Raw genomic sequence first — 57671 nt, 5'->3', positions numbered from 1 at the left:
GTGGGAGAGCTATGGAGCGAGGAGTATAACGGATAGCAGGAACAGCTTCTTACTATAATAAATATAAAAAAGTAGAGTTAAAGCCGATGCAATAACAGAACATTGAACATTTTTTTGCTTTTTTCTTATTTTGAATTCTGTATAAAGCCTTAAAACCCTTATCTTTACAATATTATCGATATAAGCAGATCTGCTAATAATCAATATCTATAAGTGTTTCTGCTTATATTTTTTATATATAAGTAATTATGCTTATATTTGCAGTATGATAGCGGTCATTACCGGTGATATTATAAATTCACAGCATGCGGACACTGAAGTTTGGATTACCAGGCTTAAAAATCTTCTCGAAAAATGGGGAAGCGCTCCTCACACATGGGAAATCTACAGAGGAGATGAATTTCAGTTCAAATGCAAGATTGATGACGTTTTCTGGCGTTTTCTAGCCATTAAATCACTTATTAAAAGTCTGGAAAATTTAGATGTAAGAATGGCCATAGGTATTGGCGAAGAAAGTTTCTCTTCTGAGAAAATTACCGAATCTAACGGTACTGCGTATGTCAATTCCGGAAGGCTGCTTAATGATCTTAAAAGTGACGGTCATACCGTTGCGATCAAAACATCCAGCGACCCGGTAGACAGAGATCTTAATATTCTGTTGAAATGGTCGTCTAAAGATTTTGATAACTGGACAATGGCTACGGCAGAGATCATTCATGAGATGATCATGAATCAGGATATTACCCAGGAAGATCTTGCTAAAAGATTTGCCATTTCACAGTCTTCGGTAAGCCAGAGACTGAAACGAGCCAACTATGAGCTCATTGTGGAAACCAATCAGTATTTCAGAAAGAAAATCTCGGAACTATAGGCATGATCTTTATCAAACTCATATTGGCACATCTACTCGGAGATTTTATACTTCAGCCAAATTCATGGGTTGCAGATAAGGAGAACCATACACTGAAAAGTAAGTTTTTATATCTTCACGTTTTGGTTCACACTGTTTTAAGCTTTATTTTTCTTTGGGATCTGCAGCTTTGGTGGGTGGCAATTCTGGTGGGGATTACCCATTTCATTATTGATGCTGCCAAACTTAAGCTTCAAAATGTAAAGACTAAGAAAATGTGGTTTTTCGTTGACCAGCTGCTGCATGTTTTAGTCATTGCCGGAGTTTCTTTCTATTTCCGGGAATTCAGCTTTGGTTTTTTACAGAATCAGGAATTTTTAAAGATCATCATGGCGGCACTGTTTCTGACAGCACCTGCTTCTATTTTTATCAAAATCTTATTATCATCATGGACGCCTGCTCCGGATGGCCCCAACAATATTCAAACCGAATCTTTATCAAGTGCCGGAAAATATATCGGAATTTTAGAACGTCTGCTGGTTTTCACTTTTATCATGGTGAATCACTGGGAAGGCGTAGGTTTCATGGTCGCTGCCAAATCTGTTTTCAGGTTCAGTGATCTTGCACAGGCAAAACAGAGAAAACTTACAGAATATGTATTGATTGGTACACTGCTGAGTTTTGGACTGGCTGTCTTAACAGGAATAATAATAAAATAAATCAATAAATCTAACTACAATTTAGAAAGTAAAATTATGAGTCAAAAGAAAGAAATGTTGTACGAGGGGAAAGCAAAACAGGTATTTGCAACCGATAATCCTGATGAAGTAGTAGTTCGTTTCAAAGACGATGCTACCGCATTTAATGCTCAGAAAAGAGGTCAGGTAGACCTTAAAGGGGAAATGAACAATGCCATCACGACCCTTATTTTTGAATATTTAAATGAAAAAGGGATCAAAACTCATTTCATCAAAAAACTAGACGAAAGAGAGCAGCTGGTAAGAAAAGTTTCTATCATTCCTTTGGAAATGGTGGTAAGAAACTACTCTGCAGGAAGCATGGCGCAAAGATTAGGAGTTGAGGAAGGAATTAAATCTCCGGTAACCATCTTCGATATCTGCTATAAAAAAGACGAGCTGGGAGATCCGCTTATCAACGACCACCATGCCGTTTTCTTAGGAGCAGCTACTTATGAAGAGCTTGACGAAATGTATGAGCTGTCTTCAGATATCAATGACATCCTAATCGACCTGTTTGACAAAATCAATATCATTCTGGTAGATTTCAAAATCGAATTAGGAAAAACTTCAGAGGGTGAAATCATCTTAGCAGACGAAATCTCTCCTGATACCTGCAGACTTTGGGATAAAGATACCATGAAGAAATTAGATAAAGACAGATTCAGAAGAGACTTAGGAGAAGTTACTGAGGCTTATGTGGAGATCTATAACCGTCTTAAAAATCTTTTACAGAAATAAGATTTAATTTATTTAAAGATTAAACCATTTAAAAATTAAACAGGCTGTAATCTTTTTAATCATTAAATTTTTTAATCTTTTAATTTAGAAAAAATAGAAATGAAAAGTTTAGACATTCATAAAAGTGAATATTTAAAACAGTTTGAAACCCAGACTTACGGCAGAAATCTTTTCAGAACTCAGGAAGAGGAAAGACTGGATGCGCCGAATGAAGAGTGTGGGATCTTCGGATTGTATTCAGATAGTGATCTGGATACATTCTCCCTTTCACAGTTCGGGCTTTTTGCATTACAGCACAGAGGTCAGGAAGCTTGTGGGATTTCCGTTTTAAAGGAGGGGAAAATCACCAACATGAAAGACGAGGGACTGGTTTTGGATGTTTATAAAGAAATTCAGGAACCTGAAACTTTTATGGGAAATTCTGCAATCGGGCATACCCGATATACTACTGCAGGAGATAAAAAGAAATATAATTTCCAGCCGTTTTTTGCGAAAAACGAATACGATCAGATTATACTTTCTATAGCGCACAATGGTAATCTTACCAATGCAAAAGAATTAAAAGCGGAATTAGAAGCTGAAGGAGTGGTTTTCCGAGCGACTTCCGATTCTGAAGTGATTCTGAGGCTGATTCAGAAAAACCTTGATTTAGGCCTTCGAGGCGCCATTAAGGCAACAATGGAAAAGATTGAAGGAGCTTATTCTGTAGTGGGAATGACAAGAAATAAATTCTTTGCATTCCGAGACTTCAATGGTATCCGTCCATTGGTATTGGGTGCTATTGATGAAAAGTCATATGTAGTAGCGTCTGAGTCTGTTGCTCTGGATGCTGTAGGTGCCCAGTATGTACGTGATATTCTTCCGGGTGAGATCATTTACACCAATGAAAACGAGCCAGGAAAACTTCATTCTTATATGGTGGATGAGGCGAAAGGAAAACAGAGGATCTGTTCTTTTGAATATATTTATTTCGCAAGACCTGACTCTACCTTAGAAAATATTAATGTGTATGAGATCAGAGAAAAATCCGGAGAGAAAATCTGGGAGCAGGCTCCTGTAGATGCTGATCTGGTTATTGGAGTTCCGGATTCCGGAGTTCCTGCTGCTATTGGCTTCTCAAAGGCATCCGGAATACCGTTCCGTCCGGTCCTGATCAAAAACAGATATATCGGAAGAAGTTTCATTGTTCCTACACAGGAAATGAGGGAAAGGGTAGTAAACCTTAAGCTGAACCCGATTATCTCTGAAATGAAAGATAAGAGAGTCGTGATCATTGATGATTCTATTGTACGTGGAACAACCTCAAAAAGGCTGGTTAAGATTTTAAAAGATGCAGGGGTAAAAGAAATTCATTTCAGAAGTGTTTCTCCACCCATTATTGCGCCATGCTATCTGGGAATTGATACTCCTTCAAAAGATGATCTGATTTCTGCCAATATGTCTACGGAAGAACTTAAAAACTATTTGGGAGTAGATTCCTTGGAGTTTTTAAGCATAGATAATCTGAAAGAAATTTTAGGTTCAGCTAACCATTGCTTCGGATGTTTTACAGAAGAATATCCTGTAGGAAAAGGAGAGGAAGTGGATTTATTCAATTGATCTTTAATTGAAAATAAATGATATAAAAAAGAACCGGGCTTGAAGTCCGGTTCTTTTGGTTTTAAAATGTAGCAAAAGCTTAATATACCTGTATTATACAGTATACAGTGGAGTTTTAATTTTGTCCGATTAAAACTTATGGATATGAAAAACATATTGCTCACAGGTATTTTTCTGACCGTTGCACAGCTTTACGCTTCACAATCTTTTGACAGACAGGCCCATCGCGGAGGAAAATCTCTTTATCCGGAAAATACGATTCCGGCTATGAAGAATGCTTTAAAAATGAATATAACAACGCTGGAAATGGATTTGGCCATCACAAAAGATAAAAAGGTCATTCTTTCCCATGATGCTTTCCTTTCTCCGGAGCTTGTAACAAAGCCGGATGGTACTTATATTCCAAAAGACTCAGGTTTCTATTATAAAATCTATGAAATGCCCTATGCGAAGATTAAAACGTTTGATGTCGGTTTAAAAAAGCTTGATAAGTATCCTGATCAAAAGAAAATAAAGGTTCAGAAACCTTTGTTTTCAGACGTAATAGATGCATGTGAGAAGTATGCCCGTGAACTGAAAAGGCCGCTGCCTTATTATAATATAGAAACCAAGACCCGACCTTTTTCTGACAATATATTTCATCCGGAGCCTAGAGAATTTGTTGATCTGATGATGAAGGTTATTGTTGAAAAAAAGATACAGGATAGGGTGATTATTCAGTCTTTTGATCCCAGAACACTGGAAATAATTCATAAAGAATATCCTGAAATCAAGACTGCTTTGCTTGTAGAAAAGGTAGATGATCAAAAACTGGCTCAGCAGCAGGCTTATTTTAAAAATATTTCTGCAGAAAAATTCAGAATGTACCCCGATCATCTGAGCGGAGTAGCGGGAGATATGAAGTTCCTTAGTTTTACTCCTACCATTTACAGCCCTGATCATACGCTTGTAACCCCACAGCTAGTAAAGGAGTGCCATGCTTTAGGGATGAAGGTGATTCCCTGGACTGTCAATACCCAAGAGAGATTAAAAGAGCTGAAAGAGATGGGAATAGACGGCGTTATTACTGATGATCCGAGAATATTTGAATAAATGATTATTTTTAAATATAAATAGCCAGAAGAATTTCTTCCGGCTATTTTATGCGTGCAGGTTAATGCACTTAGGGTTAAAAAATTGGTTCTTTGATTAAAATTTGTAGTTAAGACCTAACTGGAATACTCTGTTGTTGTTTTCAGCTGCCGGTCTGCTCTTATCGATTTTTGTAAGGCTGTTCACATATCTTGCATTGATACCAATGTTCGGCGTGATATCATATCCTAAACCAAGACCTAATCCGAAATTGAATCTGTTGATCTGATCTTTATCAATATCTGTAGAGTGAGAACTTGTAGTAGTAGTTGTAACACCTCCTGTAGTGCTTGCTACAGTTGATTCTCCTTTATTTTTCCCGTTGATGAAATAACTGAATTCAGGTCCTGCTTCAATATAAAAATTATCTACAGGTCTCATCTGAACCATTAACGGAACTGAGATATAGTTCATTTTTACTCTGTCTTCTACTTTAGTTTTTATATTCGTTACTCCGTTATCTGTTTCTGTAGAAGAGATCACATCTTTTGCACCCATCTGGTTGTATAGTACCTCTGGCTGTAAGCTGAACTGTCTTGAAAGTGGAATATTAACGAATGCCCCTGCGTGGAAACCTAATTGCTGGCTGTTGATACCGAATTTCTGCTGACTGAAATAAGCTGAGTTTCCCCCTGCCTTGATCCCGAATCTAACCGGTTGAACATCTTTTTTTAGTGGTGATGGATTTACTGTTTTTGTTTCAGTTTTCGTTGCTGTTTCCTGAGCAAAAGCTAATGTACCAGCAGTTAATGCCAATCCTAAAAATAACTTCTTCATAATTTTATTTTTTAATTTTACTATTTGTGTAAAGTCTGACTTTTCAATCGGACTCGAATTATTTTGCAAAATGCTTGCCAAAGTTGAAAAACCTTTGCTGATAAGGCTTTCAGATCGGTTTTTTGGAAAAATTTTTACAATATTTTTCCCATTATAATGAATAAATAGATTGACGGATGCCGTTTTTGTGAGAAGAATTTAATGCCAAACAGGCATTGTTATAAATAATTAAAATGATACAAATTTGAAAAAAGAAATACTTTTTAAAAGCTAAAGAATACTTTTAAAGCTGTTTTTTTACGGTAAGACATGAAAATACCGAACTTATAAAAAGGTCCGGTATAGTTTTGAAAATAATAAATATCTCTATTTAAACTTATAAGCTACTCCAACCTGAAGTACATTATTCCTTACTTTATTATCATTATAATCACTATTAAAAATACCTGTTAGACCAGCAGTGAATCTTGCTGTAATACCAAAACTTTGAGTAAAACTGTATCCTGCACCAAAACCTATCCCGAAATTAAACCTATTGTAAAGCTTCATTGGAATATTATTGGAAAAGCTTTCACTATGAGTACTTACTGTACCACCATATGAATTTTCAGTCCATTGATCTCCTTCAGTTTTTCCTCCTAAAAGAACTCCGAATTCAGGTCCTGCTTCTACATACAGTTGAGGAAGGATATTATACTGGACCATTACAGGAAGGACAAGATAATTCAGATTGGTTTTATAGCTGAATTCCTGTCTTATGATATGCCCATCAAAAGCTGAGGCATACATGTATTTTTCTTCAATTTTAGAGCCCGATTGACTAAAAAGAAGCTCCGGCTGTACACTGAATTTTTCTGAAACAGGAATATGGACAAATACTCCAATATGAGAACCAAGTTTTAATTTTTCATTATTCTCAGCGTTGTCTCTGCTGCCAGAGCTAAACTTGGACATATTGAATCCTGCTTTAACGCCAAATCTGGCAGGAGAGGAGGAAGCAGCTGACTTTTCCTTTTCCTGGCCATTTATTAAAAGTGATCCACCCAATGTAAGCCCTAAAAGTACTCTTTTCATGATTAAAGTTTTAGTTTTCTTTTTTGCAGCAAAAGATCTGCCATAAAAGCAAAAGAAGACAAAAATAATACTGTATGCGAAAAAGTCAGGCTTAAACTAATAAACCTGACTTTTTCTATTGAAATCAAAATGTATTTTAATCATTAAACAAAATACTCTATAAGTATTCTGCTGCAATAAGTGCACTCACATAATCCGGTTCTCGTTAAAAGTTTATAATGGTAATAGTTATTGATTTTCAATTGTTTGATCAACTGAAGCTGCCCATATTTGTTGCAAAAACAAAAACCGTGAAATGAGAATTTCCGGAATAAGGTACAATCATTAACTCAATACGCAAATTTCTTGCCAAAACAGTATCAATAAATTGAAAAAGCCGGATAAAATATCCGGCCTTATATTGAATAGAAAATTTTGCTGCTTAAAAGCTTAACCCTATTTAGAATTTATAAGCTAAACCGATCTGGAATACTCCGTTTTTAGCTTTATCTTCAGACAGATCAGGTCTGTTTTTAGCAACATCTGTTAAACCTGCAACATATCTTGCTGTAACCCCGATATTCTGTGTGAAATAATATCCTGCACCAAGACCAATTCCGAAGTCAAAACCTTTAAATAAGTCTTTAGCATCTGCGGAATTAGAGCCAGATTTAAGTTTTGAATTAATCAAAAAGCTGAACTGAGGTCCTGCTTCTAAATATAGGTTAGGCAGAGCATTATATTGAAGCATTAATGGTACGGAAATATAATCCAGATTTATTTTAAGATCATTAGCACCTTTAATCTTTGCTCCCATTCCGTTGTACAATACTTCCGGTTGGAATGAGAAGTCCTGCGCTACTGGAATATTGGCAAATACTCCTCCGTAGAATCCTGCTTTAGAATTGAAATCATTTTCAGTAAGAGTTGAAATATTAAGACCTGCTTTTAATCCAAATCTAACGGGAGAAGTTGAGGCAGTAGATGTTGAAGTCTTCTGAGAGAATGCGAAAGTTCCTGCTACTAATGCAAGACCTAAAAAAATCTTTTTCATAAGTTTTTATTTAATAGTTTTTAAGTTTTATTTAACATTTCTTTAACTATCAAATGTTATGCCAAAGTAAACATGCTGTTAATCAGACATAAAAAAAGACCAGATTAAAATAATCTGATCTTTTCTATTGAATATAAAATTTGTTAGTGAATGTATAAGCTTATTTGAATTTATAAGCTAGTCCTACTTGAAATACGTTGTTTCTTACTGCATCACCAGAGTTGTTTTTATAAATATCAGTAAGACCTGCAGTATATCTTGCTGTAATTCCTAAATTAGGAATGAAGTAATATCCTGCACCAATACCGATACCAAAGTTGAAAGTTTGGAAATCATCTTTGTTAAGAGTTGCAACCTGTGTACTATTACTATTATTAGTTGAATTTTTTAACTTATCCTTGGCACTTACAAGAAACCCAAATTCAGGTCCCGCTTCAAGGAAAAACTCCGGTGTTGCGTTGTACTGAAACATTACCGGTACAGCAACATAACCTAAATTTCTTGAATACTCACTTTTATAATTATTTCCAAGTACAGTATATTCTCTTGTTACTTTTGAACCCAAATCATTGTAAATTACTTCCGGTTGTACACTAAAAGAACTTGCTAATGGAATATTAGCAAAAACTCCTGCATTAAAACCAATTTTTGATTTAGAGTCACTTAGATCTGCACCGTTAGATAATGAAGAGACGTTCATTCCTCCTTTTACCCCGAATGTTACCGGATTAGAAGATGTATTTGTTGTCTGTTGAGCGAATGCGAATGTTCCTGCAGTTAACGCTAATCCTAAAATTAACTTTTTCATAACTTTAATTTTTTAATTTTACTCTTTCTTAATTTTAAATTTTACTACTTGTCAACATTTTCAGTTGAACGCAGAGTATCTTTCAAATTGCTTGCCAAAAATATTTTTCATGAGTAAAATCAATAAAAAAATCACTTAGTGTTTAAGTGATTTTAAAAATATAATGTTGATTTATAATGATTTATAAATTTAAACAAATATTTGTTTAGAAAAGATCTAAATTGACAATTTTGTCAAAAATAATATAAACAGACCCTTAATTTTTAAAAATGATCAGGCATCATTCAGTTTTCTATAAAAAAACAACGATTCAAGAATGTTTTCTTGGCTGCACTGATGGTCATAAGTACAGGTACCAATAGCAGAAAGCAGGGAAAAGTTGATTTTGCTGTCTGTATTCTTTTTATCATTCAGTAATAATGCGGTGATGTCTTCATCCTTGAAATCACTTATATCAAGGTAAGGGTAGTACTTCTGGATATTCTCAATAATAATTTTTGAATCGTCTTCGGAAATAAGGCTTTCAAGATATGCCAGATGGGCTTCTGCAATCATTCCCATGGCAACGGCCTCACCATGCAGGATGGGATTTCCCTGCTGTAAACATAGGCTTTCCACAGCATGGCCAATCGTATGTCCGAAATTCAGTGTTTTTCTGATATTCTGCTCATGGAAATCCTGGTCTACAACATTCTGTTTGATATTCATAGAGGCCTGAATGTGAGGGATTACTGTTTCCACTTCAAGTTTACGGATCTGAATCAGTTGATCCCAATGATTTTTATCAGCAATTAAGCCGTGTTTAAGCATTTCGGCAAATCCGCTTCTCAGTTCTTTAAAGGGCAGTGTTTCTAAGAATTTAGGGAAAATAAAGATCTGTTCCGGAAAAGCAAAAGTTCCCACCATATTTTTATAATGCATAAGGTCTATGCCTGTTTTTCCACCTATAGAAGCATCACACATTGATAAAAGGGTAGTAGGAATGTTGATGAACTGAATACCTCTTTTATAAGTAGATGCAACAAATCCGCCCATATCCGTTATCACTCCGCCACCAAGATTGATAACAAGAGCTTTTCTGTCTGCCTGCATCTCCGTAAGAATTTCCCAAAGCTGATTGGCCGTTTGGATATTTTTCATTTCTTCTCCGGCTTCAATCTCTAAAATCTCAAAACCAAGATCGGTTTCCATATTCCCTAAAAGTATAGGAAGACAGTATTCATGAGTGTTTTCATCTACAAGAATGAAAATTTTACTGAATTTTTTTTGGTGAAGAAACTCGTTGAGCTGAGAAAAAGTATCGTTTAATATTGTTATCATCTTCAATTGTATGTAAAGTTAAAATGTAAACTATAGTGCAAAGTTATGATTCTTAATTTTTAACTCGTAACTAAATTACTATCTTTGCAGAAATTTTTAGAATGAGCAGAGATAATAATAATTCAGACAGACCAAAGAGACCAAGAATTTCAACCAAGAAAAGTTCTGATGATTCTCGTGCTTCCAGATCTGGAAATTCTTCAGGATCAAAACCTTTTAAAAAGCCTTTCTCTAAAGACGGAGGAAAAAAAGGGCCGGAACATAAAGGATCCAACTCAAGATTTGAAAAGAAACCTTTCAAAAGAAATACCGACAGTTTCGAAAATTCCAATGATGATTTTGGTTCAAAATCTGAGAGAAAACCTTATATCACGAACAAAAGTGAGAGCTATGAGAAGAAATCTTTTGGAAAACCTAAGAGAGGCGGGAGAAATTTTGATACAAGAGATAAGTACGAAAGAGGCAGCCTGAAATACGGAAGAAGACCATCTAACGGTGATGAAAGAAATGAAGACAGAGCTAAATCTTTTGTACAGAAAAGAAGACTGAACAAAATTGAAAAAGATGTTCATAAAGACAGCATCCGTCTTAACAAGTATATCGCTAATTCAGGGATCTGCAGCAGAAGGGAAGCTGATGAGCTGATTACCCAGGGGCTGGTAGAAGTCAACGGAAAGGTAGTCACTGAAATGGGATATCAGGTACAGAAAACAGACAGGGTAGTTTTTGACGGACAAAGCATTACGCCTGAAAAGCCTGTGTATGTACTATTGAATAAGCCAAAAGGTTATATTTCCACTACAAAAGACGACAAAGCAAGAAAAACGGTTATGGATCTTGTAGCCAATGCTTCTCCTTACAGACTTTTCCCGGTTGGAAGACTGGATCGTTCTACAACAGGAGTTATCTTATTGACTAATGACGGACACATGACGAAAAAACTGACACATCCATCTTTTGATGCGAAAAAGATTTATCATGTAACATTGGATAAAAAGCTAACCGGCGAAGATTTACGCCTTATAGCAGAAGGTATTCGTCTTGATGAAGGTGTAGCTGTTGTTGATCAGATTTCTTATATTGAAGGAAAACCAAAGAATGAAGTAGGAATTGAGATCCATATCGGATGGAACCGTGTTATCAGAAGAATTTTCCAGAGATTAGGATACGAAGTGGAAGCTTTAGACAGAGTAATGTTTGCCGGATTAACGAAGAAGAATATCAAGAGAGGGCACTGGAGAATCCTTACAGAACTGGAAGTAAACAATCTTAAAATGCTTTAAAATAATGATGAATTATAAGTTATGAATTATGAATGACAGATTCAGGGGTTCCAGCTTATATCATTTTTTCAAAAGGGATTTTAGGATAATAAATAAAAAAGCGCAGAATTATTTCCTGCGCTTTTTTGTTATATTAAGCTATGAATATAAAAATTCATAACTCATCTTTTATAATTCATAATTACCCTAAGACTGTTACTCCTTTCTCAATCATTTCATAGATCGCATCTCTTGCATTGTCAGGTTTTACATTGACAGCACGTGTGCCGTTGAAATGCAGGCAGGTTACATATCCATTGGCAACTGCATCTAATGCAGTGAATTTAACACAATAGTCTAATGCCAATCCTACAATTTCCACCAATTGGATATCATGATATTTCAAAAAATCGTCCAGGCCTGTTTTCATAAAGTGATTGTTATCCTGGAATCCGCTGTAACTGTCGATTTCAATATTTTTACCTTTCTGTACAATATGGGTTACTTTATCTCTGTTCAGATCTTTATGGAATTCTGCTCCGAAAGTTCCCTGAATACAGTGATCCGGCCACATAAACTGTGGAACTCCATTTAAAATAATACTTTCTCCTACCTTTCTTCCATTGCTGCTTGCAAAACTTTTATGCCCTGCAGGATGCCAGTCTTGTGTAAGGACTACCTGGTCATATGCATTTTCCTCCATCAGAAGATTGATGTATGGAATAATTTCGCTGGCTCCAGGGACCGCAAGTGTTCCGCCTTCACAAAAATCATTCTGTACATCGACTATTATTAACGCTTTTTTCATATTTTGAATTCTCGAATTTTTGATAAATTTACAAAACTAATCGGCAAAAATTTGTCCAAAACCGAATTATCGGACAAATCGGCAATATAATTTTTTAACACTTATAAAATGAAAGGGTTAGAATATAGAATAATTATCTTTTCTACAAGGAGTACAGGATTTTTGAGATGTACACCAAATATCAATAGCGTATCTTTGCCGTAAATAAGTATTTTATGTCATTTGAATCGTTAGGATTATCACACAATATTATTCGTTCTGTCAACAAACTGGGATATTTAAAACCTTTTCCGATACAGGAGCAGGCTGTTCCTGTTATTTTGCAGGGAAAAGACCTGATGGGAATTGCACAGACCGGTTCCGGAAAAACGGCTTGTTTTGTGATGCCGATTTTAGAAAAATTACAGACTGCAGAAGTTAAGAAAGATCGTAATGTGCAGGTTTTGATATTGGTTCCTACGCGTGAGCTTGCGATTCAGATTGATGAAGTTTGCAGGGCTTTCACAGAAAATCTGAAAAGGGAAGTGCGTACAATGGCAGTGTATGGGGGAGTTTCTATCAACCCACAGATGAAGGGGATGTTTGGAGTGGAAGTTCTGATAGCAACACCCGGGCGTTTATTGGATTTAATAGATCATAATGCACTGAGTATTTCTGGAATTAAACATCTGGTGATTGATGAAGCAGATAAAATGTTCCAGCTTGGATTTGGTGAAGAAATGAATAAGCTTTTTGCCATGATGCCTGTAGCAAAGCAGACTATTTTATTTTCCGCGACCCTGAATGATAAAGTAGCTGAAATGAAGGAACGTCTCTCCATTAATCCTGTCCTTATTGAGATCAAAAAAGAGGAAGTTGAGATTGATAATATTGAACAGCTGGCTTATCATGTTGCGCCTGAAAATAAGGGGCCGTTTTTAAGATATCTGATTAAAGAAAAGAAAGTTGAAAAAGCATTGGTTTTTGTTTCCTCTACAAGATCTGCGGATAACCTGGTAGAGAAGCTTAAAAAGAATAAAATAAAAGCTGTAGCTATTCACAGCCAGAAATCGCAGGGAGCGAGGAGGAATAATCTGGAAGAGTTTAAAGTAGACGGAGCCCAGATTTTGGTAGCTACAGACTTAATCGGCCGTGGAATTCATATTGAATCCCTGCCATGTGTTATCAATTACGAATTGCCGCGGTCCCCGCTGGATTATATTCACCGTATTGGCAGAACAGGGCGTGCCAATGAAAAAGGAACGGCAATCAGCATTCTTACGGATGATGAACTGCATCATTTCAGAGTGATTCAAAAGAAAATGGGTAAGAAAGTACCCTTACAAAGAACAGAAGGAATTGATTTACACGGTTATTAACCTATTCCATTTCCCATAAAAAGCTTCAGTTTATACAATTGAAGCCTTTTATGGATGAAAGATAATATTTCTTATAAAGCATTATCAATACAATTAATGCTTTATTCACTTTATATTCTTGAATTTTTGATAAATTTACGCCAGCGATATTTGAAAAACTGTTTCATCATAATGATGAGACAAATTGGTAATAAAAAATAAAACCTGGATAATGAGTGATTTAGAGAAAAAAAAGTTTCCTATAGGACCGTTTGAAGTTCCTGAAAACATTTGTGACACTACATTGGATGTTTACATCAAAGTGATCAAAGATTTTCCCGGCCGTCTAAAGAATCTCATTGAACATTTTACAGATGATCAGCTGGATACCCCTTACAGAGAAGGGGGCTGGACTGTAAGACAACTGGTAAACCACCTTTCAGACAGCCACATCAATAGTTTTATCCGCTTTAAGCTGGCTCTTACAGAAGATAATCCGACCATAAAACCATATGATGAAGCGAAATGGGCTGAGCTTCAGGATAGTTTTCACATGCCTGTAAAACCGGCAATGAGAATGCTCAAGGGGACACATCAGAGATGGGTGGTACTCCTTAAAAGTCTTACCAATAAACAGTTTGAAAGAACATTTCATCATCCTGAGCATCATAAAAACTATAATTTAAGAGACTGTCTTGCTCTCTATGTGTGGCATTGTAATCATCATTTTGCTCATATTGAAAATCTGAAGATAGAAAAAGGTTGGTAAGGAAGAATCTTAATAATCCCGTTCACTATCAGGAAATTGTAGACAGAATTTCCAGACTATCTGCAATTTCCCCAAAGAAATGGGGGAAAATGAATGTATGCCAGATGCTGAAGCATTGTGATCTGGTGCTTCAGGTAGCTCTGGAAAAGCTGGAACTTCCCCGGATTAATCTCCTGTTTGGGGCCATAGGAATCTGTACTAAAATAGAAATGTATGTTTTCAATAATGGAATTCCCAGAAACATGCCTACTTTTCAAAAACTAATCGTTAATTTTGAGTGTGATTTTGATGAATCAAAAACCAATCTGCTGAAGACGCTGGAGGAATTCCGGGAAGCTTGTCATAAAAACAGGCTGCCGGAACATCACAGATTATTCGGGGAAATGACTGAAAAAGACTGGACATTTTTAGAATACAAACATCTTGATCACCATCTAAAACAATTTAATGTATGAGTTTTTTTGATAAAATATTTGGTGGAAAAAACGAAGCCCCTGATCAGAAATCATTCTGGAAAAAGATAGAATCTGAGGAAGATCTTGCCAAAGCTATGGAAGAATCTTTTCAGAATAAGATAGCGATATTCAAACATTCTACAAGCTGCTTTATCAGCAGAACTGTATTGAAAAACTTTGAGAAAGAGATTGAAAGCTCAGACCAGCCGATTCATGTATACTATCTGGACCTGTTGGCTCACAGACCTATTTCCAATAAAATAGCAGCGGATCTTGAAATCAGACATGAAAGTCCGCAGCTCATTGTCATAGAAAACGGAAAGCCCGTCAGCAATGCTTCACACCAGGATATTTCCTTAAGCCAGATTGTACCATGAAGAATATAAATAATTATTTAGCCAAAGTTTTAAATGTTCCCCTTCAGAACGTAAATACCTGCAGTCTGCACTATGAAGTAAAGAAAATTCCTAAAAACCAGTTTCTTCTTCAGTATGGCGAAATATGCCGCCATATATTCTTTGTAGAAAAAGGGCTGCTGAAGATGTATTCTATTGATAAAAACGGAAAAGAGCACATCATACAGTTTGCTCCTGAGAGCTGGTTGATTTCTGACCGAAGCAGTCTTTATTTCAATGAAAAATCCATTTATTATATAGAAGCTGTAGAAGATTCGGAGGTTCTGTTTTTACATCCTGACTTTTTCAATAAATTGGTAGAACAATTTCCCAACAGCATTGAAAGAAGTGACTTTTTGCTTCAGAAACATATCAGGAGCCTTCAGAACAGGATCAATTCTTTGCTGGGAGAAACGGCTGAAGAAAGGTACATGAAATTTATCAAGATGTATCCGGATTTACTGCTGAGAGTTCCGCAATGGATGATCGCTTCTTATCTGGGAATTACTCCTGAAAGCTTAAGCCGTGTAAGAAAAGAGCTGGCAAGAAAAAATTTCGTTCCGGATAAATAAAAGGCTGAAAGATGGGCGAGGGAAGCTTGAAGTTCCGGTAAACATAGAAGAACTTGGTAGTTATTATTTACACCTTCTAAGCTATTCTTAAAACTATAATCACTTCCATCTTCCAGCCTCCATCTTCCTTACTTCAAATAAATCTTTTTGGCAAGTTGTCCTACCTGTCTCAGCTTTGTCTGTGTATTGTCCGACCATGGAAGCCCTATACAGAGTCTCATACAGTTCTCAAACTGTTCCTGAAGGGTAAACATTCTTCCGGGAGCTATGCTTATGTTCTGTTTGATGGCCAGATCATATAATTCTGTTGTTTTTATCTTTTTATCAAATTCTATCCATATAGACAATCCTCCCTGTGGGCGGCTGGTTTTAGTGCCTTCCGGAAAAGATTCTGCAATGGTCTGAACATAATTCTGATAATTGATCTGTAATGTTCTGCGAAGCTGTTGAAGATGTTTTTCATATTTTCCGGATTTAAGGAAATTGGCAACCGCTTCATTGACAATGGAAATAGACGAAGTAGAGTGCAGTAGTTTAAGCTTCATGATCTTATCTTTATATTTCCCAGGAGCAATCCAGCCTACCCGATAACCAGGAGCCAGGGTTTTTGAAATAGAGCTGCAATAAAGGACATTTCCGTCTTTATCAAAAGATTTACAGCATTTAGGCCGGCTGGTCCCGAAATAAAGATCTCCATACACATCATCTTCTATCAGTGGAATATTGTTTTCAGAAAGTATTCTGACAATTTCCTTTTTATTTTCATCCGGCATACAGCTTCCTAGCGGCGAATTGAAATTAGGAATCAGTAAACAGAGATCTATGTTGGGAATTACTTTTTTTAGGGCTTCAATTTCGATACCGGTGGTTGGGTGTGTAGGAAGTTCCAGGACTTTCAGGCCTAATCCGTTGGCCAGTTGCAGTATTCCAGGATAACAGGGACTTTCAATAGCAATGGTGTCTCCAGGTTTTCCTAAAGCCATCAGACAGAAAGAAAGAGCATTCATTCCTCCATTGGTCGTGATCAGATCGTTTTCGCTCAGATTTCCTCCCCATTGTAAAGAACGTACGGCAATCATTCTTCTTAACTTTAGATTTCCCTGAAGTTCTTCATATTCGGTGCCGCCGTCTTTTAGTTCTCTGGTGGCATTGATAATTTCTTTTTTAAGTTTTGCCTGCGGTAAAAGATCTCCAGATGGGATTCCTATAGAAAAAAAGGTAAGGTCCTGTTTTCCCATATTTTCATACACTTTACTGATCAGCTCGTCAGGCTCATCATTATTGGCGATCAGTGACGGACTGCTTATTTCAGGCAAGGGAAGCTTCGCAGAAAATATCCGGCTTACAAAATATCCTGACTGCGGTTTGGATTCTACTAAAGACAGCGACTCAAGTTCCAGAAAAACACGTTTGGCCGTATTCATACTTACCTGATGTTCCTGGCACAACATTCTTACCGAAGGAAGCTTATCTCCGGCTTTTAAGACGCCATTTCTGATCTGTCCGGCAATGCCGTCTGCAATTTCTGTATATAAAAATTCTTTATTCATAATTCTGAACTGTGCTCATGCAAATATACAAAACTGATACTGTGTTTATCTGATTTTCCTTTCTAATTTTGAATCATCAATAAAACTTAATTAAATGATGGCAGATACAATTTCAAAAGACCAGGCCGTAAGCGGCTGGATAAACGGTTTTATAGGAGTTTTACTTTTCAGCGGCTCTATGCCGGCGACAAAACTGGCTGTAATGGAGATGGACCCTTTCTTTGTAACGGTAGCCCGTGCAGTGATTGCCGGAATATTGGCCCTTTCTGTGTTATTGATTTATAAAGAAAAACGCCCTGCAAAGGAACAGTTATTTTCTTTGGTTCTTGTAGCTATTGGCTGTGTGATAGGATTTCCATTGCTTTCATCTTTAGCGTTGCAATATCTTACCTCTGCTCATTCTATTGTATTTCTGGGAATGTTGCCGTTGGCTACAGCTATATTCGGAGTGTTGCGTGGAGGGGAAAGGCCTCATCCTGTGTTCTGGTTCTTTTCAGTGGTAGGCAGTATTCTGGTGGTAGGCTATGCTTTTTCTCAGGGAATCTCAGCAGCTCCTATTGGAGATATTCTAATGCTGCTGGCCGTTATTTTATGCGGTCTCGGATATGCTGAAGGAGCTAAGCTTTCAAAAACTCTGGGCGGGTGGCAGGTTATTTCGTGGGCGTTGGTTTTATCTTTACCGGTAATGCTTCCGTTATTTTTTATTTATTTACCTGCCGATATGGAAACAATAAGTTTTAAAGGATGGTTCGGGTTGGGATACATTTCATTATTCAGTATGTTTATTGGTTTTATATTTTGGTATAAAGGGTTAGCACAGGGCGGAATTACTTCAGTAGGGCAGCTTCAGCTGCTTCAGCCTTTCTTTGGACTGGCTTTGGCAGCATACCTTCTGCACGAGCCGGTAAGTATAGGAATGCTGGGAGTGACAATAGGGGTTATTCTTTGTGTAGCCGGGACTAAAAAATTTGCGAAATAATTAAAAATAAAGCATTATGATTTAAGTCATAAGAAAACACACTCATAATAGGCTACTTTTGAACCATCACCACAAAATATACTATTATGAGATTTATTATGTCCATCCTGTTTGCAGGATTCATTGTCTTAAGTTGTAAGAAAGAATCCAGAACAGAAACATCCGTTACACACGACAGTGTCATAGCTGAGACAATGACAGCAGATACGGTTTCCAATAGTGCACCTATGGCCCCGTTACCTTCGGATACAGTGCGTGCTGATACCCTTTCTTCGAAAAGGAATAGTGATACTGTCAGAACTCCAAAAAAAAAAATCAATAACACTTTTGCTGTTATTCATTAAGTAAGCCCGTTCTCATAACCATGAAGCGGGTTTATTATCTTATATTTTCAGCGGATAAAGAAAATAAAGGGTATAAAAAACGTGGCATCAAAATGATAAATTAATTCGAATTATTATAAAAATAATAGAATAATAATTTGAAATAAGTTTGAATTAATTATTTTTTTTAACCTTTTTTAACGCTTGAAATAATCATAAAGGTTCAATTTTTGCATGTATATAAAAGTCAGTTCCCAATGATATTTTTACTAAGACTAAGAAGAAGAAAAGAAGAAGAAAACAACTATTATGGTTATCGACGAAAATATTTTGATTTCAGCGGGAGCAGAAACGAGGCACTATACCCCTTCAGAAATGATATTCCGGGAAGGGGATACTCCCAACTATTATTACCAGATTATCCAGGGAGAGATAAAACTTAATAATTACAATGAAGAAGGAAAAGAATTTATTCAAAACATTCTGTCTGACGGAGCAAGCTGTGGAGAATCCATTCTATTTATTGAAAAACCTTATCCTATGAATGCTGAAGCCATCACAGAATGCAGTGTCCTAAGACTTCACAAATCCATCTTTTTCAATCTGCTCAGTCAATCTCCAGAATTGTATCTGGAAGTGAGCAGTTTTCTTTCTGAACGTCTTTATTATAAGTTTATCATGATGCAGAATCTCTCGTCACAGAATCCATCTATCCGGCTTAGAGGGCTTATGGATTATTTGAAGAGCTTTCAGAAAGATGCACGTCCATATTCATTCCTGATTCCATTAACGAGGCAACAGATGGCAAGTCTTACAGGACTTTGTGTAGAAACCGCAATCAGAACCATCAAGCATATGGAGAAGGATAAAATCGTGAGAATTGAAAATCGCAAAATTTTATATTAGATCATTTCAGATTTATCAGTTTGTATTTTTTTAATTTAAATCTTTAAAATTATGAAAACAATAAGCTGCATGAACATTGATGATAATCTTCTGTTTTTTCAATACAGAAAAAACAGAATGCCGATCCGGGAGTTTTTTTCAAAGAGGAAGATCATACACTTTATTCTCAAATCAGGCTTCCTCCATTTATCCCGGTGATAATCAATAAGCATTCGATCTTCATTTAAAAATATCTGCTATCCGCGGAAAAGCCATTATATAAGTGCAAATGCACAATACCTTTATTAAAAAAAGTTACCATTCAAATTATATTAAAATGACAAAAAAATGTAATAATATACGCCAACATGACTCAGGTCATAAAAAAGTGAGTTATTCTGATGTACATTTGAAATATAAATTTTCAATCCAATTCTTAAGACCTTTGTAAAAGGAACATAAAAAGCATTTGCTTTTAATATCATTTTAAATTACCGACACCCAACTGTTGCCGTCTAATACTAGTCACGGACTGCAATACACATCACTAAATATTAATAATAAAAAATTCAGTTATGAACACTAGAAATTCAAGAAACCGCAGTTCAAGAGGACAGTCACATTCACCGGAAAACTTAGAAGAAGTTTATCAGTTAGGCTATGATCATGGTTTTAATGATGCCTCAAGAGATGAAGATTACGATGATGATTTTTCAGAATATGAAGACTATTTTGATGAAAATGAGGATTATGACGATGATTATGATTATGATGAAGATGACTATGATGATTACGATGATGAGGATGATGAAGACTACGATGATGAAGAAGATGAAGAAGATGATGATCAGAGAGGACGCAGCGGCGGAAGAAGAGGAGGTTCCAGAGGAGGAAACGGAAACCAGCAGAGAGACAGCCAGGGAAGATTTACTTCCGGTAGAGGCGGATCTCGTGGAGGAAACTCCAGTGGTGGTTCCCGCGGACGTTCAAATTCTGGTTCCGGCTCCAGATCAGGAGGCAGAGGCAGGTCATCATCAGGAGATGGTACTTCAAGAAGAGGTTTCGCTTCTATGAGCAAAGCTGAGCGTACAAGAATCGCCAGAATGGGAGGCCAGGCTTCTCATGGCGGAGGAAGATCTTCTAACTCAGGTTCCGGCTCGGGAAGAGGAGGCTCATCAAGATCAGGAAATAATGGCAGCAGCTCAGGAAGAGGAGGATCAAATTCAAGTTCGGGCACTTCAAGAAGAGGATTTGCAGCAATGAGCAAAGCAGATCGTACAAGAATAGCCAGAATGGGAGGCCAGGCATCCCACGGAGGCGGAAGATCTTCAGGTCGTTCCGGATTCGGAGGCAGACGTAATTCATAATTCTTTTTCCAGGATTGCCTCTTTAGACCTATATAAAGAGGTAATCCTTTTAATCCTAAAACACCATTCATACCATGCCAAATAAAATATTAGAAACCAATAGCGCAGTTTCTGTTACCAAAAAAGGATCGGCAGATAAACCCGTTGAGAATGAAGAAGAGATGAAAAATTCACCGCTTCACAAATTCTTTGTAAGTGCCCTTAAAGATATTTATTATGCTGAAAATGCTATCCTGGATGCCTTGGAGAAAATGCAGGAAGCAGCCACTACTGAAGAGCTGAAAGATGCCTTTGAAGATCATCATCTTCAGACTCAAAAACATGTTAAACGTCTGGAAAAAGTGTTCCAGTTGATTGAAGAAAAGCCTGAAAAAAAAGAATGCAAAGCGATTAAGGGAATTATTGAAGAAGGCGAAGAAGTGATCAAAGCCACAGAAGATGGCTCTGCAACAAGAGACGTGGCACTTATTATTGCCGCACAGAAGGTAGAACATTACGAAATTGCCACCTATGGCGGGCTGGCACAACTTGCTATAACGATGGGGCACGATAAAGCTGCCGACCTTCTGGAAAGAACCCTTCAGGAAGAAGAAGATACCGATTCACAGCTTACCGATATTGCGGAAACCTCCATCAATTTTGATGCAGAGCAAGAAGATTAAACCCTATAATAGGCCATGTAGCTTGTTCTATATGGCTTATTTTCACCTTGAAATCAAAATATATGGACTGTCAGAAAATTATAAAAACACTCAGACAGAAAGAGTTTATTAAAATACCCCATACCGGAACTTGTTTTGAAGATGGAGCGGCAGTTTATGCTAAAGAAATCAGGGAGAATATTTTTCTTTTATTTATTATCCTTAAAGATATTGATATTGAAAATATACAGGCGTTAATTGCTCATTTTGACAACTTCAGCAGTATCGGATTAAAAGAACCGGAACAGATCATGTTTTACCTTTCGATCAAAGATAAAAATGATCTCCATTATTTTGAGCAGTATTTAAAAGCTTCCACTAACTAATACCATTTTTGAATATGATATTTGAAAACGATACTTTACGGCATTCCGGCTTGTATGATAAAAATAATGCAATAGAGAATGAGTCCTTATTCCCTCTCATGATCAACTCATATGGAGTGACTGCTTTTCTGATCAAGTCTTTGGAAAAGATTAAAAACAATGCAAAATGTGATGTCCTGAAACAGTCAATTGACACCTATATAAATGAATATCTTCTTCATATCCGTGAATTTCACTGTAAAAACACTACTGAAATCAATGGTACGAATGATGAAATAAGGTTTGAATCTCCTTCCTTCACGCTCTATGCCAAAACAGCTTATTATAAAGTCCTCAAAGAAGAAGAATACATCACCAGGGTTCTTGAGATCCTGGAAAAGAAAACATATTAATTCCGTACCCTCTTATTGAACTGCTTTTAAAAATACACCAACCCAAAAGATTATGAATATGAAAACCAACGAACACAACAAAAAAGCAGAACAGCTTGACCTACACAGTACCTCGAATGAAAACGAAAAACTAACCACCAATCAGGGCTTAATGATTAATAACAATCAGGATTCCCTGAAGGCAGGAGAACGTGGTCCTTCACTGTTGGAAGATTTTATTCTGAGAGAAAAAATCACCCATTTCGACCATGAAAGAATTCCTGAAAGAGTAGTTCATGCACGGGGTTCAGGAGCTCATGGTGTTTTTAAACTTACTAAAAGCCTTGCAGAATACACCAAAGCAAAATTTTTAACAGAATTGGGAAAAGAAACTCCAGTTTTTGTAAGATTTTCAACCGTTGCCGGAAGCAAAGGAAGTACAGATCTGGCACGAGATGTACGGGGGTTTGCTATAAAATTTTATACCGAAGAAGGCAATTATGACCTTGTGGCCAACAATATGCCGGTGTTTTTTATTCAGGATGCCATCAAATTTCCGGATCTTATCCATGCCGTAAAACCGGAACCGGATAATGAAATTCCGCAGGCAGCTTCTGCCCACGATACATTTTGGGATTTTATCTCACTGATGCCCGAAAGTATGCATATGATCATGTGGCTGATGAGCGACAGAGCTATCCCGAGAAGCCTCAGAATGATGGAAGGTTTTGGGGTTCATTCTTTCAAATTCATCAATGAAGCAGGTAAAGTACATTTTGTAAAATTCCATTTTAAACCTAAATTAGGGGTACACTCTGTAGCCTGGAATGAAGCACAGATGATTTCTGGGGTAGATCCGGACTTTCATAAGAGAGACCTTTGGGAAGCCATCGAAAACGGAGATTATCCTGAATGGGATTTCGGCGTACAGCTAATTCCTGAAGAAGATGAGCACAAATTTGATTTTGACCTTCTTGATCCGACAAAACTGGTTCCCGAAGAAGAAGTTCCAGTGGAAATCGTCGGAACTTTAACATTGAATAAAAATCCTGATAATTTCTTTGCAGAAACCGAACAGATTGCTTTTCATCCCGGACATATTATTCCTGGAATTGATTTTACCAATGATCCGTTGCTGCAGGGAAGATTATTTTCATATACCGACACTCAGTTATCAAGGCTGGGCTCTCCCAACTTCCATGAAATACCGATTAACAGATCTATCAACACTGTTCATAATAACCAGCGCGATGGACACATGAGACAACAGATTGTCAAAGGAAAAAGCAGTTATGAACCGAATTCCATCGGTGGGGGATGCCCTTTTCAGGCGATGATGTCTGAAGGTGGATTTGCCTCTCAGCAGGAAAGAGTTTCCGGAGTGAAGATCAGAGAAAGAAGCAAGAGTTTCGTAGATCATTATTCCCAGGCTAAATTATTCTATAACAGCCAGTCAACACCGGAAAAAATGCACCTTCAGAATGCATTGATCTTTGAACTGTCAAAAGTAACCCGTCCGGAAATCAGAGAAAGACTGGTAGGTCAGCTGGCATATATTGATATGTCTCTTGCATGGAGCGTTGCAGAAAAATTAGGTGTAGAAGTCAAAAAGCTGGAATGGCCTAATCAAAGCTTGCCTGCAGACAGTAATATTATAGAACTTCAGAGCGAAGAGAGAGAACCTGACACAAAAGTTTCAGGTGCACTGAGCATGGCACATACCGTAAAAAATACAATCAAAAGCCGTAAAATAGGTTTCATTCTGGCAAATGGTGCCGATGGTGGAGCGGTCAATGATCTTAAAGCAAAGCTTGAAGCAGAAGGTGCCAGAGTTGAACTGATTGCACCCAGTGTTGCTCCGGTAAGATTAAATGACAGTTCTGAACTCATACCAAAACACTCCCTTACGAGTATTGCAAGCGTATGCTTTGATGCTCTTGCCATCTGTCCGGGAGAAGATGCTGTAAAGGAGCTTATGACTTCAGAAAACAAACATCAGGTACTGCATTTCATCAACGAAGCCTATAAACATTGTAAAGCCATTTATTTCGGAAAAGATACAGAAGTCCTGTATCAGAATTCCAACGTAGCAACAAAACAGCATGAGGACCCCGGAATCATTACATGGGAAGACGGGAATCCTGCAGATAAATTCATCCAGGCAATTGCTCAGCACAGAGTCTGGGATCTTGAAACGGAGAGAAACGCGTCATCATAAAACACCCTTCACACCAACACCAATCACTTTAAATATTTAAATTATGAAAGCAGCCGTTTTTCACTCACCAGGTAACATTACCTGTGACACCGTAGAAGATCCCAGAATTCTGGATGAAAATGATATTATCCTGAGAGTAACCTCCACTGCTATTTGTGGCAGTGACCTGCACATGTATTCAGGAGGAATTCCCCAGGCAAGACCCATGGTAATGGGACATGAGTTTATGGGTATTGTAGAAGAAAAGGGAAAAAACATTACCCATCTCAAGGTAGGGGACAGGGTAGTAGTTCCTTTCCCGGTTGCCTGCGGAAGCTGCTTTTTCTGTCAGCATGATCTTCCTACTGCCTGTGAGCACAGTAACCCGGAGTATTATGGCCCGGAAGGAGGCATTTTTAAAGAAAAAGGTGGGGCTTTATTCGGATATACTGATTTGTATGGCGGATATGACGGAGGGCAGGCACAATATGTGAGAGTTCCCTACGCCCATTTTGGTCCCAGAAAGGTTCCTGACAATTTAACGGATGAACAGGTTTTATTTCTCACAGATATTTTTCCTACCGATTATACAGGCGTGATGTGGGGAGAACTTAAAGGAGGAGAAACCGTTGTCATTTTCGGAGCTGGACCCGTAGGCACAATGGCTGCCAAAAGTGCTGTCTTGTATAATGCAAAGAAAATCATTGTTGTTGATACTCTTCAATACAGGCTCGACCGTATCAAAACGCTTACAGGATGCGAAACCATATTGTGGAAAGATGCGGAAAGCACGATAGAACAGATCAGGGATATGACAGACGGACGTGGAGCGGATCTTTGTATTGAAGCCGTAGGCTTTGAACCTGAAAGGAGCTTTATAGACCGTGCAAAAGCTGTTTTAAACTTTGAAAAAGGTTCAATCAAAGTACTGGAAGCATGTATGAGTGCTGTCCGCAGAGGCGGTATTGTTTCTGTTCTGGGGGTTTATCCCGTCAATTATGATAATTTCAGACTTGGGCAGATCTTTGACAAAGGGATTACCATTAAAGCAGGACAATGTAATGTTCATCCCATCATAGATCAACTCATGGATTATGTTGTGACCGGAAAAATCACGCTCGATGATGTTATTACCCACCGCCTTTCTCTTAATGAAGTAAGCAGAGGATATGAGATTTTTGATAAAAAAGAAGACGGTTGTGTAAAGGTCGTTCTTGACCCGTGGAAATAAACTGGATTTTGATATTCATTATAAACCAATCACTTAAAAATTAACAGTATGGATTTTCAACAAAATCTTTTAGAATATATAAGCCAGTCACTGATGACCACAGATGAAACTATTTCTGTTGCAGAAAGTGTCACTTCAGGATGTTTACAGCTGGCTTTTTCTCAGATGCCGAATGCCTCTATGTTCTATAAAGGAGGTTTGACCGCCTATTCGCTGCCGGAAAAAGTAAGACTGTTAAAGGTCAACAGGCAGGAAGCCGAAGAATGCGACTGTGTTTCAGAGAATATTGCAGAGACCATGGCATTGAATGTCGCAAAACTTTACGAATCAGACTGGTCTATCGCCACAACTGGCTACTGCACGCCGATCCGCAATTCCGGATATAAAATTTTTGCGTATTTCTCATTCTCCTACAAAGGGGAGATTGTCCTGACTAAAAAACTGGAACTTCATCCCAAAACGCAAGCATTGAATGCCCAGCTTTATTATACAGAATTCATTTTGGGCTGTTTTAAAAGTGAGCTTAACAGACTTTTAATCTTAAAATAAAATCTATGGATCGCAAAAACCAATTTGCACTCATTACAGGTGCTACCAGCGGTATAGGCTACGAGCTGGCCAAACAGTTTGCCAAAAACGGCTATGACCTTGTTATTGTGGCCAGAGATCATGAAGAGCTGAAAAAAAAGGCTGATGAATTTAAAAATTTTGGAGTAAATGTGATCAGCATCTCCAAAAATCTTTTTTTAGAGGAAGAAGCCTATTCGCTTTATTCAGAGTTGAAAATGAATGGGATAAGTCCCGAAATTCTTGTTAATGATGCCGGACAGGGCGTCTATGGAAAATTTCAGGATACCGATATTCACAGGGAAGTAGACATTATACAGTTAAATATCATTTCTGTCATCATATTGACCAAACTGTTTTTAAAGGACCGGCTGCCCAAAGGATCAGGAAAAATCTTAAATCTGGCTTCTGTAGCCAGTAAAGCACCTGGTCCGTGGCATTCAGTATATCATGGTACCAAAGCATTTGTGCTATCATGGTCTGAAGCTATTCGTGAAGAATTAAAAGACTCAGGAATTACAGTGACGGCACTTTTACCGGGACCTACAGACACAGATTTCTTCAGTAAAGCGGATATGAACACAAGTAAAATACTTGAAGACAGAGATAATCTCGCTTCTCCTGAAGAAGTGGCTATTGACGGTTACAATGCTCTGATGAACGGAGATGATAAAATAGTATCGGGTTTAAAAAATAAACTTTCTGTTGCTATGGCCAATATGGCAAGCGACAGTATGGCTGCCCACAGAATGGCGGAAATGCAAAAACCCACAACGGAAGAATAAAAAATAGTGGTATGATCGGAAAATTAGAAAACAAATCTGTTTTAATTACCGGTGCCGACAGTGGAATCGGTAAGGCGGTAGCGCTCCTTTTTGCCCTGGAAGGTGCCGATATTGCCATTATTTATCACTCCAGCGACAATGATGCCGGAAAAACAAAAGCAGAAATCGAAAAACTAAATAGAAAATGCATCATTTTCAAAGGAGATATCAATGACTATGAATTCTGTGAAGAAACAGTAAAAGAAGTGATCTCGGTATTCGGAAAAATTGATATTCTCATCAATAATGCCGGAATTCAGTTTCCTGCAGACAGGATCGAAGATCTTGAGGAAAAGAATATCAGACAGACTTTTGATTCCAATATTGTGGGAATGATCCTACTGACGAAGGTCGTATTTCCTTATCTGAAAGAGGGAAGCTCTGTTATCAATACAACATCAGTTTCTGCATATCAGGGACATCCGGAGCTTCTTGATTATTCTGCTACAAAAGGTGCCATTGTTTCTTTTACCCGCTCACTGGCATTACAGGCAAAACCCAAAGGGATCCGGATCAATGCTGTTGCGCCCGGCCCTGTCGCAACACCGCTTACGGAAGAAACATTTGATGAAAAAGAAGAAAATCCCAACAAACCTCCGTTCGAGAGAAATGCAACTCCGGAAGAAATTGCCTCAAGCTTTCTGTTTCTGGCCAGTAAAGATGCCTCGCAGATTACCGGACAGGTGCTTCATCCCAATGGAGGGTTAATTGTAAACGGTTAAATAGTAAAATCCTAAATCTTATAATATGAAAACAACAGCACTTGTTTTAAGCGTAATCAGCTTATTTGCCCTTACTTCCTGCCGATGTAATATTGACGAAGATGAGAACAGAAAAAGAGACCAGAAGAACAGTCCTGCCAATACGGCTAAACCAGGAATCCCTGAAAGCGATACCCTGAACATCAGGTAAGTTTAACTGCAAAAAATATAATTATGTACAGAGACGGTGCAAGAAAAAGTATATGGCAGGAAGAAGTCAGAAAATTTTCTGCAGAAACTGATCTCAGCCAGATATTTGATGTTGCCATAGTCGGCGGCGGAATTACAGGTGTGTCAACAGCACTGAAGCTGCAGGAATCCGGAAAGAAATGCATCATTCTGGAGGCTGCCAATATCGGATTCGGAACAACAGGAGGAACAACAGCTCATTTAAATAATTTCTTCGATACCACCTTCAACGAGGCCATCAGGGATTTTGGACTTGAAAAAGCCAGACTTTATGCAGAATCCGGAGATGATGCCATTGAAATGATTGAAGACCGGATTCATCGGTACAATATCAGCTGCGATTTTACCAGAAAATCAGCCTATCTTTTTGCGTTGGATGAAAAGCAGCAGGAACAATTGAAAAATATTGTGGAAGGGGCTGATAAAGTAGGTCATGAAATGAGCTATGTGAATGAAACTCCTTTTCCAATACCGTTCAAAGAGGCAGTAGTTATTCCCGGACAGGGACATTTTCATCCGATAAAATATATCAGAGGGCTCTGTGAGGCTTTCATAAAGCTGGGTGGCTCTGTTCAGGAAAACTGTCTTTGTGAAGGTCATGATGAGCAGAAAGAATATGTTGTTTTAAAAACTTCAAAAGGAGAAATAAAAGCTGAAAATGTGGTCTATGCTACCCATATACCACCGGGAGTCAATCTCCTTCATTTTACCAATGCTCCTTACAGATGTTATGCGATGGCATTTACTCTGAAAAACGACCGCTATCCGTGGGCACTGGGTTATGACCTCTGCGAGCCTTATCATTATTACCGTATTCAGAATATTGAAGGTGAAAACCTTTTGATTGCAGGTGGGGAAGACCATAAAACAGGACATGCTGAAGATACCGGAGAATGCTTTTCAAAACTCGAAAATTATGTCAGAGAATACTTTGATGTGGAAACAGTGTATTATAGCTGGTCCAGCCAATATTATGAGCCGGTGGACGGCCTTCCATATATTGGAAAGCTTCCCGGCAGTAAGGAAAGAATTTTTGTTGCCACAGGGTTCAGAGGAAACGGGATGATATTCGGAACACTTTCATCACAGATCCTGCATGATCTGATTGTTACGGGAGAAAGTAAATATGGCAACCTGTTCAATCCTTCAAGAATCAAACCTATTGCAGGATTCTCAGATTTTGTGAAAGAAAATGCAACAGTAGCCTTTGACTTCGTAAAAGATAAAATTTTTAAAGATAAAGTAGAATCCTTTTCAGAAATTGGTGAGGGAGAAGCTAAAGTCATCCGGTACGAATCAGAATCTTATGCCCTGTACAAAGAGATTGACGGCACATTACATCTCCTGAGAAGTACCTGTCCGCACGCAGGTTGTGAAGTACGGTGGAACAGTGCAGAGCTGAGCTGGGACTGCCCGTGCCATGGCTCCAGATTCAATGTGAATGGAAAAATTCTTACGGGACCCACAACCAGGAATCTGCAGAAAGTATTCCCTTATCAGAAACATGATCCATAAAACGCTACATCTAAAACTTTGGACCTTGAATTTTAAACTTTAAATTATATGGCACGCACCAGTTTCTTATATCGCAACAGCTTAAGTATTGTTCTGATTACGCTGATGGTCATTTTTCTTGCAGGACAGTTTTTTATGGGCTGGAAAACAGAAAACAAAGAACTCGTTGAAAACGGACAGCCTGCTTTAAAGATCGGTGAATATATTCATAGCGGCCATTTTATACAGGCTACTTTTGAAAACTGGGAAAGCGAATTTCTTCAGATGATGCTTTATGTTTTATTAACGATTTCTCTGAGGCAGAAAGGCTCCAGTGAGTCGAAATCTATGACAGAAGAGGAAGATGTTGACAGGGAGCCTGTACCACATCTCAAAGCGCCATGGCCTGTCAAAAAAGGAGGGATATGGCTGAAACTCTATAAACATTCTTTATCTCTTGCTTTTGCCATTCTCTTTCTGGCCAGTTTTATCTTACATTTCTATGGAAGCCTTAAGGATTTTAATGATGAACAGCTGATGAAAAGCAAACCGGCCGTAACGGCAATACAGTATATTTCAGAATCAAGATTTTGGTTTGAATCTTTTCAGAACTGGCAGAGTGAATTTCTCGCTGTAGCCTCACTGGTTATTTTATCCATATGGCTTCGCGAAAAAGGTTCTCCCGAATCAAAACCGGTTGATATGCCTCATGATGAGACTCCCTGACTTTTTTGCCTGCATGATGGAAAAGGATGATGAGGTAAATTTTCGATAGAATCTACAAATCTGGCTTTCCGTTTTTGACCTCAGTTCACATTTTATTTTGTCGTTTTGTATCTATATTTTGGCAAATTCAATAAAAACGCTATAAGTAATTTTGTAGTGTCAATATAATACCTGCATTATTAATGAGGTTGTTTAAACTTTTATAATCATTATTTTAAGCACAAAAGTTTTTAAATACTTAAGTTTTTTCAGAACCAAAGCTTATGCGTAATAAGTAGCCTAAATTTTGTGAAAATCTTTGATTTTCATCTTAAGTGAACTTTTCTGCGGTATCATTTTAAACTTACTTAGGTGTTTTAAGATGAAGCCTTTTATAGTTTGGTAAAGTTTAAACAACTTAAATATAAATACAAACTATCTTATTCAGCATGAAAAAATTATGTTTTTTTTTTATTTTAATTTTATTATCTAATACGACCAACATCATGGCACAGAATAAAGCAAAAATATTGGTTCTTATCCATTCAGATAATGGCGGAACTTACGAACTGGCCAGGGAAGTAGCCAAAGGAATTGAAAGTGGAAATAATGCAGTTCCTTATATTAAATTAGTCAAAGCATCACAAAATCCCAGTTTGAAAAATCTGCCTGTTGCAACTGTTGATGAACTGACGGATTATGACGGGATAGCATTTGGCTCACCGGTTTATTTCGGGAATATCAGTACCGGGATGAGCGAGTTTTTGTCCAAAACGGTTCAGCTATGGACCAACCATTCCTTGGAAGGCGTCCCCGCTACAGTTTTTATGTCTGCAGGAAGCGGAGCAGGAAAGGAGCTTGCTCTTCAGGCGTTCTGGAATAGTCTTGCCGTACATGGTATGGTACTGGTATCTAACGGAATCCGTGGGACAGAGGAACTTAATAAAGCTATTCCACAAGGAAATACCGTTTTAGGAGTGACCAGTATGACTTCTTTAAAAGATGTTGAAAGACCTACAAAAGGAGAACGTAATATTGCTCAATTACAAGGAGAAAATTTTGCAAAAATAGCATTAGCAATAAAGAATACACGGCCTAAAAAAACTGTACAAGAAGTCAGTCACCATCAGAATTTCAGTGAAATATTGAAGCAGAAAAATATCACACTTCCACAGGTTCCCAAACCGGCAGGAAATTACCAGCCTTTTGTACGTTCCGGAAATCTGGTATTCATTAATCAGGTTGCTTTGAAAGACGGTAAAATCTTCAATCCCGGGAAGTTAGGTGTTGAAGTAAATGAACAGCAGGTAAAAGAAGCTACCAGAGTTACCATGCTTAACATCATTTCAGTATTGAATGAAGCTGTAGGAGGGGATTTGAGCAGAGTAAAACAATGTGTTCAGCTAACAGGAATTTTCAACACAAAAGACGATTATACAAAGCATGCAGACCTTATGAATGTGGCTTCTGACCTGACCGTAGAAATATTCGGAGACAAAGGAAAACATGCCAGAGCCACTCTGGGAGCATCATCAATTCCTGTGGGTTCTTCTGTAGAGATTCAGGCTGTTTTTGAAGTAGAGTAATTTTAATAAGCTCAGGCTTCAAAGCACTGTTATTCAAATGATTAATTTGATTTTAAATTAAAGATAAACTGCGGAGAAGCTCACTAAAGTTAAAAAAAACCTTGATTTTTATTGCCCAAACATCTGTGTAAATCTGTGAAATCTGCGGTTAAAAAAAGTTCGAAAAAACTTCAGCAATCAAAGGAATACTTTGTTCCAGCTGCTCTTCAGAAAGCGCTCCATAACTCAATCTGAAGCCGTTGATCTGATTTTGGCTGTACTGTTTGGGGTGAATAATTTTAATGTTTTTTTCCAATAAAAGAGCGGTTACCAGATCCCAATCCAATTGAATTTTAGGAACGATCCAAAAGGCAAGACCACCTTCAGGCAGTGTAAAATCTGCAATAGCTGCCATATATTTTTTCAACAGTTCAAAAACGAAATCTCTTTTGTTTTTATAGTGAGCTGTTGCTTTTCTGATATGCTTTTTAATGGCACCTTCTCTGATCAGCTGAAGGACAGCCTGTTCCATAATGACATCTCCATGAACATCAATAATCTTCCTCAGATGACCAATTCTTTTCAGTAAATCCTGATTTTTAGTAGCCAGATAACCGATTCTCAGAGCAGGTGCTACTACCTTACTCAAAGTTCCGATATACACATAATGCTGAAGCTCCGGAAAACTTGAAATAGGCAGTATAGGGCGGTATCCGAAATGAAATTCGTTATCATAATCATCTTCAATGATGGTTATATTGTACTGATTTGACAGCTCAATCAGTCTTAATCTTCTTGACAGGCTCAAGGTAACTGTTGTAGGATACTGTCTGTGTGGAGTAATATAAATAGCTTTTATATTCTGATATTTGGTAAGAAGCATTTCGACGGCTTCAATACTGATTCCTTCCTGATCTACAGATACAGGTAAAAGTTGAGCTCCTGCATATTCAAATGCCCGCCACGCCGGCTGATATCCCGGATCTTCCACAATAACGCTGTCGCCGGAATTTAAAAGGGTCTGAGCCGTCAGAAACATTCCCATCTGGCTACCCCGTGTAATAGAAATTTCATGTTCATGAATATGCATTCCACGCTGATGATTAAGCATCTGGGAAATGGTTTTACGGAATTCCACATCACCGTGCTCATTACCATAGCCCATCATCTGCCACTTGGCTTTAATGCTGAAAATTTGTCTGTACGCTCTTGCCAGCTCTGTTACCGGTGCAATCTTACTGTCAGGATGCCCGTCATCATAATTGATTAGCATCCCGTTGGAAATCATCTGCTGATTCAAAGAATCCTGTATTCTATCTGTTTTTTTCTCATGTAAAGCAGGAAGATTTTCTGATACAAAAATTCCTTTCCGTTCTTTGGAAATCACCCATTCTTCATTAATAAGAACCTGATAGGCTTCCACAACGGTATTCCTGTTGATCTTTAAAGCTTGGGCAAGGTTCCGGCTTCCGGGAAGTGCATCTCCGGGCTTTAATCTTCCTGAACGGATATCAGTGATAACGGTATCTGCAATCTGTAAATAAACAGCTTTATCAAGCTTTTTATCAATTTCTAATTCTAATTTCCAAGGTCGCAACATCTGGACTATCTATTTATGTAAAAACTGAATCATTTAAACAGTCCAAATATAAAATAATTTTGTCATGCAATAAAGCACAAAACCATAATAATTTAAAAATCATGGACAAAAAACAATTCAGTTCTAAAGACTTTCACGAAACTTATGCAAGACCAAAGTATACAAAACCAAGCCATCTGATACACAAAAATGTAGAAAAAGCAGGCGAGCACAATCAGTTTTCTACAGAAAGAAAACATCCTGTTTTCTTTGTGGATCTTCCAAGTAAGAATGTCAGCATGACGATTGGTGGATTAACTCCAGGCCAGCAAACCAACAGACATCGTCATACGTATGAAACCGTATTATTTGTCATCGAAGGAAGGGGCTGGACAGAAGTGGAGGATGAAAGGGTCTATTGGGAAGCTGGTGATGCAGTATATATTCCTTCATGGGCATGGCATAAACATCAGAATATGAGTGATACGGAGCCTGCCAAATATATTGCCTGTGAAAATGCCCCTCAGTTGCAGAATCTGGGCGTTGCATTGAGAGAAGAGGAAGGAAGAGATCTTTAATTTTAAACCAGTAAAAACATGAAAAATGTACTATTCAAAGGGATTATTGCCTATCCCATAACTCCATTTGATGACAATGAGAAAGTAGATATTCCTCTTTTTAAGCATCTCGTGGAAAGACTGATTATTTCCGGAAGCCATGGAATTGCTCCATTGGGCAGTACAGGAGTCATGCCTTACCTGTCTGATGAAGAAAAAGAAGAAGTCACAGAAGCTACTTTGCAGCAGGTGAAAGGCAGAATTCCGACCCTTGTAGGGGTTTCGAATCTTACCACAGAGAAAACCATTCATCATGCTCAGTTTGCTGAGAAAGCGGGTGCTGATGCCGTAATGATCATTCCTATGAGCTACTGGAAGCTTACTGACGATGAAATTGTAGCTCATTATGATGCAGTAGCCAGTAAGATTTCTATCCCGATTATGGCCTATAATAATCCGGCAACAAGTGGAGTAGACATGTCCCCGGATCTGCTGAAAAGACTGCTTGAAATTCCTAATGTCACAATGATCAAAGAAAGCACGGGAGATGTTCAGAGGATGCATTATCTGAGAAGAGAATTGGGTGAAGAAGTGGCATTCTATAACGGTTCCAATCCTTTGGCATTGGCTGCATTTTCTGCAGGGGCGAGAGGGTGGTGTACAGCAGCTCCAAATCTTATCCCAGAATTGAATATCAGCCTTTATAATGCAGTTGAGGAAGGAAATCCTGAAAGAGCAAAAGAGATTTTTTACCAACAGTTTGATCTTTTAAAATTTATTGTAAATAAAGGATTGCCAAGGGCTGTAAAAGCAGGTCTTAATATTCTGGGTGAAAATGGCGGGAATTTGAGAAGTCCACTGAAGCCTCTACATGACAAAGAAACCGAAGAATTAAAAAACATTATTAAAACCCTTATTAATTAATACAGACATATGAAAAAATCCATTTTTTATCATGCAGGATGCCCTGTATGTATCAGCGCAGAACATGATATCATTAATCTTATAGGTTCAGAAAACGTTGAAATTATCCATTTGGGTAATGACAGAAACAGCATAGAAAACGCTGAAAAGGCTGGTGTAAAATCTGTGCCTGCCTTAGTAACACCAAACGGCAATGTGCTTCATATTAATTTTGGAGCATCTATGGAAGATGTGAAAAATTAACCGTATTAATCTTGTATAAACGGCTCAATTTCCTGAGCCGTTTTTTATTGTTGTAAATGCTAAGGCACAAGCATTCTATCTTTGATAAAATTAAATTCTGCCTATTAAATTATTGCATTTCCTTCTACACCGTCAGAATTATCTGTCTTATTTCCGGTTATTGCAGCAGCAACAAAGCTAAAGAGACTCACCAGTTTTCCTGCTTTCGTGTCCCAATAATAGGTTTCTCCAGGCTCCACACGGATAATCGTAACATTGGGATCATCTTTCCCGTCAAACCATGCTTTAGCGAGAGGAGACCATTTGTCTTCTATAGTAGCTTTGTCTTTATAAACTGAAGCTTCACCATACACCGAAAGGTATTGGGAATCAATGTTGTTCATAAAAAACAGCTGTACTCTCCGGTCTTCTTTTATTTCAAAATTCTTGTTGCTGGTACCACTGCTGATAAACCACAGATTTCCGCTGTCGTCCGTCTCCTGCAGTGTCATTGGTCTTGAATTGACAGGAACCGCTTCCAACTCTGTACAGAACATACAGATTCTGGCTTTTTCTGACAGTTCTTTAATCTTTTTGATCGCTTCAAGGTGGGTGAGATTTTGTGTTGACATAATATAATATTTTAAGTGATTGGCATTGGTTGAAGAATCCACATTCAGCGAATAATGAATTGTATGTATAAAATCATTCAAATACCTGACCAAAAGGAACTAAAATGTGGTACCTTGTATTGATTTCCTTCAATCAATAAGTTTTATGTACATTTGATGAATGCAGATTTCACCTCCCAAACACTTAGCACCTTATATCAGACATTATATTTTTCTGGAAAATTCCAGAGAGGATATAAGAAGTTTAAGGCTCTTTACGGATGGAAGTTCCGGACTTATTCTATCAGGAGATATGAATCTGTATTCCGGAGCTTCTGAGGATAGGATGCCCCTTTCCTTTTTCTATGGAACTTTGAACGGATATAAAGATTTTGCATCAAAAGGCCGGTTTTCTTTGATTGCAGTTGTATTCCAGCCTTACTTTTTAAACATCCTTTTGAAAAGTTCAGCAATGGAAATTAGAAATCAGGTTATTTCTGCAGAAAATGTAATGAAAGATAAGCTGGAAGTATTTCAGGAAAAACTTTTTAATAAAACGGACCCTTTATGGATAATCCATGATCTGAATTTGTTTTTTACTCATTTTTTATCTGAAGGGATAAGTAATGACCATCATCTTATAGCATCTATACAACAATATCTTCTTCAAAATAAAGGAACGGTGTCTTCCCGAAATATGCAGCATTTCACCGGGTATTCTGAACGTCATTTAGAGCGGAAATTTGAATATTATATAGGAATGTCTCCCAAAAAATATGGTAATATTATCCGTCTTCATTACTTTTTAAGCCTTATCAATAATGAAATTGAGGATAAAAATATGGCCTTTCTTTCTTATGAAGCGGGATACTCTGATCAGTCCCATCTTATCAGAGAATTTAAAAACAATATCGGGCTGACTCCTAAACAATATTTAAATACCCAGAACAAAATGGCTGTTAATTTCATTGAGATGTAAAACCGGAATGTCGGTTTTATACAATTTTTGATAAGCACGACCATCTATTTTTGCTTAAAAAAATCAATGAATATTAAAATTTCAACCGCACAGTTTGAAAACAAAAGCGGAGATAAAGCGTATAATCTCTCTGTCATCGAAAAACTGGCTCAGCAGGCTGCTGCTAAGGGATCTGACGTCATTGCGTTTCATGAATGTTCCATTACAGGTTATACTTTTGCCCGAAAACTCACCAGAGAACAGCTTTTGGATATTGCAGAACAGATTCCGGAAGGCGAGAGTATTCATAGGCTGCAGGAGATTGCCACTCAATATCATATCACCATCCTGGCTGGTTTGTTTGAGAAAGATGATCAGGATAATCTTTTCAAAGCTTATGTATGTGTCGATAAAACAGGACTGAAAGCAAAATACAGGAAACTGCATCCTTTTATCAATCCGAACCTTTTACCTGGTAATGAATATTGTGTATTTGATATTATGGGCTGGAAATGCGGGATTCTGATCTGTTATGATAACAATATCATTGAAAACGTGAGGGCTACAAGGCTTCTTGGTGCAGAAATTATTTTCATGCCCCATGTTACCATGTGTACGCCTTCAACAAGACCGGGAGCCGGTTTTGTAGATCCTCAGCTTTGGGAAAACAGGGTAGGAGATCCTACGTCTTTACGCCTGGAATTTAATGGTATGAAAGGCAGAGACTGGCTGATGAAATGGCTTCCCTCAAGAGCTTATGATAACGGAGCCTATATTGTTTTTTCAAACCCTATCGGGATGGATGATGATCAGCTGAAAAACGGATGTTCCATGATTATAGATCCATTCGGGGATGTGATTGCAGAATGTCATTCCTGGGAAGACAGTTTTGAATCGGCTGTCATTACTCCTGAAAAACTTACTCAGGCAGGAGGGTATCGGTACATCAAAGCCAGGAGACCTGAGTTATACAGGGATATCATCGGACAAGCACATTCGTCAGAACAAAAAGTTGTCTGGCTCAATGATAAAGCATTTTAGAAAATTGATCTCTCCTGTAAATGGTTTCAGGAGAGATTTATTTTTATGGATTAATGGTTTTCTGCAGGTCACTCCAGGCACCACCATTATAGACATGTCTGAAGCCTCTTTCTTTCAGTATATTTTCAGCTTTTACACTTCGGAGTCCGTGCGAGCATACCGTGATGTACGTTTTCTCCAGATCTAATTCCACATAGCGCTCTCTGATTGTTCCTAGTGAAATATTCACAGAACCTTCTATATGCCCAGTTTCGTATTCTTTCTCAGTTCTTACATCAAGAATAACAGCCCCTTTTTTGAGCATTTCCGGTAAACCATTATCTAAGGTCTGGAACCGGTAAACCCTATAGACAACATACAGAACAAGAGCTATTCCACAAAAGAGAAGGATAGTTTTCATAGTTTGCTTAGTATTTTTTTATCAATATAAAAGGTTCCAAACGGGATAAAGCAGGCTAAAATCACCTTCCATGTTATTTCTTTAAATTTCCAGTTCTCTTCAACGCCAACACTCAAAGTATTGAAGAGGAAAAGCAGGAATAGCGTTCCATGAGCAGGACCAATAAGCCTGACAAACAACGGATTTCCCATCCAGTATTTTACAGGAACAGCAATAAATACCAAACTCAACAATGAAATTCCTTCCAAAATAGCCAGAATCCTCAGCCGGCCAATTTTTGTTTTAAATAAATCTATCATAATTATCTGAAATAAGGTCTGTTGGCAAAAGGAGAAAAAGGCCAGGGAATGGCTAAGAAAATAATAATCAGAGCTGTGGAAAACCAGATACCCATTGTTCTGAATTTTTCTTTATCTGAAAGTTTTCTTTTGGCTAAAGCAGAACCGATTGTGACGATCATGATAGCCGTAAACATCATTGAAATATGGATAAGTCCGAAAAATATATGATCAAACGATTCTTTAGCTTCGTTAAAATGCTGCCAGAAATATTGAATCACCGGGCTCTTAAAATAGAATATCATTCCTAATACCAGCTGTAGGTGGGCTATAGTTGCTGTCCAGTGCCTTACGGTATTATCTGTTTCTGTAAACTTTCTGTTTAAAAAATATCCTTTGAAAGAACGGTAAACAGCATAAATCAAACTTATTAAGACCAGCCATCGCGTGAAAGAATGTAAAAAAGTAAGCGTTTGATACATCGTTTATTTTTTTTGATCAAAGCAAAGGTATAACAAAAACATACTAATTAGTATGTTTTTGAATAAAAAAATTATTGCAGTGTTTTAAAATAAGACTTAAGTCCTTTTAAATAAGTAAGATAAACTTCTTTAGAATTTTCTAATTTACCAAGATTTCTTACTCCCCAATAGCCTGAAATGACAAAAACACTCACTTCTTTGGCACTTACTTCTTTTCTGATTAATCCGGTTTTTTTACCCTGTTCAATACTTTCGGCAAGAGCAAGTTCCCATTCTTTTGAAAGATCATGCAAGGCCTGTGTAAAAGCATTATGCCATGGTGCCATTTGCTGCACGAAATTAGAAGTTGGGCAGCCATATTCAACTTTTAAAAAGTCGTTTTCCATCAGAAGATGGTACATCATATCATAGATACTGTCTAAAGGATTCCGGCTGTTTTGAAGAGAATCAATGAAGGTTTTCCTGAAATTCGGTTTCATCAGATCCGTAATAATGGCGAGCCCCATTTCATCCTTGGTTTTAAAATGATAATAAAAAGCACCTTTCGTCACCTGAGTCGTTGCGATAATTTCATCGATGCTTGTAGTCTGAAAACCTTTTACATAGATCAATTCGAACGCTTTCTGGAGAATAGTAAGACGGGTTGCTTCGGATTTTTTCATTAAAACTGCTGATTATTATACAAAGGAACAAATTTTAAATGTAGAATAAAACAATCATTATTCTGATAGTTTAATACAATTTAAATAATTTTTATAATACATTTATTCATCGGAAATTTGTCCTGTCAATATCAACAAAATACAAGACAATGAATTTTCAAAAAGAAATACAGATCAATACTGCAGTACAGACTCCTAAAAAAGGACTTCCTGCAGCACTTTGGGCACTAACGATAAGCGCCTTCGGAAAAGGAACCACTGAATTCGTTACTGTAGGACTGCTTCCAACAGTGGCTTCCGACCTTGGAATCAGTATTCCTTCAGCAGGACTGCTGGTAAGTCTTTATGCGATAGGAGTGGCTATCGGAGCTCCGATATTAACGGCATTAACAGGGAAAGTCCCCCGCAAAATGCTATTGGTATCTATCATGCTCTTATTTGTTATAGGAAACGGTTTGGCTTCCATAGCTCCCGGTTTTATCACTTTAGTGCTGGCAAGAATACTTACGGGATTTGCTCATGGGGTTTATTTTTCTATTGGTTCTACTATTGCAGCTTCACTGGTTCCTGAAGAGAAAAGAGCTACTGCCATTTCTATTATGTTTGCCGGGCTCACATTGGCGATTGTAACAGGAGTTCCGCTGGGCACATTCATAGGGCAGCATTTCGGATGGAGAGCAACTTTCATAGGTGTTTCAATTCTTGGGATCATTGGGTTAGCTGCCAGTTTATTATTGGTTCCCAATAACCTGAAAAACGGAAAAACCGCTTCCTTGAAAAGTCAGTTTAAAGTACTGGGAAACAAACGTCTGATTTTTGCTTTTTTAATGACAGCGATGGGGTATGGAGGAACATTTGTGGTGTTCACCTATCTGTCGCCTATTTTACAGAAAATTACAGGGTTTCAGGAATCAACTGTCACTTTTATCCTGCTGATTTATGGAATTGCTATTGCCTTAGGGAATCTTGTCGGTGGAAAGGTAGCCAATAAAAATCCTCTGAAAGCCCTTCTGTGGATGTTTGCCGCACAGGGACTGGTACTGCTCGCATTTTACTTTACTGTAAGCAGTCCGGTTTTAAGCATCATTACGCTTTTCTTTTTGGGAGCTTTATCATTTGCATCTGTTCCGGGATTACAGCTGCTGGTGGTGCAGATTGCAGAAAGAGAACTTCCGGGAACTGAAGATGTAGCTTCGGGGATCAATATTGCGGCTTTTAATATCGGTATTGCTATCGGTTCTTATGCAGGAGGAATGATTGTTACATCTTCCTTAGGTCTGGCAAGTACGCCATGGATAGGAGCTTTATTTTTGGTGGTAACAGTCTTGATTACTCTATATAGTATCCGTTTAAGCAAGACTAAATAAACGCAAATAAATAATTTTTATATTGATTTTCATATCATGTGCTTAATGCAAAAAGTAAACATCATATATTAGATTTAAGTGAATAAAGAAGTCATCAACAGATTGATGACATGAAGTGGATGGTGTTATGAAGGCAGGTTTTTATCTGCCTTTATTTTTGTTTTTTTATCCTTGTCAAGGTTTTAAACCTTGACAAGGATAATGTGTCATATTATAAACCAAGTAGTTAAAGGCATGCAAATCAAGAAAGGATAAATACAGAATTTTATGTGCTTTATTTTTAGAATAAATATAATATAACGTATGAATAATAACAGGAGATTCTTACCATCAAATTTCATAAATCTCAGCCTCTGTAAACACAAAAAATGTACTTTTCTTAGGCAGATTTTTTGTATCCAGTCCGGTGAATTTACTGAACGCTGGCAGTAATAACTGGTTGCTGCTGAGAGCAAAGCAGGGAAGCCTGATATTTTTGACTTTAGAATTCAGTACAATTCCAGGGTGGATATGTCCTGTAATCTGAAATTCCGGTCTTACATGATCAAAATCATGAATGAAAGTAATATTATTTATTTCAAGGCACTCGGAGGTATGGTTAAAACATAATTTTTCTTCCAGAGCTTTTGAAATCCGGTCATGATTTCCTTCAATAAGGTAGAATTGTATATCAGGATATTGGGATTTCCAAATGCAGAACTCATCTACGTCAGAATTGTCTCCTGCATGAAGCAAATCCCCAACCACAATAAACTTTGCAGGCTGAAAATATTCAATCAGTAATGATAACCTTTCCAGGTCACTTTTCATAATGTGATTGGCTAGTGCAATACCATTTTTACGGAAATGAGCTGTCTTTCCGATGTGAAGGTCAGAAAGAATGAGTGCTTTTTCTTTTTCCCAGAATGCCGCACACTGATTGGTCAGAATGAAAGTCTCATTTTGAATGGAAATAGTTTTGGTGGCTATACACACTTTATAAAAATTGAAAATTTGTTTAAAGTTAAGCTTTATTGATCAAATCAACTCACTCTGCGGCTTACATGAAAATTTTCATCAAAGACATAGGTTAAAGGAAAGCCTGTAGCAATTTCTCTTTCCAGAATTTCTTCAGGGGAAAGATGTTCCAGATACATGATCAGTGCACGGAGACTGTTTCCATGGGCTACAATCAGTACATTTTCACCCTGCTTCAATAACGGCCTGATCTGACTTTCAAAATAAGGAATCACCCTGTTGTAGGTATCTTTAAGACTTTCTCCTCCCGGAGGAACGACATCAAATGATCGTCGCCAGATATGAACCTGTTCGTCTCCGTATTTTAAAGCCGTTTCCGCTTTGTTAAGCCCTTCAAGATTTCCGTAAGAACGTTCGTTTAAAGCTTTATCCTTTACAACCGGAATATCGGGATTTCCTATTTCATTCAGAATGATAGAGAGGGTATGCTGAGCCCTGATGAGAGCAGAAGTAAAAGCGATATCTATTCTCTCTCCCTTTAAAGCAAGGCCTGCTTTTTTTGCCTCTTCAATACCGGTCTCTGTTATATCGATATCTTTCCAGCCTGTAAACCTGTTTTCGAGGTTCCAGAGTGACTGTCCGTGACGGACCAAGAATAATTTTTCCATTATTTAAATTTTATTTACCACTTCTAAGGTATACTCTAAGTTACGATGATTATTTAAACTTATCAAGAAAATTAACTTAGAATATTAGGCTAAGAATAAGATTAAAACGATAGGTTTTTTATTTGATTTTATAAATTTTAGAATCTCGCAAAGGCGCAAATTTTATATAATCCATTTTTATTTAAGGCGCAAGAAAATCAAAGATTTTGAGCAAGATTAACGTGACTAAATTTTATCGGAGATAAAATCTTTGCGCCTTAAAACGTTATTATTATCAATTTTTTGCGTATTTGCAATAAACAAATATTCATCGGCATATCTGTTCTTAAAGAAAACACATTAATTGATTATAAAAGATCACTTATATTGGATAGCTTCAGCATTCTTTTAATCCTTGCATCAAGTCCTTCACTGGAAAGGGTCTGCCTCAGACTGTCCACTTTAATCGGAAAGCTGAGCGGAGTAAAGGAACGGGAGTATTTTAGAATAATTTCTGACTTTTCAATCCTTTTAAAAGCTTCTACAAGGCGCTGCTCCTGAAGTTGCATATTAAAGACTTCCGTGTAAGCCTGCTTTATTAAAAAATGATTGGGATCGTGGTCTTCCAGTACTTTAAAAATCAGTCCGGCAGAGCTTTGTAATGATTTGTTAGAACGCTGTTGGCCGGCATAATTTTGGATAACCATTCCTGAAATCACCGCAATATCCCGGAATTTTCTCCTTGCCATTTCTGCAGAATTAATACTCGCAATGACATCATTCATCAGATTATCACGGGTTAAAATCTGTTGCAGATTCTCATCATTTAATGGGATTTCTTTATCACTGAACAACTCAAATCCATAATCATTCATTGCCATAGAAAAGGAAATGGGAGCCAACTTTGAGATGCGGTACGCAATCAGTGCGGCCATTACCTCATGTACCAGGCGGCCTTCAAAAGGATACATAAACAAATGGTATCCTTCCCGGTTTTTAATCATTTCTACCAGAAATTCATTTTCTTTAGGGATGTGGGAATTCTTTTCCTGATTCGCTAATAATGGATGCAGAAATTTAAGCTCTTTTTCTGAAGCCTTAGGGCTTAAAGCATGGGAGAGTTTTTCTCTTAAAAAATGCCCCAGATTGGTACTTAAAGGAAGCCTTCCGCCAAGATAGCTCGGAACCAAAGCCCTTCCTTTAGCAGATCTTACATAGACGGTCATATCTTTGATCATGGCGACTTCCAGAGTACGTCCGGCCAGAATAAATTTTTCTTCTTTTTTAAGTTTTGAAATAAAATATTCTTCAATCATTCCGATATAGCCTCCGGAAATAAATTTCACCTTCAGCATCGCATCACTTACAATCACTCCCATATTCATTCTGTGAAGCATAGCGATCTTTCTTGAGGTTACTTTATAAAGGCCATCCTCCATAATAACGATTTTATGGAACTCTTCATAGCTTTTCAATACGCTGCCGCCAATGGTAAGAAATTCAAGAATACTTTTCCATTCTTCATCAAGGATTTCCTGAAAGGCATATACTTTTTTGATTCTTTCATACAGCTCATCCGGATAAAAACCGTCTCCCACGGCCAATGTCATCAGAAACTGAACCAGTACATCAAAACATAATACCTGTGGTTCCCTGGGTTCAACTACTTTCTGTTTTACCGCTTCTTTTAAGGCTGCAACTTCAATCAGTTCCAGAGAATGGGTAGGAACGCAATAGATTTTTGAGGTTTCAAAAGGGGAGTGGCCACTGCGTCCCGCTCTTTGCAGAAATCGGGCTACTCCTTTGGCAGATCCTACCTGAATAACGGTATCAACAGGTTTAAAATCAATTCCAAGATCGAGGGATGATGTAGAAACTACAGCTTTTAATTTTCCTGAACTCAGATTTTCCTCAATCCAGATTCTCAGATGAGCATCGATAGAACTGTGATGGATAGCGATCTGCCCTGCAAAATCCGGATGGACATCCAGTAAAAGCTGATACCACATTTCACTCTGGCTTCTTGTATTGGTAAATACAATGGTGGATTTTGAGCCCAGAATAATCGGAACAACTTTATCTGCAAGTTTATTTCCAAGATGCCCTGCCCAGGGCAATATTTCAATTTCATCCGGGAAAACCGAAAGAATATCTATTTTTTTGTGTTCTTTGGCAGTAATTTTTATCTTTTTAATATCATAAGGAATAAGAACTTCCATAGCTTCATCCAGATTCCCTATAGTAGCAGTGATCCCCCAGATTTTAATCTTCGGAACATATTTTCTAAGCTGGGAAATGGCAAGTTCTACCATGACACCGCGCTTTGAGCCCAGTAATTCATGCCATTCATCTACAGCCACACATTTCATATCCCTGAAAAAGGTTTCATGGTTTTTCTGGGCCAGCAGTAAATGAAGACTTTCAGGAGTTACAACAAGAATTTCAGGCATTTTCTTTACCTGCTGTTGTCTTACTTTCGGATCAGTATCTCCGTTTCTTACGCCTACAGACCAATCCAGTCCGATTTCATCAATAGCTTCCTGCATCGCCTTTGCAATGTCTTTGGACAGGGACCTGAGCGGCGTGATCCAGATCATTTTCAATCCCTTTTTGTATTGTTCAGGATGATTCAGGAAATCTGAAACCAATGCTAAAAAGACTGAAAAAGTCTTTCCAAAACCGGTAGGCGCGACTACCATTCCGCTATATCCGTTTTCAAACTTCTTCCAGGTTTCCAGCTGGAATTTAAAGGGTGCTATATCTTTATCGGCCATCCATTGCTGAATGATCTTAAATCCGTCGGTATGTTCGAAAGCTGCCAATTTATATTTTGATTTAAATTTTTACCGCTAAAGACGCTAAGATTTTATAGTATATGATCTATTTTTTGTTCGCAAGGGCGTTTCACTTAGCAAAGATAATCTCTTCTTATCGCTGAACGAAGTACCTTTGCGAAGGAAAATATTAGAAATAATTTTAAAAACCTTTGCGTTCATTGCGTTAATGTATTACTGTATTAATTTTTTAATCTCTTCCAAATTATCAATTTCATCTACTGTTTTATCTTTACGCCATCTTACAATTCTTGGAAAACGGAGGGCTACACCGCTTTTATGCCGGTTACTGAAACCTATCCCTTCAAACGCAATTTCGAAGACCAGCTCTGCTTTTACTGTTCTTACAGGACCGAATTTCTCGACAGCATTTTTGGTCACAAAACGGCTCACTTCCATGATTTCTTTATCTGTCAACCCCGAATAGGCTTTGGCAATGGTAACCAAAGTATCTCCGTTTTTCACAGCAAAAGTATAATCGGTATAGTAAGCACTTCTTCTTCCACTGCCTTTCTGAGCATAAATAAGCACTGCATCAATCGTAAACGGATTGATTTTCCACTTCCACCAGTCACCTTTTTTCCTGCCGGAATGGTAGGGGGAGTTTTTCTGCTTCAACATCAATCCTTCACTGTTTACATCCCTTGAATTTTCTCTGAGATCATTAAGTTCTTGCCATTTTTCAAAGTTCAGGCTTCTGGAAATGCTTATAATTTGGGGATTTTCATTTAACAGTAATTCTTCAAGCAAAGCTCTTCTTGCAGAGATCGGCTTCTCCCTCAGATCATTATCTTCAAGTTCCAGCAGGTCATAGGCGAAAACCTCTATAGGGATTTCTGCCAGCATTTTCTTAGTTAAAGTTTTTCTGTTCAATCTTTTTTGTAACTCGTTGAAATTTAAAACCCTACCATCCTTTACTGCAAGTATTTCTCCATCCAGTACAAAGTTGCCTTTCATGCCCTGTACAACTTCTCTGATCTCAGGAAACTGGTCTGTCACAAGTTCTTCGCCTCTTGACCAGATGAAGACTTCATCATTTCTTCTGATAATCTGCCCGCGTATTCCGTCCCATTTGTATTCCACAAGCCATTCATCAGGATTTCCCAATTCTTCCGGTTCTTTTTCCAAAGGATAGGCAAGACAAAAAGGATAAGGTTTTGAGTTATCAGGATTAACGTTTTCTGCATCTATCAATTCTTTGAATGAAACTTCATCGGGCAGCCATTTTCCCATTAAACTGTGCATCAATGCGCTCGGCTCCTGACCTGAAAATCTGGTCAATGCATTGATTAATGTTTTATCTGATACACCAATCCGAAAACTTCCGCCAATTAATTTATTGAAAATCAAACGTTCAGTATAATCCAAACCGTTCCATGAGTGAAGTACGAATTCTTTTTTTTCCGCATCTGTTTTGCCTTTCAGACTGACAATGTCATTCATCCATTCTGATAAAATACGCTCTATTTTTTCCTGTGGAGGGGGAAGGATTAATGATAAGGTTTCACCAAGATCTCCTACAGAAGAATAAGACTCCTGAAACAGCCAGTAAGGAAGTTTTGTGATTTCCAATGCCCACTCTTTCATGTAATTGGTATTTACATTTCTCTTGGGTCTTTTTCCGGTAAACAAAGCAATAAACCACACTTTATCTTCATCCGGAGCGCGTTCCAGATAATCAATGATGGCATCAATTTTAGCATTGGTCTTATTGGTGGTTTCCAGCGCGTTGATAAGGTCTGCAAAGTGTCTCATGATCCCGGGGTTTCAAGGGTTTCTTTTTCAGATTCTTCTTCATCTTCTCCAAACAGTGTTTCTACAACATCAGCCCGGACGCCGATTTCATTCAGATATTTTGAAAAGACTTCCGTCTGCCCGTGAGTAACATGTACAAGTTCAGCTTCGGTTGCTTTTACAGTCTGCAATAATCCTTTCCAGTCTGCATGATCACTCATGGCAAATCCTGCATCTGCACTCCGCCATCTTCTGGCACCGCGAACCTGCATCCATCCGGAGCATATTGCTGTGGCCGGATCAGGAATTTTTTTGATGATGTTGCTGTCGAGTAAAGCAGGCGGTACTATGACGATTTCATGCTGCATTTCTTTCGGACGTTCCCTGAAATCTGCAATCGTGTATTCAGGAAGATCAATTCCTACAGTTTCAAAGGCTTCATTCAGTTTTCCGATAGAATAGTGAACATATATTTTTCCCAGTTCTTCCACTGCTGTCATGATACGCTGGGCTTTCCCCAGAGAATAGCCTATAAAAACGGAGGTTTTATTATTCTCTTTATTTTTCAGTACCCAATTCTGCAGTTTTGCATTTAAATCAGGAACTTCCAGCCAGTTGTAAACGGGGAGACCAAAAGTACTTTCTGTCACAAATTCATTACATTTTACCAGCTCAAATGGAGTGCTCAGTCCATCATCCTGAACTTTATAATCTCCCGAAATTACGGTCACATATCCTTTATACTCAATTCTTATCTGGGCAGAACCGATAATATGTCCGGCAGGATGCAGGGAAAGTTTCACTCCATTGATGGTAATAACTTCTCCATATTGAACGCTCTGACATTCGATATCCGTTCCGATTCTCTGATGCAGAATAGGTTTTGTAAAATGATGACAAAGATATTTTTTCATTCCCCAACGGGCATGATCGGCATGGCCATGAGTGATAACCGCCATATCAACAGGTCGCCAGGGGTCTATATAGAATTTTCCCTGAGGGCAATAAATTCCTTTTTTTGTAAATGTGATTAATTTCAATGGTGTGACTGGTTTTATAGAATAAGCTTCAAAAACTTAACCAATTTACAACAAACGGTTTATTTTTTTTAAATTGTCAATTGAAATATAATGGACAATGTTCTTTTGTATGAGAGATTTTGGCTAAAGCCAATGATGATATTTCTTTTTATTAAATGGGCTAAAGCCCATTCCTATTGATATTAAAAAAGCTGTTTCAATTTAAAACAGCCTGTATAGTTTATTTTCCGTTAAGAACTTCGTTTATATAATCAATCCACTGATAATCAGAGGTGTTTTTATCTATAAAATAATCAAAACGAATATACTTCCTGAACTTTCCAGCAATATAAAAATGAACTTTCAGACAATATAGCCCTTACTTAAATCTATGAAATTTGTACCATCATAAAAAAAGAATTCAATGAGTAAAACAATTTTAATTACAGGTGCAGCAAGTGGATTCGGAAAGATTGCTGCTTTTGATTTTGCTAAGAAAGGGCATAAGGTGATTGCCACTGTACAGATCTATCCTCAGATGAGTGATTTAATCCGTGAAGCTAAAGAACATGGAATTGATCTTACAGTGGATAAACTTGATGTAACCAGTCAAAGAGATATCGATTATATCCTGAAGAAATATGAAATAGATATCCTAATCAGTAATGCCGGAATTATGGAAGGCGGTCCCATTGCGGAACAGCCGGTAGACATTATCCGCTCTATGTTTGAGGTGAATGTGTTTAGTGCATTGAATCTTGCTCAGGGCTTTATCAAAAAGTTTGTTGAAAAGAAAAGGGGAAAGATTGTTTTCACTTCTTCAATGGGAGGTTTATGGACAGTTCCTTACGTAGCAGCTTATTGTTCTTCCAAACATGCACTGGAATCCATTGCAGAAGGGTTGAGAAACGAGCTGGCTCCATTTAATATCAAGATTGCAACCTGTAATCCGGGCGTATTCGGAACAGGCTTTAATGACAGGGGAGTAGACTCTATTTTCCACTGGTATGATCCGAAGGTCAACTTTACACCAGAATCTGCTTTTGACGGTGCTGCTGAATCTTTAGCACACCAGCTTGATCCGCAGTCTATGGCTGAAGTGATTGTAAATGTAGCATTGGATGACAACAGTAATTTCAGGAATGTGCATCCAAAGGAAACTGAAGATTTTGTAAAACAGCTTCAGGCAGATGCATGGAACGCAAAAAGCTAGGGGTATGGAACTGAATTATAAAACTGCTGAAAAAGCCCTAAATGCAGCAAGGGAAAGGGCATTATCTATGAATATTCCTGTGAGTATCGCTGTGGTGGATTCCGGAGGACATCTTGTTGCATTGGCAAGATTGGACAGTGTCTACGGCGTGATTGATTTTGCCATCAAGAAAGCAAAAACAGCAGTCATGTTTGGAGTAAACAGCGATATCATGGGAGGAATCATCTCAGAAACAGGTATCCATAGCTATGGAATGCTGAATTCAAATGAAGGACTTCTGACCATTGCTGGCGGTGTTGTTTTAAAAGATAACGGCGGAAAGATCATAGGTGCCATAGGCTCCTCAGGAGGAACTCCGGAGCAGGATAAGGAAATTGCAGAAGCGGGAGCGCAGGCTATGGCTTAAATTTCAGATATTTGCATCATGGAAAATACTTCTGAGATTATATTTGACAAACTGGTTTATTCATGTGCTTTTGAATCTTACAGAGGCCATGAGGAGTTTATTCCTGACCATTTTCTGGGATTTCAGATCTCAGGGGAAACTCATGCCTTCCATGAGCAAGGAAAGACGGTAATTAAAGAAAATACAGTGGTTCTGGTCAGAAAGAATCAACTGATCAGGACGGTCAAACATCCATCTGCCAAAGAAAAATATCAGTTTGTTTCTATTACGCTTGATGATGAAACACTGAAACAGTATGCTGCTGAAAATAAAATAGTTGCACGTGCTTATTTTCCAGGTGACCAGCGGTTGTTCTTTGAACCTGATGATTTTTTTAAGAGTTATTTTGCCTCTCTTATTCCCTATATCGACAAGACACAGGAGGTACCTTCAAAACTTGCAGCTCTAAAAGTGAAGGAAGCTATAGAATTACTTTTGCTGAGTAACCCGGATTTTAAAAATCTTCTTTTTGATTTTTCTGAACCTCATAAGATTGACCTTGAAGAGTTCATGAACAAGAACTTCATGTTTAATGTATCGGTAGATGCTTTTGCAAAGCTTACAGGCCGCAGTCTTTCCGGGTTTAAGAGAGATTTCAATAAAATATTTCAGATGACGCCCAAACAATGGCTGAAAGAAAAAAGATTAAAGGAAGCCTATTATTTAATAAAAAACCGAGATAAAAAACCTTCAGATATTTATCTTGATCTGGGTTTTGAGAATTTATCCCATTTTTATTCTTCTTTCAAAAAAAAATTTGGGATGACGACTACAGAAGTATAGAGTAAATCATTAAAAACACAATTTATAGTATAAGCATTGCTTGTTTGCTGGAAATGCAAAGACACAGGATAGAGTTCCTGTGTCTTTGTATCTTCCTTCTATATTATTATATTAAGGAATTATATTTTCTGCCTTATTCCGATGTTCACTGATGATGCTAACCTTCCAGGTTCTGTTTTTCAAAATCATAAAGATTGATTCCCGTTTCTTCATTTTTAATTTTTACGATTCTGGTATTCAGGGGATAGAAAATGAATTCTGCAGCTCCCTGAATTTTTGCTTCTAAAAGGTGTCCTGCCAAAGCGGTGTAATCTTCTCTTCCCAGTGTAATGTGCAGATGAAGAGTCAATTTTCCTTCTATTTCAGAAACATTCCCGGAAATATTGGAGACTTCCATCTGTTCTTTAAAAGTTTTATCCACATATTTTTTGGTTATGGGATTAAAGAATCGGAGAGTAGCTTCACTCACAGCGCCTATTCCGGTCACTTCTCCTGCATGGATTCCCTGATTCTGAATAAAATCTGTTAAGGATTCTACCATATTGGAATGGTTATCAATACTTACGATATAAATATGATCTGCTTTTCTTGCAGACCAATGTTTTCCTTTATAATTGATGATCTCCATTTTATTCTATTGTTTTTAAATAATTGATGATTCCTATGACATCATCCTCACCAAAACCTTTATCGTGTGCATTTTGATATGTTTTTATCAGAGTTTCAGACAGAGGAAAATCAGCACCTGCATTCTTCGCGAGGAGAATATCTTTCAGCATCAGATCAAGAGCAAATGCAGGAGCATACTGATCTGCAATTAACAGAGGGGTTTTTACCTTTGTTGCACCGCTTCCGCTGGCACTTTCATTGATTATTTCCAGCATATCTGACCGTTCAATTCCTAATTTTCCGGCCAGCAGAACAGTCTCTGCCAAGCCCTGATAAATGGCAGACAGAAAATAATTGATGGATAGTTTTCCTGCGATTCCTTTTCCATTTTCTCCCAAATGTTTTACAGATTTCCCCATTTTCAAAAGATAAGGCATAGCACGCTGTATATCTTTTTCTTCACCTCCTGCCATAATAATAAGTGTTCCTTCCTGAGCCGGCAGAGTACTTCCTGCTACAGGAGCATCAATAAAAGAAGCTTCTTTTATTTTCAGAGCTGCTGCAGTTTCTGTAGATGTTTCCGGAGAGATCGTACTCATATCCACAAAGAGCTTTCCCTGAATATTTAAAGGAATAATTTCTTCATATACCGCTTTTACAGCCTTATCGTTAGTAAGCATTGTGAATATAATATCACTGTTTTGTACAAGATCTTTAATTTGAGTACAGACTGTTGATTTTTCTTCAAAGTCTCTGGCTTTTTCAGGGGATCTGTTATATACTGAAAGTGGAAATCCCGCTTTTTCAATATTCTTTGCCATAGGGTGTCCCATATTTCCTAATCCGATGAATCCGATTTTTTCCATTGCCATATTCTTATATTTTAATTATTAAATTACGTAGTATTGATCCTCCGAATAAAAGGATTTACCTGAAAGTAGATAAGTGAAATTACAAATACGTTTATTTTGCATCAAAATATCTACCAAATCCCGGTCTTGTAACGTTAAGTTTTAATAATATTTTCAGTCATAAACTTTTTAAACCGGAGAAACTTTCAGAAATTTGCAGCAAATAAGAATTAATGAAGATCATAGATATAGACAGCTGGAACAGAAAAGAACATTTTGAATTTTTCTCTGGTATGGCAAGCCCTTATTTCGGATTTACAACGGAGGTTGACTGCACAAAAGCATATGATACAGCCAAAGAGAAAGGGTATTCATTTTTTGCCTACTATTTTCACAAATCTATGGTGGCAATCAATACAATTGATGAGTTAAAACTCAGAATCGTTGACGGACAGGTTGTTCAGTTTGAGACCGTTCATGCCGGCAGTACGATAGGAAGGCCTGATGGGACATTCGGTTTTTCTTTTACTCATTTCTCAGAAGATTTTGAAGTTTTTAACGCAGCTTTACAGGAGGAGATAAAAGGAGTACATGAAACTTCAGGACTGAGATTAAGCAATGAAAGACTCGGAAAAGATCATGTAAGGCACACTACCATTCCGTGGAATTCCTTCAGCGCCATATTACAGCCTACAGACTTTAATACACAGGAATCTGTTCCTAAAGTTGCTTTTGGAAGGTTCAACATCCGTGATGGCAGAAAATACCTCCCGGTATCTGTAGAAGCACACCATGGATTGGCAGACGGAATTCACATTGCCAGGTATCTGGAAGAATTTCAAAGACAGCTTGACCATTAAAAATCGCACAGCTGGAAGTGAAAATAAGCTGATGTTAACATTTCCCTTTGAGTCCTTTGCTTTTACTGCATGAACTCCATTACGGGAAACCGTAAAGAATATTTCCGGATCTTCAATACATTTGGGCTAATATATTGCTATATTAGAAAATTGATTTACAATCAAAAAAACTAATGACCATCACTCAAATGTATTAAGATGAACAATTTTGAAAATCCGGACCTTCAGGTTCCCGCTTCGAAAGCAATAGAAAAGGAGAGCTGCTCTTTAAAAAGAATTTTATCGGAAATTCCCTCCAATGACATTAAAGATGTCACGGGAATGAATACCCATAGCTTATGGGCAAAGAACGGTGTGAAACGTTATCATGATAAGCACTGATATTTTTATGCCAAACGACCCGCTTCCATTACCAACAGATTATTCTATTATTGATGTTTCCGGAGATCCGGATATTCCGATCAATTTTGGAAATGAGCATTCATTTTCTGATACTTCTGCTGAAAATTTCAACCCATCTTATAATTCTGATCTACGGAAAATAGGAAAAAAATACAGAGGAAAGCTCAGCCTTAATGAAGAACAGGCAGCAATGCTGGATAAAATGTCTTTTACAGAAAATGTTTTTAATGAGATTGACTTTTGTAAAATACAGATCATCAAACAGTTCTTAAGAGCTGTTGAATATCTCTATCAAAACTGTATTCCTGTCAATAAATCGTACCCGACAGTCATTGACGAGCTGTCAGAGATCATTGTCTGCATTCGGTATAACTACAGAAAAGACAGCCTGAATTACGGCTATACCTATCAGTCTGTACAAACAGAGATATTGAATCATATTTTGAAATTATGCGAAAATACGGTTCGTGATGTTTATGGTATTAAAAGAAAAATTAATACCGATTTTATCTATAATGAACCCGATATTTTTCATCAATACCATAAAAAAATTGTATCAAAACTTGAAATTTTCCTGACAGAAAACCAATATCAGATTCTTGATGCAGATTATAAAACCAATATTATTCTTAATGAGAATAATACCAACCGCTGGAAGACAAAATTTGATCTGATCAAGGCAGATTATTCCAATCCTTTGGCATTTGAGCGGGAAATTTTCAGGCTTTCTGAGGTTAATATCAAGAATCCGTCAGCAGATGCTATATTTTTTGAAGCTTCAAAATTCGTAGCGGAACATGATAAATCCTGTGCATTAAGGCTTTATATTCATTATCTGGAAAAAGATCTGAATTCTCCTAAATTTGATAAAAGAGAGTTTCCCAAAAGCATTCAGAAAAATCTGTTTCCCACGGAAGACCTACTTGTGGATTTTGAAAATATTCTGAATGAATTTATTGTTGGCAGAAATATCAAAACTGCTGTTGAAAAGGTCTGCCAGCTCTATTTGCCTAAAAGAAAAAAGATCACAATTGATCCTGAAGCTATCAGGGATATTCAGGTTCAGCATTCTGAGACGGCTCATATTTTGGGGCAGATTCTGAATAATGAAGAGGAAGAAGAAACAGTTTTAAAAACGATGGAAACCGTTAATGAAAGAGAATCCACAGTCACTGTCATTCATCAGGTTTCAGAATTTCAGCACACAAAATACAGTGATGAACTTCATCTGACAGACGTCCAAAAGAATATTCTGGACTTGTTCGAGAAGCACAGTTTCAATATACTTCAGCAGGATCTTCAGGATTTTATCAAAGCAAAAGGCCTTTTTATGGGTTCTACGATAGATTCTATTAATGAATGCTGCTTTGAAATCCTTGATGATATCCTGATTGAGGAAGAAGACGAATATTTTATTATTAACACTAATTATTACAAAAAACTTTTAAACAATGATTGACAATATTAAACCTAAAGAAGCTGCTTCTGTGATCAACTCTCTGGTAAGCGGAGTAGTCCCGAAAATAGGAGTACAACATATTACCGTAGGAAGATCAGAAGAAATAAACGCTTTTATCGGTTCTCTGGAAGATGTGAAAAATGGGCTGAGCCTTGTGAAATTCTGGATCGGAGATTTCGGAAGCGGAAAATCATTCATGCTTCATCTTCTGAATACAGTAGCCTTAAAACAGAAGTTTGTAGTAGCCAATGCAGATTTTACACCAGATAACAGGCTGTACTCCAATGACGGAAAAAGTGTAATCCTATATTCTGCGATTATGGATAATATTGCTATACAGACCAAACCGGAAGGAGGCGCCCTGCAGACTTTACTGGAGAAATGGATAGAACAGGTAATTGCTAAAACAGCGGAAGAAAATCATCTGTCACTGATGGAAATCCGTAATGACAGGTATCTGGGACTGATTCAGAATGCTATCATGAAAACGGTAAACGAAATTACAGAAACAGGCGGCTTCGATTTTGGTTCTGCTATCGTTAAATATTATGAAGGATACATTCAAGGTGATGAATTGTTGCGTCGGAATGCTTTGAAATGGTTAAAAGGAGAATACAGTACCAAGACTGAAGCCAGGCAGGATCTTGGAATCAGGGAGATCATCAATGACTCCAACTATTATGATATGCTTAAAAACTTCTGTAAGCTTTTTGTAAGCATAGGTTACAGCGGCTTTATGATTAATCTGGATGAAGCCATCAACCTGTATAAAATCTCTACATCAGCGGCCCGTGAAAAAAATTATGAGAAAATTCTATCTATTTACAATGACTGCTTTCAGGGAAAAGTAGCTCATCTTTTCATCAATTTTGCCGGAACAAAAGAATTCCTGGAGAATGAAAGGAGAGGTCTTTTCAGTTATCAGGCACTTAAATCCAGACTTGAAACCAATAAATTCGAAAATTCTGAACTGCGTGATTTTGCACAGCCTGTTATTAAGCTCATGCCTTTGAATCATAATGAGATTTTTGTACTGCTCAAAAAGCTTAAACTGATCTTTGATTTAAATTATAAAACAGAGCTGAATATTACAGATGAAGAAATTTCTGTTTTTATGGAAGAAATGTTCAACAAACCGGGGGCATCAGAGTTCCTGACCCCACGGGAGGTAATCCGGGACTTTTTGAATATTCTTAATATCATCAGACAAAATCCTGAAGCTGATAAAAGAAGGCTTTTCGGAGAAATCGAAATTACAGATGAAAGACCGAATGATTTGATCCTTTTAGACAGTATTGAAGAACTATGACCGCATTCAACCTGCTTTCAGAGCCTATCAGAAAATATATCCGGGATAAAAAATGGGAGAGTCTGAGACCGATCCAGGAAGCTTCTATTCAAAGAATCATATCAACTGATCATAATTACATTCTAATATCCAGAACAGCTTCAGGTAAAACAGAAGCTGCTTTTCTGCCTATCTTATCCAAAATAAATTTTAAAGAACCCGGTGTAAAGGTTCTCTATATCTCACCTTTGATTGCTTTAATCAACGATCAGTTTCTCCGGGTAGAAAGTCTTTGTGAGTATCTTGATGTTCCTGTTACCAAATGGCACGGTGAAGCGTCTAAAGGAGCCAAAGAGCGTCTTTTAAAAAATCCGGAAGGAATCGTTCTTATCACTCCGGAATCTCTGGAAGCCATGTTCGTGAATAAGCCTTATAATATACATCATCTTTTTTCTTCTCTGGAATATATTGTTATTGATGAGATTCATGCATTCCTGGGCTCTGACAGAGGAACCCATCTCCGGTCTTTACTGAGCCGCCTTCAAAAAGTGAATATTAAAAAATTCAGTATTGTAGGCCTTTCTGCTACCGTCAGTGATGCCAGGCAATACATAGAATTGAAAGAGTTTCTGGGAGATACTGACCACACGAAAGTGATAAGAGATACCACACCCAAGCCAATCAGTGCTGTATTCAAATATTTTCCGGGATCAGCAGAAGAATTGCCACTGGCTTTATTAAAAGATCTTTACACCAGAACCAGGGAAAGTAAAGTTCTTATATTTCCGAATGCCCGTGGAAGGGTAGAAGAGGTTGCTGTAAAGCTAAAACAGATATCAGAGAAAGTAGGGGGGCACAATAACTATTTTTCACACCATTCTTCCGTAGACAAGGAAGTCCGTGAGTATGTAGAGTTTTTTGCGAAGAATTCTACCCTGCAAAACTTCTGTATTTCCTGTACTTCAACACTGGAGCTGGGAATAGATATCGGAAATGTGGATGAAGTCGTTCAGATTGATGCTACCCACAGTATTGCTTCTCTAATCCAAAGGGTAGGAAGAAGCGGAAGAAGAGAGGGAAAAGCCAGTAATCTATACCTGTATGCAACAGAAGAATGGAGTTTACTGCAGTCTCTAGCCTGCTGGATGCTATACCAGGAACAGTATATAGAACCTGTTTCTGTGAATAAAAAACCTTATGATGTTCTGGTCCATCAGCTTTTATCTATTGTGAAAGGATCTTCAGGGATTTCTTTATCCATGCTTCTGCAAGACATTGCAGAAAATTCCGCATTTTCAAATATCAGCAGGGAAGAGACTGAAGATATTATCCATTATCTTACAGATATTGAGTTTTTTGAGAAGCTGGGTAACGAACTGATCATAGGGATTGAAGGAGAAGAAGTTGTGAATCATAAAGATTTCTACAGCCTTTTTGACACTCCTGTATTTTTTAAAGTTTCCAGCAACGGAGTAAAAATAGGGGAACTTCCTTTATCACCGCAGATCAGGGAAAATGAGAACATCTATCTTTCAGCTAAGATATGGAGCATCAAGGATATTGATTACCGAACAAAAAAAATAGAAGTGCTGCCGGCTAGCGATGGCAAAAAGCCAAAGTTTTTTGGTGATGCTGCTGATACGGCACACCGGATCAGAGAAAAAATGCTTGAAATTCTTATTTCCGGAGAACAGTACGATTTTCTGGATGAGACAGCACAGCATACCATTGCTCTTCTTCGAAATGAATTTTCGGTATTTAGCTTTCATGATTTCAAGATAGAAAG

The 57671-nt window shown here is 37.6% G+C and carries 61 protein-coding genes (1 of these 61 only partly in view); 41 read left to right on the top strand and 20 right to left on the bottom strand.

Going from position 1 to position 57671, the window contains the following annotated elements:
• Positions 1 to 265 precede the first annotated feature (265 nt).
• The 5 genes from CRS_RS20395 (at position 266) to CRS_RS20375 (ending at position 5019) form a co-directional block, all read left to right on the top strand.
• Positions 266 to 871 (top strand): SatD family protein, encoded by a 606-nt coding sequence (locus tag CRS_RS20395; RefSeq protein WP_142725796.1) that lies wholly within the window; start codon positions 266 to 268, stop codon positions 869 to 871.
• A 2-nt stretch (positions 872 to 873) separates the two neighbouring features.
• Positions 874 to 1569 carry a DUF3307 domain-containing protein gene (locus CRS_RS20390; protein ID WP_142725795.1) on the top strand — a complete coding sequence of 232 codons (696 nt, stop codon included), beginning with the start codon at positions 874 to 876 and terminating at the stop codon, positions 1567 to 1569.
• A 36-nt stretch (positions 1570 to 1605) separates the two neighbouring features.
• Positions 1606 to 2328, top strand: a complete 723-nt coding sequence (gene purC / locus CRS_RS20385) for a phosphoribosylaminoimidazolesuccinocarboxamide synthase (protein WP_142725794.1) — start codon at positions 1606 to 1608, stop codon at positions 2326 to 2328.
• A 99-nt stretch (positions 2329 to 2427) separates the two neighbouring features.
• A complete protein-coding gene (gene purF / locus CRS_RS20380) occupies positions 2428 to 3927 on the top strand; it encodes an amidophosphoribosyltransferase (RefSeq protein WP_142725793.1) in 1500 nt (499 codons plus the stop codon).
• 144 nt (positions 3928 to 4071) lie between these two features.
• Positions 4072 to 5019: a glycerophosphodiester phosphodiesterase family protein gene (locus CRS_RS20375; RefSeq protein WP_142725792.1), complete on the top strand. Its 948-nt coding sequence runs from the start codon at positions 4072 to 4074 to the stop codon at positions 5017 to 5019.
• Between the two features lie 96 nt (positions 5020 to 5115).
• Here the strand turns inward: CRS_RS20375 and CRS_RS20370 are convergent, their stop codons facing one another.
• From CRS_RS20370 to aroB, 5 genes are all read right to left on the bottom strand, one after another.
• Positions 5116 to 5835: a porin family protein gene (locus CRS_RS20370; protein ID WP_172617122.1), complete on the bottom strand. Its 720-nt coding sequence runs from the start codon at positions 5833 to 5835 to the stop codon at positions 5116 to 5118.
• A gap of 366 nt (positions 5836 to 6201) precedes the next feature.
• On the bottom strand, positions 6202 to 6909 hold the full coding sequence (locus tag CRS_RS20365; RefSeq protein WP_142725790.1) for a porin family protein: 708 nt from the start codon (positions 6907 to 6909) through the stop codon (positions 6202 to 6204).
• Positions 6910 to 7348: 439 nt separating this feature from the next.
• Positions 7349 to 7942 (bottom strand): porin family protein, encoded by a 594-nt coding sequence (locus tag CRS_RS20360; RefSeq protein ID WP_142725789.1) that lies wholly within the window; start codon positions 7940 to 7942, stop codon positions 7349 to 7351.
• Between the two features lie 160 nt (positions 7943 to 8102).
• A complete protein-coding gene (locus tag CRS_RS20355) occupies positions 8103 to 8750 on the bottom strand; it encodes a porin family protein (protein WP_142725788.1) in 648 nt (215 codons plus the stop codon).
• Positions 8751 to 9023: 273 nt separating this feature from the next.
• Positions 9024 to 10070 (bottom strand): 3-dehydroquinate synthase, encoded by a 1047-nt coding sequence (aroB, locus tag CRS_RS20350; RefSeq protein ID WP_142725787.1) that lies wholly within the window; start codon positions 10068 to 10070, stop codon positions 9024 to 9026.
• Between the two features lie 101 nt (positions 10071 to 10171).
• Here aroB and CRS_RS20345 point away from each other — a divergent pair, with 101 nt between their 5' ends.
• Complete coding sequence (locus tag CRS_RS20345) at positions 10172 to 11353, top strand: pseudouridine synthase (RefSeq protein WP_228446066.1); 1182 nt, start codon at positions 10172 to 10174, stop codon at positions 11351 to 11353.
• Between the two features lie 181 nt (positions 11354 to 11534).
• On the opposite strand, the gene pncA is transcribed toward CRS_RS20345, so the two are convergent.
• Entirely contained in the window at positions 11535 to 12140 is a 606-nt protein-coding gene (gene pncA / locus CRS_RS20340) for a bifunctional nicotinamidase/pyrazinamidase (protein WP_142725786.1), read from the bottom strand.
• Positions 12141 to 12355: 215 nt separating this feature from the next.
• Between pncA and CRS_RS20335 the strand changes: the two genes are divergently transcribed.
• From CRS_RS20335 to CRS_RS20315, 5 genes are all read left to right on the top strand, one after another.
• On the top strand, positions 12356 to 13498 hold the full coding sequence (locus tag CRS_RS20335) for a DEAD/DEAH box helicase (protein ID WP_142725785.1): 1143 nt from the start codon (positions 12356 to 12358) through the stop codon (positions 13496 to 13498).
• Positions 13499 to 13709: 211 nt separating this feature from the next.
• Positions 13710 to 14246: a YfiT family bacillithiol transferase gene (locus CRS_RS20330; protein ID WP_142725784.1), complete on the top strand. Its 537-nt coding sequence runs from the start codon at positions 13710 to 13712 to the stop codon at positions 14244 to 14246.
• Positions 14240 to 14701 (top strand): DUF1569 domain-containing protein, encoded by a 462-nt coding sequence (locus CRS_RS20325; RefSeq protein ID WP_228451309.1) that lies wholly within the window; start codon positions 14240 to 14242, stop codon positions 14699 to 14701. The genes CRS_RS20330 and CRS_RS20325 overlap by 7 nt, the downstream gene beginning before the upstream one ends.
• On the top strand, positions 14698 to 15078 hold the full coding sequence (ytxJ, locus tag CRS_RS20320) for a bacillithiol system redox-active protein YtxJ (RefSeq protein WP_142725783.1): 381 nt from the start codon (positions 14698 to 14700) through the stop codon (positions 15076 to 15078). The genes CRS_RS20325 and ytxJ overlap by 4 nt, the downstream gene beginning before the upstream one ends.
• Positions 15075 to 15668 carry a Crp/Fnr family transcriptional regulator gene (locus CRS_RS20315; protein ID WP_002979614.1) on the top strand — a complete coding sequence of 198 codons (594 nt, stop codon included), beginning with the start codon at positions 15075 to 15077 and terminating at the stop codon, positions 15666 to 15668. The genes ytxJ and CRS_RS20315 overlap by 4 nt, the downstream gene beginning before the upstream one ends.
• 128 nt (positions 15669 to 15796) lie before the next feature.
• Here CRS_RS20315 and CRS_RS20310 read toward each other — a convergent pair whose 3' ends face one another.
• Entirely contained in the window at positions 15797 to 17218 is a 1422-nt protein-coding gene (locus tag CRS_RS20310) for a PLP-dependent aminotransferase family protein (protein WP_142725782.1), read from the bottom strand.
• 94 nt (positions 17219 to 17312) lie between these two features.
• Here CRS_RS20310 and CRS_RS20305 point away from each other — a divergent pair, with 94 nt between their 5' ends.
• The 16 genes from CRS_RS20305 (at position 17313) to CRS_RS20235 (ending at position 31724) form a co-directional block, all read left to right on the top strand.
• Positions 17313 to 18197, top strand: coding sequence for a DMT family transporter (locus CRS_RS20305; protein WP_142725781.1), 885 nt, complete (start codon positions 17313 to 17315; stop codon positions 18195 to 18197).
• Between the two features lie 86 nt (positions 18198 to 18283).
• The gene (locus tag CRS_RS20300; protein ID WP_142725780.1) at positions 18284 to 18541 is read left to right on the top strand and encodes a hypothetical protein; all 258 of its coding nucleotides are present in this window, start codon (positions 18284 to 18286) and stop codon (positions 18539 to 18541) included.
• Positions 18542 to 18829: 288 nt separating this feature from the next.
• Entirely contained in the window at positions 18830 to 19426 is a 597-nt protein-coding gene (locus CRS_RS20295; protein WP_142725779.1) for a Crp/Fnr family transcriptional regulator, read from the top strand.
• 554 nt (positions 19427 to 19980) lie between these two features.
• A complete protein-coding gene (locus CRS_RS20290; RefSeq protein ID WP_142725778.1) occupies positions 19981 to 20772 on the top strand; it encodes a KGG domain-containing protein in 792 nt (263 codons plus the stop codon).
• 74 nt (positions 20773 to 20846) lie between these two features.
• Complete coding sequence (locus CRS_RS20285) at positions 20847 to 21434, top strand: ferritin-like domain-containing protein (RefSeq protein WP_142725777.1); 588 nt, start codon at positions 20847 to 20849, stop codon at positions 21432 to 21434.
• 62 nt (positions 21435 to 21496) lie between these two features.
• Positions 21497 to 21799: a hypothetical protein gene (locus tag CRS_RS20280; RefSeq protein WP_142725776.1), complete on the top strand. Its 303-nt coding sequence runs from the start codon at positions 21497 to 21499 to the stop codon at positions 21797 to 21799.
• 14 nt (positions 21800 to 21813) lie between these two features.
• Entirely contained in the window at positions 21814 to 22191 is a 378-nt protein-coding gene (locus tag CRS_RS20275; protein ID WP_142725775.1) for a hypothetical protein, read from the top strand.
• 52 nt (positions 22192 to 22243) lie between these two features.
• A complete protein-coding gene (locus CRS_RS20270; protein ID WP_142725774.1) occupies positions 22244 to 24388 on the top strand; it encodes a catalase in 2145 nt (714 codons plus the stop codon).
• 43 nt (positions 24389 to 24431) lie between these two features.
• A complete protein-coding gene (locus CRS_RS20265) occupies positions 24432 to 25598 on the top strand; it encodes a zinc-dependent alcohol dehydrogenase (protein ID WP_142725773.1) in 1167 nt (388 codons plus the stop codon).
• 48 nt (positions 25599 to 25646) lie between these two features.
• Positions 25647 to 26147 carry a CinA family protein gene (locus CRS_RS20260; protein ID WP_142725772.1) on the top strand — a complete coding sequence of 167 codons (501 nt, stop codon included), beginning with the start codon at positions 25647 to 25649 and terminating at the stop codon, positions 26145 to 26147.
• Between the two features lie 5 nt (positions 26148 to 26152).
• Positions 26153 to 26950 (top strand): SDR family oxidoreductase, encoded by a 798-nt coding sequence (locus tag CRS_RS20255; protein ID WP_142725771.1) that lies wholly within the window; start codon positions 26153 to 26155, stop codon positions 26948 to 26950.
• A gap of 11 nt (positions 26951 to 26961) precedes the next feature.
• Positions 26962 to 27711 carry an SDR family oxidoreductase gene (locus CRS_RS20250; RefSeq protein ID WP_142725770.1) on the top strand — a complete coding sequence of 250 codons (750 nt, stop codon included), beginning with the start codon at positions 26962 to 26964 and terminating at the stop codon, positions 27709 to 27711.
• A gap of 25 nt (positions 27712 to 27736) precedes the next feature.
• Positions 27737 to 27901, top strand: a complete 165-nt coding sequence (locus CRS_RS24525) for a hypothetical protein (RefSeq protein ID WP_172617121.1) — start codon at positions 27737 to 27739, stop codon at positions 27899 to 27901.
• A 23-nt stretch (positions 27902 to 27924) separates the two neighbouring features.
• On the top strand, positions 27925 to 29454 hold the full coding sequence (locus tag CRS_RS20245) for an FAD-dependent oxidoreductase (RefSeq protein ID WP_142725769.1): 1530 nt from the start codon (positions 27925 to 27927) through the stop codon (positions 29452 to 29454).
• Positions 29455 to 29502: 48 nt separating this feature from the next.
• Positions 29503 to 30159 carry a DUF6766 family protein gene (locus tag CRS_RS20240; RefSeq protein WP_142725768.1) on the top strand — a complete coding sequence of 219 codons (657 nt, stop codon included), beginning with the start codon at positions 29503 to 29505 and terminating at the stop codon, positions 30157 to 30159.
• A 428-nt stretch (positions 30160 to 30587) separates the two neighbouring features.
• Positions 30588 to 31724 (top strand): Atu1372/SO_1960 family protein, encoded by a 1137-nt coding sequence (locus CRS_RS20235; RefSeq protein WP_142725767.1) that lies wholly within the window; start codon positions 30588 to 30590, stop codon positions 31722 to 31724.
• A gap of 148 nt (positions 31725 to 31872) precedes the next feature.
• On the opposite strand, the gene CRS_RS20230 is transcribed toward CRS_RS20235, so the two are convergent.
• Positions 31873 to 33303 carry a PLP-dependent aminotransferase family protein gene (locus CRS_RS20230; RefSeq protein ID WP_142725766.1) on the bottom strand — a complete coding sequence of 477 codons (1431 nt, stop codon included), beginning with the start codon at positions 33301 to 33303 and terminating at the stop codon, positions 31873 to 31875.
• Between the two features lie 101 nt (positions 33304 to 33404).
• Here CRS_RS20230 and CRS_RS20225 point away from each other — a divergent pair, with 101 nt between their 5' ends.
• From CRS_RS20225 to CRS_RS20215, 3 genes are read left to right on the top strand one after another with little or no spacing between them, the layout of a single operon-like run.
• Positions 33405 to 33860 carry a cupin domain-containing protein gene (locus tag CRS_RS20225; protein WP_142725765.1) on the top strand — a complete coding sequence of 152 codons (456 nt, stop codon included), beginning with the start codon at positions 33405 to 33407 and terminating at the stop codon, positions 33858 to 33860.
• An 18-nt stretch (positions 33861 to 33878) separates the two neighbouring features.
• Positions 33879 to 34763, top strand: coding sequence for a dihydrodipicolinate synthase family protein (locus CRS_RS20220; RefSeq protein WP_142725764.1), 885 nt, complete (start codon positions 33879 to 33881; stop codon positions 34761 to 34763).
• A 9-nt stretch (positions 34764 to 34772) separates the two neighbouring features.
• Complete coding sequence (locus CRS_RS20215) at positions 34773 to 35006, top strand: thioredoxin family protein (protein ID WP_142725763.1); 234 nt, start codon at positions 34773 to 34775, stop codon at positions 35004 to 35006.
• Between the two features lie 104 nt (positions 35007 to 35110).
• Here the strand turns inward: CRS_RS20215 and CRS_RS20210 are convergent, their stop codons facing one another.
• Positions 35111 to 35617 (bottom strand): pyridoxamine 5'-phosphate oxidase family protein, encoded by a 507-nt coding sequence (locus CRS_RS20210; protein WP_142725762.1) that lies wholly within the window; start codon positions 35615 to 35617, stop codon positions 35111 to 35113.
• A 160-nt stretch (positions 35618 to 35777) separates the two neighbouring features.
• Here CRS_RS20210 and CRS_RS20205 point away from each other — a divergent pair, with 160 nt between their 5' ends.
• The gene (locus CRS_RS20205) at positions 35778 to 36575 is read left to right on the top strand and encodes a DUF6597 domain-containing transcriptional factor (protein ID WP_142725761.1); all 798 of its coding nucleotides are present in this window, start codon (positions 35778 to 35780) and stop codon (positions 36573 to 36575) included.
• Between the two features lie 66 nt (positions 36576 to 36641).
• Entirely contained in the window at positions 36642 to 37595 is a 954-nt protein-coding gene (locus CRS_RS20200) for a nitrilase family protein (protein ID WP_142725760.1), read from the top strand.
• Positions 37596 to 37638: 43 nt separating this feature from the next.
• Here CRS_RS20200 and CRS_RS20195 read toward each other — a convergent pair whose 3' ends face one another.
• The 4 genes from CRS_RS20195 to CRS_RS20180 all read right to left on the bottom strand — a co-directional run bounded on the left by CRS_RS20195 (position 37639) and on the right by CRS_RS20180 (position 39417).
• On the bottom strand, positions 37639 to 37995 hold the full coding sequence (locus tag CRS_RS20195; RefSeq protein ID WP_142725759.1) for a rhodanese-like domain-containing protein: 357 nt from the start codon (positions 37993 to 37995) through the stop codon (positions 37639 to 37641).
• A complete protein-coding gene (locus tag CRS_RS20190) occupies positions 37992 to 38294 on the bottom strand; it encodes a DUF3817 domain-containing protein (RefSeq protein WP_142725758.1) in 303 nt (100 codons plus the stop codon). The genes CRS_RS20195 and CRS_RS20190 overlap by 4 nt, the downstream gene beginning before the upstream one ends.
• Positions 38295 to 38296: 2 nt before the next feature.
• Entirely contained in the window at positions 38297 to 38755 is a 459-nt protein-coding gene (locus CRS_RS20185; RefSeq protein ID WP_142725757.1) for a hypothetical protein, read from the bottom strand.
• Between the two features lie 71 nt (positions 38756 to 38826).
• Positions 38827 to 39417, bottom strand: coding sequence for a TetR/AcrR family transcriptional regulator (locus CRS_RS20180; protein WP_142725756.1), 591 nt, complete (start codon positions 39415 to 39417; stop codon positions 38827 to 38829).
• A 149-nt stretch (positions 39418 to 39566) separates the two neighbouring features.
• Here CRS_RS20180 and CRS_RS20175 point away from each other — a divergent pair, with 149 nt between their 5' ends.
• Positions 39567 to 40784 carry an MFS transporter gene (locus tag CRS_RS20175; RefSeq protein WP_142725755.1) on the top strand — a complete coding sequence of 406 codons (1218 nt, stop codon included), beginning with the start codon at positions 39567 to 39569 and terminating at the stop codon, positions 40782 to 40784.
• 330 nt (positions 40785 to 41114) lie between these two features.
• On the opposite strand, the gene pdeM is transcribed toward CRS_RS20175, so the two are convergent.
• The 5 genes from pdeM to CRS_RS20150 all read right to left on the bottom strand — a co-directional run bounded on the left by pdeM (position 41115) and on the right by CRS_RS20150 (position 47996).
• Positions 41115 to 41759: a ligase-associated DNA damage response endonuclease PdeM gene (gene pdeM / locus CRS_RS20170; RefSeq protein ID WP_142725754.1), complete on the bottom strand. Its 645-nt coding sequence runs from the start codon at positions 41757 to 41759 to the stop codon at positions 41115 to 41117.
• A gap of 47 nt (positions 41760 to 41806) precedes the next feature.
• Positions 41807 to 42409, bottom strand: coding sequence for a 2,3-diphosphoglycerate-dependent phosphoglycerate mutase (locus CRS_RS20165; protein ID WP_172617120.1), 603 nt, complete (start codon positions 42407 to 42409; stop codon positions 41807 to 41809).
• A gap of 347 nt (positions 42410 to 42756) precedes the next feature.
• The gene (locus CRS_RS20160) at positions 42757 to 45210 is read right to left on the bottom strand and encodes a ligase-associated DNA damage response DEXH box helicase (protein ID WP_142725752.1); all 2454 of its coding nucleotides are present in this window, start codon (positions 45208 to 45210) and stop codon (positions 42757 to 42759) included.
• 186 nt (positions 45211 to 45396) lie between these two features.
• Positions 45397 to 46977 carry an ATP-dependent DNA ligase gene (locus tag CRS_RS20155; RefSeq protein ID WP_142725751.1) on the bottom strand — a complete coding sequence of 527 codons (1581 nt, stop codon included), beginning with the start codon at positions 46975 to 46977 and terminating at the stop codon, positions 45397 to 45399.
• Positions 46974 to 47996, bottom strand: a complete 1023-nt coding sequence (locus CRS_RS20150; RefSeq protein WP_142725750.1) for a ligase-associated DNA damage response exonuclease — start codon at positions 47994 to 47996, stop codon at positions 46974 to 46976. The genes CRS_RS20155 and CRS_RS20150 overlap by 4 nt, the downstream gene beginning before the upstream one ends.
• Before the next feature lie 403 nt (positions 47997 to 48399).
• Between CRS_RS20150 and CRS_RS20145 the strand changes: the two genes are divergently transcribed.
• From CRS_RS20145 to CRS_RS20135, 3 genes are read left to right on the top strand one after another with little or no spacing between them, the layout of a single operon-like run.
• Positions 48400 to 49188 (top strand): SDR family oxidoreductase, encoded by a 789-nt coding sequence (locus tag CRS_RS20145; RefSeq protein ID WP_142725749.1) that lies wholly within the window; start codon positions 48400 to 48402, stop codon positions 49186 to 49188.
• 4 nt (positions 49189 to 49192) lie between these two features.
• A complete protein-coding gene (locus tag CRS_RS20140) occupies positions 49193 to 49594 on the top strand; it encodes a heme-binding protein (RefSeq protein ID WP_142725748.1) in 402 nt (133 codons plus the stop codon).
• Between the two features lie 18 nt (positions 49595 to 49612).
• A complete protein-coding gene (locus tag CRS_RS20135; protein WP_142725747.1) occupies positions 49613 to 50416 on the top strand; it encodes an AraC family transcriptional regulator in 804 nt (267 codons plus the stop codon).
• A gap of 157 nt (positions 50417 to 50573) precedes the next feature.
• On the opposite strand, the gene CRS_RS20130 is transcribed toward CRS_RS20135, so the two are convergent.
• On the bottom strand, positions 50574 to 51044 hold the full coding sequence (locus CRS_RS20130; protein ID WP_172617119.1) for a PPC domain-containing DNA-binding protein: 471 nt from the start codon (positions 51042 to 51044) through the stop codon (positions 50574 to 50576).
• Position 51045: 1 nt separating this feature from the next.
• Complete coding sequence (locus tag CRS_RS20125; RefSeq protein ID WP_142725746.1) at positions 51046 to 51897, bottom strand: NAD(P)-dependent oxidoreductase; 852 nt, start codon at positions 51895 to 51897, stop codon at positions 51046 to 51048.
• Positions 51898 to 52109: 212 nt separating this feature from the next.
• Here CRS_RS20125 and CRS_RS20120 point away from each other — a divergent pair, with 212 nt between their 5' ends.
• The 5 genes from CRS_RS20120 to CRS_RS20100 form a co-directional block, all read left to right on the top strand.
• Complete coding sequence (locus CRS_RS20120) at positions 52110 to 52736, top strand: CatA-like O-acetyltransferase (protein WP_142725745.1); 627 nt, start codon at positions 52110 to 52112, stop codon at positions 52734 to 52736.
• Positions 52737 to 52934: 198 nt separating this feature from the next.
• Positions 52935 to 53117 (top strand): hypothetical protein, encoded by a 183-nt coding sequence (locus CRS_RS20115; protein ID WP_142725744.1) that lies wholly within the window; start codon positions 52935 to 52937, stop codon positions 53115 to 53117.
• A gap of 7 nt (positions 53118 to 53124) precedes the next feature.
• On the top strand, positions 53125 to 54597 hold the full coding sequence (locus tag CRS_RS20110) for a tellurite resistance TerB C-terminal domain-containing protein (protein ID WP_172617118.1): 1473 nt from the start codon (positions 53125 to 53127) through the stop codon (positions 54595 to 54597).
• On the top strand, positions 54590 to 55906 hold the full coding sequence (locus CRS_RS20105; RefSeq protein ID WP_142725742.1) for an ATP-binding protein: 1317 nt from the start codon (positions 54590 to 54592) through the stop codon (positions 55904 to 55906). The genes CRS_RS20110 and CRS_RS20105 overlap by 8 nt, the downstream gene beginning before the upstream one ends.
• On the top strand, positions 55903 to 57671 hold the 5' portion of the coding sequence (locus CRS_RS20100; RefSeq protein WP_142725741.1) for a DEAD/DEAH box helicase. It continues 370 nt past the right edge of the window; the window shows 1769 of its 2139 coding nt (coding positions 1-1769); it begins with the start codon at positions 55903 to 55905; the stop codon falls past the right edge of the window. The genes CRS_RS20105 and CRS_RS20100 overlap by 4 nt, the downstream gene beginning before the upstream one ends.

Origin of the sequence: Chryseobacterium sp. ON_d1 (assembly GCF_006829085.1) — a bacterium.
In the GTDB taxonomy this organism is placed as follows: domain Bacteria; phylum Bacteroidota; class Bacteroidia; order Flavobacteriales; family Weeksellaceae; genus Chryseobacterium.
This window is presented reverse-complemented; position numbering and strand designations above follow the sequence as displayed.

Excerpts from the sequence above, each read along its gene's own strand:
- CRS_RS20245 (WP_142725769.1), top strand. The coding sequence starts at position 27,925 with ATGTACAGAGACGGTGCAAGAAAAAGTATATGGCAGGAAGAAGTCAGA.
- CRS_RS24525 (WP_172617121.1), top strand. The coding sequence starts at position 27,737 with ATGAAAACAACAGCACTTGTTTTAAGCGTAATCAGCTTATTTGCCCTT.
- CRS_RS20145 (WP_142725749.1), top strand. The coding sequence starts at position 48,400 with ATGAGTAAAACAATTTTAATTACAGGTGCAGCAAGTGGATTCGGAAAG.
- CRS_RS20305 (WP_142725781.1), top strand. The coding sequence starts at position 17,313 with ATGATGGCAGATACAATTTCAAAAGACCAGGCCGTAAGCGGCTGGATA.
- CRS_RS20280 (WP_142725776.1), top strand. The coding sequence starts at position 21,497 with ATGGACTGTCAGAAAATTATAAAAACACTCAGACAGAAAGAGTTTATT.
- CRS_RS20240 (WP_142725768.1), top strand. The coding sequence starts at position 29,503 with ATGGCACGCACCAGTTTCTTATATCGCAACAGCTTAAGTATTGTTCTG.
- pncA (WP_142725786.1), bottom strand. The coding sequence starts at position 12,140 with ATGAAAAAAGCGTTAATAATAGTCGATGTACAGAATGATTTTTGTGAA.
- CRS_RS20355 (WP_142725788.1), bottom strand. The coding sequence starts at position 8,750 with ATGAAAAAGTTAATTTTAGGATTAGCGTTAACTGCAGGAACATTCGCA.
- CRS_RS20310 (WP_142725782.1), bottom strand. The coding sequence starts at position 17,218 with ATGAATAAAGAATTTTTATATACAGAAATTGCAGACGGCATTGCCGGA.
- CRS_RS20370 (WP_172617122.1), bottom strand. The coding sequence starts at position 5,835 with ATGAAGAAGTTATTTTTAGGATTGGCATTAACTGCTGGTACATTAGCT.
- CRS_RS20360 (WP_142725789.1), bottom strand. The coding sequence starts at position 7,942 with ATGAAAAAGATTTTTTTAGGTCTTGCATTAGTAGCAGGAACTTTCGCA.
- CRS_RS20265 (WP_142725773.1), top strand. The coding sequence starts at position 24,432 with ATGAAAGCAGCCGTTTTTCACTCACCAGGTAACATTACCTGTGACACC.
- CRS_RS20390 (WP_142725795.1), top strand. The coding sequence starts at position 874 with ATGATCTTTATCAAACTCATATTGGCACATCTACTCGGAGATTTTATA.
- CRS_RS20130 (WP_172617119.1), bottom strand. The coding sequence starts at position 51,044 with ATGGAGATCATCAATTATAAAGGAAAACATTGGTCTGCAAGAAAAGCA.
- CRS_RS20155 (WP_142725751.1), bottom strand. The coding sequence starts at position 46,977 with ATGAGACACTTTGCAGACCTTATCAACGCGCTGGAAACCACCAATAAG.
- CRS_RS20205 (WP_142725761.1), top strand. The coding sequence starts at position 35,778 with ATGCAGATTTCACCTCCCAAACACTTAGCACCTTATATCAGACATTAT.
- CRS_RS20120 (WP_142725745.1), top strand. The coding sequence starts at position 52,110 with ATGAAGATCATAGATATAGACAGCTGGAACAGAAAAGAACATTTTGAA.
- CRS_RS20365 (WP_142725790.1), bottom strand. The coding sequence starts at position 6,909 with ATGAAAAGAGTACTTTTAGGGCTTACATTGGGTGGATCACTTTTAATA.
- CRS_RS20180 (WP_142725756.1), bottom strand. The coding sequence starts at position 39,417 with ATGAAAAAATCCGAAGCAACCCGTCTTACTATTCTCCAGAAAGCGTTC.
- CRS_RS20135 (WP_142725747.1), top strand. The coding sequence starts at position 49,613 with ATGGAAAATACTTCTGAGATTATATTTGACAAACTGGTTTATTCATGT.
- CRS_RS20255 (WP_142725771.1), top strand. The coding sequence starts at position 26,153 with ATGGATCGCAAAAACCAATTTGCACTCATTACAGGTGCTACCAGCGGT.
- CRS_RS20165 (WP_172617120.1), bottom strand. The coding sequence starts at position 42,409 with ATGGAAAAATTATTCTTGGTCCGTCACGGACAGTCACTCTGGAACCTC.
- CRS_RS20375 (WP_142725792.1), top strand. The coding sequence starts at position 4,072 with ATGAAAAACATATTGCTCACAGGTATTTTTCTGACCGTTGCACAGCTT.
- CRS_RS20395 (WP_142725796.1), top strand. The coding sequence starts at position 266 with ATGATAGCGGTCATTACCGGTGATATTATAAATTCACAGCATGCGGAC.
- CRS_RS20250 (WP_142725770.1), top strand. The coding sequence starts at position 26,962 with ATGATCGGAAAATTAGAAAACAAATCTGTTTTAATTACCGGTGCCGAC.
- CRS_RS20105 (WP_142725742.1), top strand. The coding sequence starts at position 54,590 with ATGATTGACAATATTAAACCTAAAGAAGCTGCTTCTGTGATCAACTCT.
- CRS_RS20210 (WP_142725762.1), bottom strand. The coding sequence starts at position 35,617 with ATGTCAACACAAAATCTCACCCACCTTGAAGCGATCAAAAAGATTAAA.
- CRS_RS20200 (WP_142725760.1), top strand. The coding sequence starts at position 36,642 with ATGAATATTAAAATTTCAACCGCACAGTTTGAAAACAAAAGCGGAGAT.
- purC (WP_142725794.1), top strand. The coding sequence starts at position 1,606 with ATGAGTCAAAAGAAAGAAATGTTGTACGAGGGGAAAGCAAAACAGGTA.
- CRS_RS20300 (WP_142725780.1), top strand. The coding sequence starts at position 18,284 with ATGAGATTTATTATGTCCATCCTGTTTGCAGGATTCATTGTCTTAAGT.
- ytxJ (WP_142725783.1), top strand. The coding sequence starts at position 14,698 with ATGAGTTTTTTTGATAAAATATTTGGTGGAAAAAACGAAGCCCCTGAT.
- CRS_RS20190 (WP_142725758.1), bottom strand. The coding sequence starts at position 38,294 with ATGATAGATTTATTTAAAACAAAAATTGGCCGGCTGAGGATTCTGGCT.
- CRS_RS20335 (WP_142725785.1), top strand. The coding sequence starts at position 12,356 with ATGTCATTTGAATCGTTAGGATTATCACACAATATTATTCGTTCTGTC.
- CRS_RS20260 (WP_142725772.1), top strand. The coding sequence starts at position 25,647 with ATGGATTTTCAACAAAATCTTTTAGAATATATAAGCCAGTCACTGATG.
- CRS_RS20295 (WP_142725779.1), top strand. The coding sequence starts at position 18,830 with ATGGTTATCGACGAAAATATTTTGATTTCAGCGGGAGCAGAAACGAGG.
- CRS_RS20290 (WP_142725778.1), top strand. The coding sequence starts at position 19,981 with ATGAACACTAGAAATTCAAGAAACCGCAGTTCAAGAGGACAGTCACAT.
- CRS_RS20225 (WP_142725765.1), top strand. The coding sequence starts at position 33,405 with ATGGACAAAAAACAATTCAGTTCTAAAGACTTTCACGAAACTTATGCA.
- CRS_RS20215 (WP_142725763.1), top strand. The coding sequence starts at position 34,773 with ATGAAAAAATCCATTTTTTATCATGCAGGATGCCCTGTATGTATCAGC.
- CRS_RS20345 (WP_228446066.1), top strand. The coding sequence starts at position 10,172 with ATGAGCAGAGATAATAATAATTCAGACAGACCAAAGAGACCAAGAATT.
- aroB (WP_142725787.1), bottom strand. The coding sequence starts at position 10,070 with ATGATAACAATATTAAACGATACTTTTTCTCAGCTCAACGAGTTTCTT.
- CRS_RS20230 (WP_142725766.1), bottom strand. The coding sequence starts at position 33,303 with ATGTTGCGACCTTGGAAATTAGAATTAGAAATTGATAAAAAGCTTGAT.
- CRS_RS20220 (WP_142725764.1), top strand. The coding sequence starts at position 33,879 with ATGAAAAATGTACTATTCAAAGGGATTATTGCCTATCCCATAACTCCA.
- CRS_RS20330 (WP_142725784.1), top strand. The coding sequence starts at position 13,710 with ATGAGTGATTTAGAGAAAAAAAAGTTTCCTATAGGACCGTTTGAAGTT.
- CRS_RS20235 (WP_142725767.1), top strand. The coding sequence starts at position 30,588 with ATGAAAAAATTATGTTTTTTTTTTATTTTAATTTTATTATCTAATACG.
- CRS_RS20110 (WP_172617118.1), top strand. The coding sequence starts at position 53,125 with ATGCCAAACGACCCGCTTCCATTACCAACAGATTATTCTATTATTGAT.
- CRS_RS20270 (WP_142725774.1), top strand. The coding sequence starts at position 22,244 with ATGAATATGAAAACCAACGAACACAACAAAAAAGCAGAACAGCTTGAC.
- CRS_RS20115 (WP_142725744.1), top strand. The coding sequence starts at position 52,935 with ATGAACAATTTTGAAAATCCGGACCTTCAGGTTCCCGCTTCGAAAGCA.
- CRS_RS20195 (WP_142725759.1), bottom strand. The coding sequence starts at position 37,995 with ATGAAAACTATCCTTCTCTTTTGTGGAATAGCTCTTGTTCTGTATGTT.
- CRS_RS20285 (WP_142725777.1), top strand. The coding sequence starts at position 20,847 with ATGCCAAATAAAATATTAGAAACCAATAGCGCAGTTTCTGTTACCAAA.
- CRS_RS20125 (WP_142725746.1), bottom strand. The coding sequence starts at position 51,897 with ATGGCAATGGAAAAAATCGGATTCATCGGATTAGGAAATATGGGACAC.
- CRS_RS20315 (WP_002979614.1), top strand. The coding sequence starts at position 15,075 with ATGAAGAATATAAATAATTATTTAGCCAAAGTTTTAAATGTTCCCCTT.
- CRS_RS20175 (WP_142725755.1), top strand. The coding sequence starts at position 39,567 with ATGAATTTTCAAAAAGAAATACAGATCAATACTGCAGTACAGACTCCT.
- purF (WP_142725793.1), top strand. The coding sequence starts at position 2,428 with ATGAAAAGTTTAGACATTCATAAAAGTGAATATTTAAAACAGTTTGAA.
- CRS_RS20185 (WP_142725757.1), bottom strand. The coding sequence starts at position 38,755 with ATGTATCAAACGCTTACTTTTTTACATTCTTTCACGCGATGGCTGGTC.
- CRS_RS20140 (WP_142725748.1), top strand. The coding sequence starts at position 49,193 with ATGGAACTGAATTATAAAACTGCTGAAAAAGCCCTAAATGCAGCAAGG.
- CRS_RS20275 (WP_142725775.1), top strand. The coding sequence starts at position 21,814 with ATGATATTTGAAAACGATACTTTACGGCATTCCGGCTTGTATGATAAA.